Origin of the sequence: Haloarcula halobia, from assembly GCF_029338255.1 — an archaeon.
Lineage (GTDB): Archaea > Halobacteriota > Halobacteria > Halobacteriales > Haloarculaceae > Haloarcula > Haloarcula halobia.
Map to the genome: position 1 here is coordinate 663,212 of NZ_CP119787.1, position 52,599 is coordinate 715,810.

Sequence of the window (52,599 nt, forward strand, 5' to 3'; positions counted from 1 at the left end):
AGTACCTGGGGAAGCTCCTCCGCCTCGGCGTGCCCGCCTCGCTCGAGGGGACCGGTCGGGCGCTGTCGGTCAACGCCATGCTCTTTATCGTCGGTACGTTCTCGGTGACCGTCGTGGCGGCGTTCGGCGTCGGCATCCGCGTGTTCTCGCTCGTCTTCATGCCCGCCATCGCGATGGACCGCGGCGTCGAGACGATGACCGGCCAGAACCTCGGCGCGGGTCGGCCCGACCGGGCCGCGACGGCGAACCACTTCGCCGCGAAGGTATCCTTCGCGCTGCTGACGGCACTCGGTCTGGTGACGATATTCGCCGCGCCGACGGTCGTGAGCGTCTTCAGCGACGACCCCGAGGTGGTCCGCATCGGGGCCGACTTCCTCCAGTGGGTCGCCCCGACGTTCGGTTTCATCGGCATCGTCCGGGCCTACTCCGGGGGCTTTCGGGGCGCGGGCAAGACCCTGACCGCGGCGGCGCTTGCGGTCCTGATGCTCGGGATCATCCGCCTCCCCGTTGCGTGGGTCGCCTCGCGGCCCGTCGCCGTCCCGGCGTGGCTCGGCCCCGCGGTCGCCGAACTCTTCGCGTCCTCGCTTTCCGAGCAGGGCATCTGGCTGGCCTTCGGGGTCTCGAACGTGCTGTCGGCGGGCATCGCCGCGGCGTGGTTCCTCAGGGGAACCTGGCGCGACGCCGACCCGCGCGAGGCCGGCGAGGCCGTGGTGGCCGACGACTGACGCCACCGGGACCCGCGAATCCGGTCGTGTGACGGCCGTCTGACGTACGTTCTTGGGGGTCGGCGTGCATGCTGCTGTCATGCACGCTGGCACCGACGCGAGTGACGGCGACGACGAGGGACTTCTCTCGGTGTTCGGTGCTCCGCTGCTCGACGCCCTGGACGGCGACAGCGACCGGCAGGCCGCCCGGGCACTCACGTTGCTTGCCGACGCCGACCCCGACCTGGTGGGCCCGCTGGCCGGCCGTCTGCTCGACCGCCTGCCGGCGGCGCGCGACCGCGAACCGCTGGTCCGGATGCTGGCGACGCTCGCCGACGACCACACCGCCGCGGTCCGGACCGCCCTCGACGCGCGAGACGCCGGTCGCTCGCTCAGAGCGACCATCGCCGATACCGAGGGCTGGGCGTTCACGGAACGCGCCGACGGCGGCACGGACGTCGCCGGGGCGGTCCGTCGCGTCGTCGAGACGGACGCCCCGAGTCCCGGCGGCCCCGGGGTCGTCGAACGGGAGCACGCGGGGTCGGGGACCGGTCGCGAGGCCGACGCCGACCGGGCGGTCGAACGTGAACACCGCGGGGACCCGGCGGCCGTCGACCGCCGCGACCGAATCGAGCGCGCCGAGAACTCGCGGGCCTTCCGCGCCATCGACATGCTGAGCGCGTTCGGGGACCTCTCGGTCGTCGAACCCGAGCAGGCGGTCCGGTACGGCTCGGTACTGCGGACCCGGGCGACCCTCGACGGCGACGTGCTCGGGGTCGCCCTGCGCCTGTTCGACCTGCCCGACGACGCCGACGACCGCCGCGAGTTCGCGGCTCGCGTCGCCGAGTCGCTGGCCCAGTGGGACGCCGTCGCCGACCACGACGGGGTCGCGGCGGTCCACGACTGGGGCGACTACCCGCGCCCGTGGGTCGCCACGCCCTTCCTCGACGGGTCGCTGGCCGACCGGGGCCGCCCGAGCCCCGAACGCGGCCTCCGCGAGGCCGCCCACCTCGCCGGCGCCGTCGCGCACTGCCACCGCAACGGCGTCCTCCACGGCGGTCTGGACCCGAAATCGGTGGTCTACCCCGAACGCTCCTTCGACGGGCTCCCGGCGCCCAGGCTCGACAACGTCGGCCTGATGGGGCCCGTGCGTGACGTCTTCGAGCCGTCCTCGTACCTGGACCCTCGCTACGCCGCGCCGGAGTACTTCTCGCGGGAGTACGGCGCCGTCGACGCCGCCTCGGACGTCTACGCGCTCGGGACGGTCTGTTTCCGCCTGCTGACCGGCCGGCCGCCCTTCACCGGCGACTACGAGGCGGTCCGGGAGTGCGTCCTGCACGGCGAGCTGCCGAACCCGACGGACGTACACCCGCGCCTGCCCGACGCCGTCGACCACGTCGTCGCGAAGGCGACGGCGACGGACAAGCTCACCCGCTACGAGACGGCCGCGGCGGTCCGACGGGACTGCTGGCGACTGGTCCAGCGACTCGACTAGACCACCGCGCCGGACTGCAACACGGCGACCAGCACCGTCACCGTCAGTACGCTCAGGAGGGTGGTCACCAGCACCGTCGCGCTGACGAACTCGCCGGGCGCGATGCCCTCCTCGGCGTGGCTGAACGCCCCCACGAGGATGATGGTCGTCACGCCGGTTGGCGTCGCCAGCAGGAGGACGACCACCCGGGCGACCGTCGGGTCCTGGAACCCGACGAGGAGGACGGCACCCAGCGCGACGACGGGTGCGAGGAGGAGTTTCAGCCCGCTCGCGACGCCGACCGGGCGGAGCGTCCCGCCGACGTCGACGTCCGACAGCTGGATGCCGAGGATGAGCAGCATGACGGGAATCGAGGCGTTACCGAGTATCTCGAGGGTCCCCATGAGCGTCGAATCGGTCGGCGGGACGGCGCCGAGCCACCGGACCGCGAGCGCGACGACCACGGCGTAGACCAGCGGCACGCCGAGGACCCGCCGCATGTCCGCGAGCGGGTCGCTCTCCTCGCCCCGCGCCGCGACGTAGATGCCGAGCGTGTAGAGCATCACGCCCTGGAGCGCGGTCACGAGTATCGCCAGACTCCGGCCTTTCGGCCCGAAGGCGAAGTCCGCCAGCGGGATGCCGTAGTTGCCCGTGTTCGGGAAGATGGTCACGAGGACGAACGCCCCGAGCAGGGGCTCTGACTGGCCCCAGGCCCGCCCGATGGCCTCGGCGACGGCGAGCATCACCGCCGTGAACATGACGACGGCGACGACGACGCCGGCGATGGTCGTCCCGGTCAGCGTGGAGGTCATCAGGCTGTGGAGGACCAGCGCAGGGGCCAACACGTAGACGGTCACCGTGTTCAGCGCGTCGGGGTCGACGCCCTCGTAGCGTCCCAGGCCGAACCCGACGGCCGAGACCGCCACGACCGGCAGGATGGCCGTCGCGAAGATGTCGAGCAGCGACACGGGTTGGCGTCCACGGCCGACCGAGAGAAGGCTTTCGACTCCAGCCCAACAGTGATGCGTCGGCGCCGAGTACCCGCGGGCATGCAAACTGCCTACATCGTCGACGCGGTCCGGACGCCCTTTGGCGCACGCGAAGGGGCGTTCCGCGACACGCACCCCCAGGACCTGGCGGCCGAACCGCTCCGTGCCCTGGAAGCCCGCAATGGGTTCGACGGGCCCGACGTCGAGGACGTCGTCTACGGCTGTGTGGTCCCCGTCGACGAACAGGGGCTGAACATCGGCCGCATCGCCCCGATGGTCGCCGGGTGGGGCGAGACGGTGCCCGGCGTCCAGCTCAACCGGATGTGCGGGTCCGGCCAGCAGGCCGTCAACTTCGCCGCCGGACAGATTCGCGGGGGGATGGCCGATCTGCTGGTCGCCGGCGGCGTCGAGCACATGACCCGCGTCCCGATGGGCAGCGATACGCCGGGCGACACCCACAGCTACGCCGACCCTGGCGGCGTCACGGACACCTACTTCGAGCACTTCGAGGAGCTGACCACGCAGGGCGAGGGCGCCGAGCGCATCGCCGAGCAGTGGGGGTTCTCCCGGCGGGAACTCGACGCGCTCGCCGTCGACTCACAGCGCCGCTGGGGCGAGGCCGCCGACGCGGGCAAGCACGACGACCAGGTCGTCCCCGTCGAGACGACGCTGGACGGCGAGTCGGTCGCTGTCTCCGAGGACGGGCATCCCCGGCCGGACACCGACGTCGAGACGCTGGGCGACCTGCCGCTGGTCTTCCGCGACGAGGGCGACGGCGTCGTCCACGCCGGGAACGCCTCGGGCATCGTCGACGGCGCGGCCGCGACGCTGGTCGCCTCCGGGGCGGCCTGCGAGGCGTACGGCTGGGACCCGCTCGCCCGCATCGTCGACGCCACCGTCGTCGGCGTCGACCCGACGACGATGCTCACCGGCCCGATCCCGGCGACCCAACAGCTGCTGGAGCAAACCGGACTCGATGTCGGCGACGTCGACCGATTCGAGGTCAACGAGGCGTTCGCGCCCGTCGTCGCCGCCTGGCTCGAGGAGACGGGCGCCGACTGGGGAAAGACGAACGTCTGGGGCGGCGCCATCGCTCACGGCCACCCGCTGGGGGCGACCGGCGCGGCCCTGCTGGGGAAACTGCCCTACCAGCTCGCGGACTGCGGTGGCCGGTACGGCCTCTGTACGATGTGCATCGGCTTCGGCCAGGGCGTCGCGACGCTCGTCGAACGGGTCTGACGACGGGACGACGGTGTTCCCTGTAGCAATGGGGCCCCTCCGGAGCCAGAGCGCCCCGGCTGTCATCGGGCGCGAAGCGCCCGATTGCCCCCGAGACCTTCGGCCTCGCTCTGGCCGACCGCGGGTGGTTCGAAAGACGTTCCGCGTCAGTCGACGAACTCGTCCGCCCGACCTATCGGTTCACGCCGACGGTGACGAGGGTGCCGTACTCCCGGTAGCGCTCGACCATCGCCTCGCGCGTGTCCCACTCCTCGATGGGGAAGGCGTCGGCCGGCGGGATCTCGATGTCACGGTCGGGGACGTTGTCCTGGACGGCGACCGACAGGCCCGCCTCGCCGAAGGCATCGCGGTACTCGGCCGCGCTCCAGCGGGTCATGGGCACCTCGACCAGCTCGTCCCAGTGGTGGGTGTGGACGCTCTCCTCGAAGTAGTTGACCGCGCAGTGGAACGTGCCGCCGGGCTGCAGGACCCGCGCCACGTCGCGGAGGACGGCGTGTGGGTCGCTCGCGTAGTAGAACGCCTCCATCGAGAAGCAGTGGTCGACGCTGTCGTCGGCGAACGGGAGGTGCTCGAAGTCGCCCACCAGAAAGCCCACGTCGGGGTCGTCGGTGTACGAGCGGGCGTTACGGGCCATCGCGGGCGCGGCGTCGATGCCGTAGGCCCGGTCGGCGCCTTTCGTCTGCTTGAGTGCGCGGCCGGCGTAGCCGCTACCACACCCCAGGTCGAGGACGGTGTCGCCTTCCTCGACGGGCATCCGTGCCAGGACGTGCTTGGCCGTGTGCCAGTGGCGGTCCTCCATCCCGCGGTCCTTGCCGGCGGCCGCCCACTCGTCGAACTCGTCGCTGACGCTCATGTCCGGAGTCGGGGGCGGGGCGGCCAAACACCCTTCGACTCGATTCCACGGCTGTTATCCCGCGAGGCGACCGAACCGTGCATATGACACGCCGTCGTCGCTACCGAATCTCCAACACCGCCCAGCAGGTGGTCGGCGGGTTCCTGCTGGCCGGCCCCTTCGTCGTCACCGAGGAGGTGTGGGTGCTGGCGGCGAACATGAGTTTCTATCACGTGATTCTCATCGTCGGCATCGTCTTCGCCATCGGCTACGGCGCCCTCTACGAGGCCGACGAGGACCGCGAGGTAGACGAGGAAGCGGAGGTCGGTGGGATCCCCATCCGTTTCATCTCGCTGATGGTTGTCTCCTTCGGGTCCGTCGCGGTGCTCGCGTTGGTGTTTACCGCCCCGAGCGCCTTCCTCGTCGAGGGCGGGGTCCTGGCCGACCCCACGCGGGCCGACGTCGCCCTGACGACGGTGAAGGCCGTCTCCGTGGGCGCGATCTTCAGCGTCGTCGGCGCCGCGACGGCCGACAGCGTCTTCTGAGACACCGGACCCGCATACTTAATGTCTGTCGCCACGCGTTCCCGGACATATGGAGTATACGCTGGCCATCGACAACACGCCCGAGACTGTCGAGGGCGGGACCGGGATTCTCCTCTTGCATCCGTCGACCGGTGCGACGGACCGACTGGACACCGACTTCCTGTCGACCGACACCGACGCGATGCTGGTCATCTCGACGCGGACGACCGCCCGCGAGGTCAAGCAGAAACTCGAGTACTACCAGGTCGACGAGTCGAAGGCGACCATCCTCGATACGCTCTCGGTCGAGCGTGGCTACACCCGCCGGCAGTCGGCCGGCGTGAAGTACGTCTCGGCCCCGGACGACCTCGAGGGCATCGTCGAGGAGACGGAGACGTTCCTCGACGCCCACGAGGGCAAGCTGCGCATCACCTTCGACTCCGTGACCGAACTCATCTACTACGCCGACGAGGACCGGGCCCTGTCGGCGGTGGGTGAGATCCTCGAGCTGCTCGACGCGTACGACGCCGTCGGCATGTTCCACCTGGCACAGGGCGTCCACGACGCCGAGACGGTCGACCGGTTCCGCGACCTGTTCGACGGCGTGGTCGAACTCGCCGAGGACGGCACCATCACCAGCGAGTTCTGACGACCTGTCAACGCGGGCTAATCACTAATTATTAAGAGGGTATGGGCCATCAGAACAGCCTGTATGCCGGAATGCCAGAACTGCGGTAATTTTGTAACGGCTGCCTATGCTCGTGTCTTCACACCGAACGGTGTCGAGAAGCCACGGGTCTGCCCGCAGTGTGAGGACAAGATCCGAGACGGAGCGGACGTTCGCGAGGCGCGGTCGACGCGCCGCGGATAGGCGACTTTCGGGGGAACGGTGTCCCTGTCTCTCTGAGACCGTGACCGGGTTCGGTCACGCGTCGACGCTCGCTCGCCGACAGCGTCACGGCCGTGCGTCGGCGACGAGCGCCCGGGCCCGCTCGAAGACGTCGTCGGCCCGACCCGGTTCGCGGGCCTCGGCCGTCACGCGGACCAGGGGCTGGGTGCCACTGGCCCGGAGCAGGAACCAGGCGTCGCCCAGGTCGACACGGACGCCGTCGAGCGTGGTCACGTCGTCGTACGTCGCGTGGACCGTCTCGCGGACGGCGTCCATCACGGCGCGCTTCTCGTCGACCTCGACGCTGTCCCGGCGGATGGGGTAGTCGGGCACGTCGGCCGACCGGTCGGCCAGCGACCGGTCGGCGTCCAGCGCGGCCACGGTGCCGGCCGCCAGCGGCCCGTCGGGACACAGCGTCCGGTCGGGCCAGATCCACGACCCGCTGGGTTCACCGCCGAAAGCGACGCCCTCGGCGCTGGCGGCCTCGGCGACGTAGACGTCGCCGACCGGCGTGTACTCGACGTCGACGTCGGTCTCGGCGAGGTAGTCGGCGACGGCGAGGCTGGTGTCGACGGGGACGGCGACCCGCTCGCCGGGGTCGGCCGCCGCCCGGGCGAAGATGGCCAGCAGGACGTCGCCCGAGAGGTAGGTGCCGTCGCCCGCCACCGCCCGCATCCGGTCCGCGTCGCCGTCGTGGGCAACGCCCAGATCCGCGTCGGAATCGGCGACCAGCGTGGCGAGCGACCGGCAGTTCTCGGCCTTCGGTTCGGAGGGGCGGCCCGGGAAGGTACCGTCGGGCTGGGCGTTCAGCGTCTCGACCGTACAGCCCAGCGCCTCCAGGACGTCCAGCGTGACGCCGCCGGCGCCGTTGCCCACGTCGACGACGACGTGGCGGTCGAGCGCGTCGCGGTCGACCGCACTGCGGACGGCCTCGACGTGGCGCTCGCGGGCGTCCCAGGTCTCGAGACGGCCGCTCGCATCCCACTCGGCAGGGTCGAACGCCTCCTCCGCGATGCGCTCCTCGATCTCCTCGCGCAGCGCGGCGTCGAACGCTTGCCCGCTGGGCTGCCAGAGTTTGATGCCGTTGTCCTGCGGGGGGTTGTGGCTCGCCGTGATGGAGACGCCCGCGTCGGCGTCGCGCCACCCGACCGTACGCGCGACGGTTGGCGTCGCCGCCAGGCCCAGATCGACCACGTCGGTGCCGCTCTCGCGGAGGCCGGCGACCAGCGCCGCCTGGAGGAACTCGCCGCTCTCGCGGGGGTCCCGCCCGACGACGACCCGCTCGCTCTCGACGCCCAGCGCCCGACCGACCGACAGCGCCAGGGCCGCCGTCACCGTCTCGCCGACCGGGCCACGGATGCCGCTCGTCCCGAACAGTGTCATACCGTCGAATCGGCCGCGGGCGAAAAGAAGACTCGGGCTCCGGCAGCGTGGCTACTCGGCGGGCGACCACTCACAGGAGGTGCCAGTGGCCAGCGCCGCCTCGTCGACGTGGGCCGACAGACAGCCGTAGTTGCAGTACTGTGCCGTGGGTTCGCCGCCGGGCGTCTTCGAGAGAAACAGCGGGTCGTGGTCCTCGACGGGGCACCCGCAGTACGTGCAGTCGGTCATACGTGGGTGCAGTAGACCGGAGAACAAACGTTTTGTCCACGTCTCCCGACCCCCCGCACATGAAACAGGGCGGGTCCGAGGCGGCGAAGCGGGCGGCCGGCGAGTCGGCGGCCGAGGCAGTCGCGGACGGGATGGTCGTCGGCCTGGGTACCGGGAGCACCGCTGCCCACGCCATCCGGGCCATCGGGCGAGCGGTCGACGCCGGCCTCGACGTCGCCGGCGTCCCCACCTCGTTCCAGTCGCGCGAACTGGCCCGAGACTGTGGCATTCCGCTGGTGGACTTAGACGAGGCGTCGGTCGACCTCGCCGTCGACGGCGCCGACGAGGTGGCCGGTGGTGACCTGATCAAGGGCGGTGGCGCCGCCCACGCCCGCGAGAAGGTCGTCGACGCGAGCGCCGACCGCTTCCTGGTGGTCGCGGACCCGACGAAACTGGCCGACGAACTCTCCCATCCGGTCCCCGTCGAGGTGCTCCCGGCGGCCCGGACGACCGTCGCCGACGCCGTCCGCGGCCTCGGCGGCGACCCGACGCTGCGGGCGGCCGAGCGCAAGGACGGCCCCGTCGTCACCGACAACGGGAACCTCGTGCTGGACTGTGAGTTCGGGACAATCGACGCCCCGGCCGACCTCGGGGCGACGCTCGCCGACACGCCGGGCGTCGTCGAGCACGGCCTGTTCGTCGACCTGGCGGACGAACTACACGTCGGCACCGCCGACGGCGTCACCGTCCGTGACCTCTGAGCGGCGCCGCCGCTGGTCGGTGCGTGAAAAAATCAGAAACGGGTACTGACAGTCCTACAGGTCGCGCGGCTGGACTGTCTTGCGGTCGTTCTCGCTGGCCCGACGGGCCGCGTCGTCGAGCAGCTCCCCGACCTCTGCGTCGAGGGCATCGTAGAAGTCAGAGGAGACGTTCATGTCATCGAGCGCTTCCTTCACGGCGGCTTTGACGATTAGGTCTGCCATACAGGAGTCCCATCCGTATGGATGACTTATATACTTTCCCCCAGAGGACCCGTCTCGTCGCTATTTGCGGCAGTCTGAGCCGGTTTCTGCCCAGAGACCGGTTATAAATCGAGTATTCTGTCCTACATAGTAAGGTCACATCCGGCGCTTCGACCGGAAACGGTGGTCTGTGGGGGCCTGCGGCGCGCCTGCCGCCGCTCGCGCGCGCCACGGCGGGCGGCCGGGACGGACCGACGGATAGGAGTAGGCGCCGCCCGGAGAGGGACGCATGCGCGACCTACTCGAAGCGGTCGCGGCGGGCGACCTCTCGCCCGCCGAGGCCGAAGTGGAACTCGCGGGCTACGCGACCAACGGTGCGGGTCGGTTCGACGCGGCACGCACGGACCGGTCGGGCGTCCCGGAGGCGATACTGGGCGACGGGAAGGACCCGGCCGAGGTAGCGACGCTGGCGGCCACGGCCGTCGAGACGACCGGCCGGGCCATCGCCACCCGGCTCGACGGCGCCGACGTGGCGGCGGTCCGCGAGCGGGTGGTCGCTGTGGCCCCCGACGCGTCGGTCCGCTGGAACGAGCGCTCGAACTGGCTGGTGGCGACCACGCCCGACTTCGAGCGGCCCGCCCTCTCGGCGTCGGTGGGCGTCGTCACCGCGGGCACGTCCGACGCCGTCCCGGCCGGCGAGGCGGCGATGGTCGCCCACGAGATGGGTGCCAGCGTCAGTCGCATCGACGACGTCGGCGTCGCGAGCATCGCCCGCACCATCGACGCCGTCGACCGGCTGCGCGACCAGGACGTCCTCGTCGTGGCGGCGGGCCGCGAGGGCGCGCTCCCGACGGTCGTCGCCGGCCTCGTCGACGTCCCGGTCGTCGGCCTCCCGGTGTCGACCGGCTACGGCCACGCCGGCGAGGGCGAGGCGGCGCTCTCGGGGATGCTCCAGTCCTGTACGGCGCTGTCGGTGGTCAACGTCGACGCCGGGTTCACGGCCGGCGCGCAGGCAGGGCTCATCGCCCGGCAGCTCGACGATGCCCGGTGACCACGTGACTGGATACCTAACCAAGTGGGTACACTGGTCTCCTGCCCGCAGGGCTATGTACAGATGTCGGCACGATAACGGCCGACGACTACGATGCCTGAATGTAACCACTGCGGCGCACACGTCTCGGACCAGTTCGCCCGCGTCTTCGCCGACGAGACCGGCTCCATCAGGGCGTGCCCCAACTGCTCGGCGAACGCTGGCATCGCTGAAGTGTCGAGACAGCGCGCTCATCAAGTATGAGGCCCTCCGGGCCGCCCGTACAGCGCGATGACCACCACGCGGAGCCCACACCACGTCTACGTCCTGCGGTGCAGTGACGATTCGTTCTACACCGGCTACACCACCGACGTCGAGCGCCGCGTCGCCGAACACGACGCCGGCGAGGGTGCGAAGTACACGCGCGGCCGGACCCCCGTCGAGCTCGTCCACGTCGAGTCCTACGACAGTCGCTCTGCGGCCATGTCCCGGGAGTACGAGATAAAGCAGCTCTCCCGGGCACAGAAGGAACGCCTCGTCGAGGCGTAAGCGCGAGGTTTTTTCCACCCACCGGGAGTTGCTACCGGTACATGACACACGACACAGACACAGACGCCGCCGCCATCGAGTTCGGCACCGACGGCTGGCGCGCGACGCTCGACGTCTTCACCGAACCTCGCGTCCGGATGGTCGGCCAGGCCGCCGCGTCGTACCTCCACTCGGAGGGTGAGACGGGCCCGGTCCTCGTGGGCTACGACGCTCGCGACACCTCGCGCGGGTTCGCCGAGGCGCTCGCGGACGTCCTGACGGCGAACGGCTTCGACGTCACGCTCCCTGACCGGGACACGCCCACGCCTGTCGTCGCCTGGACGGCCAGAACCGAGGGGTACGCCGCCGCACTCCAGATCACGGCGAGTCACAACCCGCCCGAGTACAACGGCGTGAAGTTCCTCACCGGCGACGGCGCGCCGACGCTGCCCGAGGTCACCGAGCGCATCGAGGCGAACCTCGCTGCCCCCGAGTCGCTGCCCGACGCGGAGCACGGCGCGGTCACCGAGACGGACCTCCTCGAGCCGTACATGGACCACGCCCTGGAGTACGTCGACGCCGACCTCGAGGGGCTGACCGTCGCCCACGACGCGATGCACGGAAGCGGCCGCGGGGTGACGGACGAACTGCTGCGCCGGGCCGGCGCGGAGACGGTGACGCTGCGCGACGACCTCGACCCCGAGTTCGGCGGCGGCGCGCCCGAACCCGAGGCCGAGAACGTCACGGAACTCATCGAGCTGGTCGCCGACGGAGAGGCCGACGTCGGGTTCGTCAACGACGGCGACGCCGACCGCATCGGCGTCGTCACGCCCGACCGCGGCTTCCTGGACCCGAACCTCTTTCTCGCCGCGATGTACGACTTCCTCCTCGAGAGCCGTTCGGGCCCCGTCGTCCGGACCGTCTCGACCTCCAGCATCGTCGACCGGGTCGCCGAGGCCCACGGCGAGGACGTCTTCGAGACGGCCGTCGGCTTCAAGTGGGTCGCACAGGCGCTTGCCGAACACGACGCCCTCTTTGGCGGCGAGGAGTCGGGCGGGTTCGGCCTGACCGACCACGTACGGAACAAGGACGGCGTCCTCCTCTCCCTGCTGGCCGCCGCGGCCGACCACGAGGCGTCGCTGGACGCCCGGGTCGACCGCCTGCTCGCCGACCACGGCGAGATTCACCAGGGCCGCATCAGCGTCGACTGCCCGGACGACCGCAAGGACCCGGTGCTCGCCGCACTGGAAGAGCGGATTCCCGACTCGGTGGCCGGCGAACCCGTCGACGGCGTCAACACCATCGACGGCTTCAAACTCCGACTCGAGGACGGGACCTGGGTGCTGGTCCGTCCGTCGGGCACCGAACCGAAGCTGCGGGTGTACGCCGAAGCGGGGAGCACCGACCGCGTCGAGGAACTGCTCGCGGACGGCCGCGAACTGGTCGAACCCCTCGTTTAAGCCCCGCGCGGGCGTACGTCGGGTATGGACCTCGACGTCGAGTTCGCCTACACCTCCGGGATGGAGGAGTCGACGGTCGAAGAGCGCCTCGCAGAGCGACGGCACGGCGTCCTCTCGCTGGCCGACGGCGACGAGGCCTACGCCCTCCCCGTCTTCCACCACTACGAGAACGGGTCGCTGTACTTCCGCCTCGGCGTGGCCTCGGGCAGCGAGAAGGCTCCGTTCCTCGACGCGACAGCGACGGCGACGTACGTGGTCTACGCGACCGAACCGACCGACGACCCGGCGGAGACCACCGGCTGGAGTGTCGTCGCCCGCGGCCCGATACGCGAGGTCCCGCGCGACGACCCGGCCCACGAGGCCGTCGAGATCAACGAGCGGTACGCGCCCATCCGCATCTTCGACGAGAGCCTCGACGACGTCGACGTGACGCTGTACGAACTCCGCATCGAGGCGCTCACCGGCCGGCAGAACTAGCGGACGCCGCGCACGCGTCCCGGTTCGTCAAGTCCCTCCAGGTCGAATCCCAGCCCCGCGTAGAACTCGCGCAGGCCGGCGTCGAACTCGGCGACGAGCCGCTCGCGCCGAGCCACCGCGGCCCGGACGAGTGCGCTTCCGATGCCCTGTCCGCGCCGGCGCCGTCGGACGGCGACCGCCGCGATGTGCTCCCCGTCGAGCACGAGCGCGCCGAGAATCCGGTCGTCGTCGGTGACCGCGACCAGCGTCCCGTCAGCCTCGATACCGGCCCGGGCCGTCTCGACGTCGACCGCGAGTGCTGCCCCGTCGAGGACGTTCATCACGCCGGACAGCTCGTCGCTTGTCGCCTCGCGAACGTCCATCGCGGGGCGCTCAGCCGCCCTTGATCAGCCGCACTACTCTGACGTGGTCCGTCTCGACGGGCTGGTCGGTGGGGACGGGGCGGCCCTCGACCAGCACGGACACCTCGTGGGGCGAGAGGTCGACGGGGGACAGCAGGTCGGCGTAGGTGGCGTCCGCCGGGACGTCGACCTCGTGGGTGGCCTCGCCGGCCACCTCGACCGTGACGTGCATACCCGGGATTGCCGACCGTCGTACCTGAGTCTGTCGCCTCTCGCGGGGTTTATGAATCGCCCACGCCTCGACCTGGATATGAGCGAGGCCGACAGCGAGTCGCGGGCGGGACGGGAGGAAGTCTGGATCGAGAAGTACCGCCCACAGACCCTCGACGACGTGATGGGTCACGAGAACATCGTCGGGCGACTCCAGAGCTACGTCGACCGCAACGACCTGAGCCATATGTTATTTTCAGGACCAGCAGGGACTGGAAAAACTACCTGCGCGACCGCCATCGCCCGCGAGCTGTACGGCGATGACTGGCGCGAGCACTTCCTCGAACTCAACGCCTCCGACGAGCGCGGCATCGACGTGGTCCGGGACCGCATCAAGAACTTCGCGCGCACGAGCTTCGGCGGCGTCGAGTACCGGATCATATTCCTCGACGAGGCAGACGCGCTGTGTGTGCCTCCGGGTACGGAAGTCGTCACCGGCTATCCGTCCTCACCGGAGGTGAAACCGATAGAGGAGGTCGCGGAGGACGGCGAACCGATCCCCTCCGTCGACTTCGAGACGAACGAGATACAGTCCGACAGCGGGAAACTCGTCGACTCGGGTGTTGCGGACTTCTTCAAACTCGAACTGGCCGACGGACGGACGGTCCAGGCGAGTCTCAGCCATCCGTTCTTCGTGGTCAGTGAGGAGGGAACACTCGTCGAGAAGGAACTACAGGAACTCTCTCCTGGAGACGAGATCGCCGACTTCAAAGACGATATCGGCGTCTCAGAGTGTGAGGTCTGCGGTGAGTGGACCGCAGGAAGATTCTGTTCTCTCGACTGCAAGAACGAGGGCCACAGTCGAGAGATGCGAGGTGAGGGGAACCCGATGCATGGGACCGAGTGGTCCGCGGAGCGGCGAGAGAAAATCGTCGAGAAGCTATCGGACGGGCGGTTCGCTGGCGAAAACAACCCGAACTACGGGGGAGCATTCCACGGCGTCTCCGTGTGGGAGATGGACGAAGACTCGATTGACCAGTTCCGCGAGACGGTTAGCGAACTGCGGTCGGGGACCTCATGGGACGAATGGGTCGTTGAGGCCGACCCCGAGCAGGTCAAAGCGGATATCGGTCGTGCGTGCGAAGCGTGGTGGGATAGTTTGGACGACGAAAAGAAGGAGCGACTCGTCGAGAAGAGCACCGAGAACTGTGAATATCCCGTCTGTGACATCACCGGAGACAACAACCCGATGCGTGATCCCGAGGTCGCACAGAAGGTCTCGGAAGCGCTGCAAGGTCACGAACCGACGGGCGGAAACATCCGGCACAGCGACGAACTCGGCCACCTCGTCCGGTCTGACTGGGAGTTCGAAGTCGCGAAGGCCTTGCAAGACGCCGGTATCGAGTACGAATACGAACCGGAGTTCGAGTTGTCGGAGACAGTCTTCCACCCGGACTTCCTGGTTGGAGACACGGTTATCGAGGTAAAGGGATCCGCCGAACTGTGGGGACAGACAGAGAAAGTCGAGGAGTTCCTGGAGACGTACGGCGACGAATACACCTTCCTCGTCGTCGGCGACGAGGAACTCCCCCACCACGAACACTACGACAGAGACGAGTTCGAACCAGCGCTCGTCTCCGACGGCGGGTTACAGTCGGTGGAGACGGTGGAAGTGCGTGACATTACGTACAGTCATCGCGGGAAGGCGTACAACATCACGATGGAGGGTACACCCAACTTCATGCTGGCAAACGGTATCCTGACGCACAACACCAGCGACGCCCAGTCTGCACTCCGCCGGACGATGGAGCAGTTCTCGAACAACGTCCGCTTCATCCTCTCGTGTAACTACTCCAGTCAGATCATCGACCCCATCCAGTCGCGGTGTGCGGTCTTTCGCTTCTCGCCGCTGTCGGACGACGCCGTCGAGAGCGAGATCCGCCACATCGCCGCCGAGGAGGACATCGAACTCACCGACGACGGCCTGGACGCCTTGGTCTACGCGGCCGGCGGCGACATGCGCAAGGCCATCAACGGCCTCCAGGCGGCCTCGGTCAGCGGCGACGTGGTCGACGAGGGGGCGGTCTACGCCATCACCTCCACCGCGCGCCCCGAGGAGATTCACGACATGGTTCAGTCGGCGCTGGACGGCGACTTCACCGCGGCGCGGGCGACGCTGGACCGCCTGCTGACCGAGGAGGGTATCGCCGGCGGTGACATCATCGACCAGCTGCACCGCTCCATCTGGGAGTTCGAGATCTCCGACCAGGCTGCGGTTCGGGTGCTCGAACGCGTCGGCGAGACGGACTACCGCATCACGCGCGGCGCCAACGAGCGAATCCAGCTCGAGGCGATGCTCGCCTCGCTCGCGCCCGAGGAGTGATCGACCGGCCGAAATCGGCGTTTTCACCGGTGATACTCGGGGGATGAGTTTTACAACGACGTGCAACCAAGATATCAACAACTGAAATGCATCGCGAGCACCTCTCCGGCGGGCGCGACGACCGCGGGCAGGTCGGCATCGGGACGCTCATCGTGTTCATCGCGATGGTGCTCGTCGCGGCCATCGCCGCCGGCGTGCTCATCAACACTGCCGGCTTCCTCCAGAGTTCGGCGCAGGCGACGGGACAGGAGGCCAGCGACTCGACGACGAACCGGGTCCAGGTCGTCAGCACGTCGGCCGACCACTTCACGAACAACGACGAGGTCGGCGTGGTCAACGTCACGGTGAAGGCCGGACCGGGATCGGGGAACGTCGACCTCGAAACGGCGACGGTCCAGTGGGTCGGACCGACCGGTTCGTACTACCAGCTGGCGTCGGGCGGTGCCTCCGGGAACCCCGACGGCCGGTTCATGGTCTCGACCATCCAGGACGACGACGGCTCCCAGCCCGTGCTGAACGACCCCGAGGACCGCTTCAAGATAACGCTCGACCTCGGTACCGCCGACCTCACCAAACTGGGCACCAGCGACACGTTCGGCCAGCCCATCGGTGAAGGGGAGACGGCCACCATCCGCATCACGACGGCCTCGGGCGCGACGACGGAGAAGCGCATCGTCGTGCCACAGACGCTCTCGGGCGAGTCGTCTGTCCTGCTGTAGGCAGGCCCCCTTCGGAACAGTTTTAGGCGCACGTGGGCCAAGAATACCCCAATGAGCGACCTCGAGGAAGCCTACCGCCTCGATTACTTCGACGAGGCCGGATTCACCCGCCAGGAGTGTGTCTCCTGTGGGGATATGTTCTGGGCGCGCGTCGAGCGGGACACCTGCGGCGAACCGCCCTGTGAGGAGTACGGGTTCATCGACAACCCCGGGTTCGACGAGGCCTTCTCCCTCTCGGAGATGCGCGAGGCGTTCCTCTCTTTCTTCGAGGAGCGCGACCACGCCCGCATCGACCCCTACCCCGTCGCGGCGAACCGCTGGCGCGACGACGTGCTGTTGACCCAGGCCTCTATCTACGACTTCCAGCCCCTGGTCACCTCGGGGACGACGCCGCCGCCGGCGAACCCGCTCTGTATCTCCCAGCCCTGCATCCGGATGCAGGACATCGACAACGTGGGCAAGACCGGGCGCCACACCATGGCCTTCGAGATGATGGCTCACCACGCGTTCAACGCCCGCGAGGACTTAGAGGACCCCGAGCAGTACGCCTACCAGGGCGAGGTCTACTGGAAGGACGAGACCGTGCAGTACTGCGTCGAGCTGTTCGAGGAACTGGGCGCGGACGTCGCCGAACTGACCCTCATCGAGGACCCGTGGGTCGGCGGCGGCAACGCCGGGCCCGCCTTCGAGGTCATCTACCGGGGCGCGGAGCTGGCGACGCTCGTCTTCATGTCCCTCGAACAGGACCCCGACGGCGGGTACGAGATGAAAGACGGCAACCGGTACGCGGAGATGGACACCTACATCGTCGACACCGGCTACGGTCTGGAGCGGTGGACCTGGATGTCCCAGGGCACCCCGACGGTGTACGAGGCCGTCTACCCCGACATGATTGCCTTCCTCAAGGACAACGCCGGGGTCGAACTCACCGACGAGGAGGAAGCCATCGTCCACCAGGCCGCGAAACTCGCGGGCCGGATGGACATCGACGAGGCCGAGGACATCGAGCAGGAACGCGACACCATCGCCGCCGAGGTCGGCCTCGAGACCGGGGAACTGATCGACCTGATGGAGCCGCTGGAGGACATCTACGCCATCGCCGACCACTGCCGGACGCTGGCGTACATGCTCGGCGACGGCATCGTCCCCTCGAACGTCGGCACCGGGTATCTGGCCCGGATGGTGCTGCGGCGCACGAAGCGCCTGGTCGACGGCGTCGGCGTCGACGCGCCGCTGGACGAACTCGTCGACATGCAGGCCGCCCGCCTGGACTACGAGAACCGCGATACGATTCGGGACATCGTCCGCACGGAGGTCGAGAAGTACCGCGAGACCCTGGACCGGGGCGGCCGCCGGGTCCGCCAGCTGGCCGACGAGTACGCACAGAAAGACGAGCCGATTCCCCTCGAGGAACTGGTCGAGCTGTACGACTCCCACGGCATCCAGCCCGACATGGTCGAGGAGATCGCCGCCGAGAAGGGCGTCGAGGTCGACGTCCCCGACGACTTCTACTCGGTGGTCGCCGAGCGCCACGGCGGCGGCGACTTCCCCGGGGAGGAGCAGGGGGTCCCCTACGCCGACCGCATCGTCGAACTGCCCGAGACCGACCGGCTCTACTACGACGACCAGCAGCGCACCGAGTTCGAGGCGGTCGTACTGGAGGTGTTCGACCGCGAGGACGGCGACTTCGACGTCGTCTTAGACCAGACGATGTTCTACCCCGAGGGCGGTGGTCAGCCCCCGGACCACGGGACCCTCTCGACGGACGACGTCACCTGCGAGGTGACCGACGTCCAGCGCTACGACGGCGTCATCGTCCACACCTGCGACGCCGACCCCGGCAAGGGTGAGTTCGTCCGCGGGCAGCTGGACGCCTCCCGCCGGAAGCGCCTGATGCAACACCACACCGCTACGCACATCGTCATCCACAGCGCCCGGCAGGTGCTGGGCGAACACGTCCGCCAGGCCGGCGCCCAGAAGGGCGTCGACTCCTCGCGCATCGACGTCAGCCACTACGCCTCGGTGACCCGCGAGCAGGTCACGGAGATCGAACGGCTGGCCAACGACCTCGTCCAGGACAACGTCTCGGTCACCCAGCAGTGGCCCGACCGCAACGAGGCCGAGGAGAAACACGGCTTCGACCTCTACCAGGGCGGCATCCCCGCCGGCGAGCAGATCCGCCTCATCCAGGTCGCCGACGACATCCAGGCCTGCGGCGGGACCCACGTCGCCCGCACCGGCGACATCGGGACGATCAAAGTGCTCGGCACCGAACGCGTCCAGGACGGCGTCATCCGCATCACCTTCGCGGCCGGCAACGCGGCGCTCGAGGCGACACAGTCGACCGAGGACGCCCTCTACGAGGCCGCCGACGTGCTCGACGTCGCCCCACAGGAGGTCCCGGAGACGGCCGAACGCTTCTTCGACGAGTGGAAGGCCCGCGGCAAGGAGATCGAGACGCTCAAAGAGCAACTCGCCGAGGCCCGCGCCTCGGGCGGCGCCGACGCCGAGGAGGTCGAGGTCGGCGACGCCACCGCGGTCGTCCAGCGCATCGACGCCGACATGGACGAACTGCGCGCCCAGGCCAACGCCGTCACCGAACAGGGGAAGATTGCGGTGCTCGGCTCGGGGCTGGACGGCGCGCAGTTCGTCGTCTCGGTGCCCGACGGCGTCGACGTCGACGCTGGCGAGGTCGTCGGCGAGCTCGCCCGTCGGGTCGGCGGTGGCGGCGGTGGCCCGCCGGATTTCGCACAGGGCGGTGGCCCCGACGCAGACGCGCTCGACGGCGCGCTCGCGGACGCTCCCGAGATTCTACGCTCGGTCGCGAACGCATAGGGCGACGCGACCCGCTGTCGGTCGATCGTGGACTGGTCCCCGCGGGTCCACAATCCGAATGCCTGGACCCGGTCCGAAGAGAGTCGGTGATAGCGGCGCTCAGGGCGATCCGAGGACGCCCACCCTCGCCCGGAACACGTCGGCGTCGAACCAGGCGACGCGGCGGTCACCCCACGCCTCGGCGTCGGTCAGGGCGAACCGCTCGGCGGCCGCGTCGAAGTCCACCGCAGAGAGGAGGAACGCGAGCGGCTGCTGTGCTGTCTCGGCGAGCCGACTGGCGAGCGCCGACCCCGGAGCGGGCTCGACGAACGAGACTGGCTGGCCCGGGACGGACGCCACGTCGGCCGCGAGCGGTGTCGCCACGTCGACCGGCGTCGGGAAGTCGTGGAGTCGACGGAACCACTCGACCGGCTCCGTGACGGACTCGACTCCGACGAGTATCTCCGCGATGCCGGTGAGTGGCCCGTCGCTGACGGCCGCGTCGGGGACTCGGAAGTCACGGGGCGTCCGGTCCGTGATTGCGAACGGGAGCACGCCACGGAGTCGCGGGGGACCGTAACTCCCGTTGACCCACTCGACGCGCGTCCCGTCGGGCCGCTCGCGGCGTCCCGGGTGGGGGCCGTCGACCGGCGCCCCCGTGGCGATGGCACGGGTCAGAAGCGTTCGGACGTCCGCCCGGATACACCAGTTCTCCGGGCCGCGCCAGTGGTCGACCAGCCCCGCCCAGCGGTCCGGTTCGGTGCCGGGCTCGGTCGGTGTCATCAGCTCCAGGTAGGAGCCGTCGGCGAACGCGACCAGGGAGTTTTGCGTCTCGCCGCCGTCGTGGACGCCCCCGAACGCGGGGGCCAGACCGACGGCCTCGCAGGCGGCCAGGACTTCGTCGTGGTCCGGCCAGGCGAACAGGGCGTGGTCGACGGTGAGCGTCATGCGACGCAGGTTCACACCGCAGTAGAAAATACTCTCCTGTGCTGTCCCTGCCGTTCAGTGCTCGGCTCGAGGATGTGTCTCAGATAGTGACTCGCTCGACCAGCACCGCGACCGAACACTCTCACGGGCCACGCGTCACCGGTCTGGCTCGCGACAGCACGGCCCCGCCCGCTCAGTCGACGTTGCAGACCTTCCGCGCGGCCCGCATCGCCTCGTTGGTCTCACAGACGAGCGTCAGGTGGTCTCCCTCCGCGAGGACGAAGTCGTCGTCGGGCACCCGGTCGCTCCCGTCCCGGCTCACCATCGCGACCAGACAGCCATCGGGGAGGTCGTCGGTCACCACCGAGAGCGGACGGTCGGCGAGCGCGTCGTTCGCGAGTTCGACCTCGAGGACGTCGCCGGTCCGGGCGGCGTCGGCCAGCCAGTGGGCCAGCGCCGGTCGCTCGATGGCGTCGTCCATGGCGTCGGCGACGGCAAAGCCCGCCGAGATGGTCTCCACGCCGATGTCCTCGAACGCTTCGACGTTGTCCGGCTGGTTCGCCCGGGCGACGACGGTGCCGACGTCGAAGCGGGTGGTCGCCAGTTGCGAGACGAGCAGGTTCACGTCGTCGTCGGCCGTCGCGGCGACGAACACGCTCGCCCGGTCGATGCCGGCCCGCTCCAGCACCGCCGCCTCGGTGCCGTCGCCGTGGACGACCCGGTGCCCGTCTTCGCGGATGCGTTCGACCGTCCCGGCGTCGCTGTCGACCAGGACGACCTCCTCGCCGCGGGCCTCGAACCGGTCGGCGAGTTCGGTTCCGACGCGGCCGGCGCCGACGATGAGCGTCTGCATGGGGAGGATGTCGAGCGCCTGTGCAATGTGTCTTGCCAGGCCGCCCTGGAAGACGACTGTCGCGAAGATGACGAGGAAGACGGTCCCGACCAGCGTCGTCGCGGCCGTCGGGTTCGTCGGGCGGAGTTCGATGGCGAAGAGCGTCGCCACGCTGGCCGGGATGATACCCCGGGGGCCGAGCATCCCGACGAACATCCGCTCGCGGACCGACAGCGCCCCGCCGAGCGTCGAGAGGAACACGCCAAACGGCCGGAGGAGCGCGACGACGACCACGACGACGACGAGGCCGCCCAGCCCGAGCGCACGGAGGTCGTCGAGCGAGAGCAGCGCCGCAAGCACGACGAAGACGAAAGAGAGGACGAACAGCGTCACCCCGCCCTTGAACTCCGCGACGACGTCCTCGTGGGGGATGTCGGCGTTGCCGAGGACGATGCCAGCGACGGCGGCGGCGGCGATGCCCGCCTCGGAGAGCAGGCTGCTCGCGAGCGCGTAGGCGATGAGGGCGCCGAGGAGGACGAGGAGCCGCGCGTTCTGGGGAGCGCTGTCTTCCGGGAGGGAAACGCGACGGAGGAACAGCGCGATGCCGCCCCCGACGGCGACGCCGACGAGGAGACCGAGCGCCAGCCGGGCGACGAACGCCTCGACGACCACCAGCGGCGAGGAGGACTCGGCGACGACGAACTCGAAGGTCGCGACCGCGAGAATCGCGGCGTGGACATCGTTGACGATCCCCTCTGTCTCGAGGGCGGCGGCGACCCGCTCGCGCACCGGGACGACGTTCATGATGGGCGTGATGACCGTCGGGCCCGTCGCGATGAGCAGCGACCCCACGAGGACGGCGACCGGCCACGTCGTCCCGAACACGAACTGGACGGCGACGGCGGTCCCGGAAAGCGAGACGAGCGCGCCGACGGTGACCAGCCCCAGCGCCTCGCTCGAGGCCTCACGTACCCGCTCCGCGGTGAGGTGGAACGCCCCCTCGAAGACGATGATGCCGACGCTGAGGCCGACGATGGCCTGCAACCCGGCCTCACCGAACACCGACGGCCTGACCAGGCCCAGCGCCTGGGGGCCGACGAGGACCCCCCCGAGGAGCAGGAAGGCGACGCTCGGAACCTGGAGGCGGTCGGCGAGCAACTGGGCGCCGACGCCGATGGCCGCGACGATGGCCACCGCGCCGATGAGGGATGCTGCGCCAGACACGAACCTGGCGACGCTTCGCTGGCCAGGCCTATAGGCGTAGCCATCGAAAGAGAAAGGCCCCTGTCGCGAGTAGGGGACGGCGATGCCGACTGCGACCAACCGGGGCGTGACGCTGCACTACGAGGCCGAGGGCGACGGCCCCTGCGTCGCCTTCGTGGGCGACGTTGGCTACGGCGCCTGGCTGTGGGGCTGGCACTACGACGCGCTGCTGGGCTTCGAGACGCTCGTCTGGGACCTGCGCGGGACCGGCGCGTCGGACGTCCCGCCGGGGCCCTACAGCGTCCGGACGCTCGCGGCCGACCTCGAGGCCGTCCTCGCCGACCACGGCGTCGGCTCGGTCCACCTGGTGGGCGCCGGCCTGGGGGGGATGGTGGCGCTCCAGTACGCCCACCGCTACACCCGCGCCCGGACGCTGACGCTGTACTGTACGGCCGCCAGCGGCGACGCAATCGACGCCGACGCGCTCGCCGACCTCGCGCTCGAGACCGGCCCCGAGGCCTCGCTCGAGGGGGCGTTCTCGGAGACGTTCCGGACCGCCGACCGCGACCTGCTCGACCGAATCACCGCGTGGCGACGCGAGGACGACGCGACCGGGGACGCCTTCGCGGCCCAGGCCGCCGCGACGACCGACTTCGAGGCGCCGCCGCTGTACGAGGTCACCCTCCCGACCGAGGTGTACTACGGCGTCGACGACCCGGTGATTCCGGCGAGTGCTGCCGAGGCACTCGGCGCGGACCTGCCCCGCGGGACGAGCGAGGCCGTCGAGGGCCGGCACTGTTGTTACGTCGAACACGCGCCCGTCGTCACGGACCGGCTCGTCTCCTTCCTGGACGAGCACACGGACCGGGAATGACGGGCCGACAACCGCGTGTCGGCCGTCCCGTCCGCGGGGACAGGCGAGACTTTCCGGACGCCGCTGACCGCTACTTCGGACACGCCGTTCGATGCTGTTCGTGTCCTCGGGACCGGCAGGAACTGCCAGGGATATGCAGGTTTTTGGTCGTCCGGCGATAGGAGTGAGACGATGACCCTTCGCATCGCCCTGCTGAACGCAGCCCACGACGGCGCGGCCAACCGCCGGAACTTCCGGCGCGAGCTGGCGGCGGACCTCGTGGAATACGACGTCACCGAGCGCGAACTGCCCGACACCTTCGCGTTCGACGCGTGTCTGGTGACGGGCTCGCGTGCGTCGGTCTACTGGGACGAGCCGTGGATCGCTGCCCTCGAGTCGTGGGTCAGCGACGCCGTCGACCGCGGGCTGCCGTTCCTGGGCGTGTGTTTCGGGCACCAGCTGCTCGCCCACGCGCTGGGCGGGCGCGTCGAGCCGATGGACGACTACGAGATCGGGTACCGGACCGTCGAACACGACGGCGACAACGCGCTGCTCGCGGGCGTCGACGACGAGTTCACCGTCTTCACCACCCACTCCGACACGGTCGCCGAACTGCCGCCGGGGGCGACCACGTTCGCCGAGAACGACTACGGCGTCCACGGCTTCCGCAAGGACAACGTCTTCGCGGTCCAGTTCCACCCCGAGTACGACCCCGAGACGGCCCGTACCATCGCCGCGAGCAAGGACCAGCTGGCCGACGAACGCATCGAGCACGTCCTCGCGGACATCACCCCGGAGAACTATCGGGCGGCCTGTGAGGCAAAGCGGCTCTTCGAGAACTTCACCGACTACGTCCGCGCCACCCAGCGCGGCGTCGGTGACGAACTCGCCGGTGGAACCGCCGAGGGCGCCGTCGCGAGCGACGACGACTGACGCCTCGCTCGTCGTCCCGAGCCCACACGCGCAGGTCGTGCTCTACGGTCGGGACCCGGCCGTGAGCAGGCTGCTGGCCCCTTCGTGTGAACCCGGTGGCATCGAGGCGGCGAGGCCGACGCCGCCGGAGACCACGGTGGCGGTCGCACGCAGTCTTTTGCCGGCCCCCCGCGAACCGGCGACCATGCGACGGTCCTCTCTCCTCGTCGCCACGCTCTGTCTGACCGCCGGGTGTCTCGGCTTCGGCGGCCAGCCCGCACCCGGACCCACTCAGCAGGTCGAGGTGTCGATAACCAACGCCCACGACCGGACCTACGAGGTCCGCGTCTCCGTCGTCCCCGACGGCGCGGGCGACGTCGTGTTCACGTTCGCAAACGGGACGAACGTCACGCGGTCACCGGACGCGCTGACCGGGCGCTCGCCCGCCCGGTTCGGCAACGTGACCGACGTCCGGTTCGTCGACGCCACCGAGCGCCAGGGGTTCGAGGTGGCGCCCGACAGCGGCCTCGGGACGACGATCGAGGGGACGGCGCCCGGGTCGGCGGTGTGGCTGCTGGTCTGGACGAGCGACGACCCACCCACGCTGCGGTCCTGGGCCCAGGTCGGCTGCCGCCCGGAGACGGCGGTGGTGACCGTCGACGTCGGCATCGGGCCACAGGGGAGCGTGGACGTCGGCACGGTCTGTGTGTCCTCGCAGGAATCCGGTTCGGTCGCGCCACGCTCACAGACGACATGATCCGTCGTCTCAGTCGTCGTCCTGGTTCTTGAGCCACTCGTCGAGCAGGTCGCGGACGGCGGCCTGTCGGTTGTCGCGGTGGTCTGCGAACGCCTTCTCGTCCAGGGCTTCGAGCACTGCCTCGTCGAGTTCGATGTCGACCGTCTCGAGGTCGAGGAACGTCTCGTCCATCGGCTATCCACTCACAGCCCAGCGGTCATATATCCTCGTCAGACGACCGTCGGCCGTCCGCGTGACGGCGTCGTCGCGGACCCTGCGGCCGGCCCGGTGGCCGAAAGTAACTCGTCCGCGCCGGCCGATACGTGGGCATGGAGCGTGCTCACCTCGAGTTCGACCGGTACTTCGAGGTCGTCATGGAGACCGCGGAGGCACAGGCCGCCGAGATGACCGTCGACCCCGGCCGGACCGTCGGCGGGCCCGACAACTACCACGCCGAGAGCGACCAGTGGCTCTATGCCGTCCGCGGGACCGGACTGGTCACCGTCGACGGCGACACGGAGCGCGTCTCGGCGGGCGACCTGGTGCGCATCGAGGCCGGGGAGCGCCACGGCATCGAGAACGACGGCGACGAGCCCCTCGAGACGGTGAACTTCTACACGCCGCCACGGTAGTTCCACAGTCCACACCTTCTCGTGGCCCGCGCTATCTGGCGGCCCGCGCTATTTCCGCGGCCCGTGATGCCGCACGGCCCGCGCTATTTCCGCGGCCCGTGATGCCGCACGGCCCGCGCTATTTCCGCGGCCCGTGATGCCGCACGGCCCGCGCTATTTCCGCGGCCCGTGATGCCGCACGGCCCGCGCTATTTCCGCGGCCCGTGATGCCGCACGGCCCGCGCTATGCCACGCCGGCCTGTTCGTCCATCGGGTCCCGGATGTCGCCGACGACGGCCTCCAGCGCGTCGGTGACCGTGAGCAGGCCCAGCACCTGCCCGTCTTCCATGACGAGCGCCAGTTCCTGGCTCTCGGCCTGGAACCGGTCGATGGCGTCGCTGACGCTCGTGTCCGCGGTCATCGTCATCGGCGGGGCCGCAACCGACTCGAGGTCGACGCCGCCCAGCAGCGTCCCGCCCGCGTCCTCCCCGCCCTGTTCGCGGACGAGCTCGGGGACGTAGACGATGCCCAGGAACTCCTCGACGGAGTCCCCAAAGAGCGGGTAGCGGGTGTGGGGGGTCTCGGCGACCCGCCGGGCGTTGGTCGCCTCGTCGGTGGTCGTCGACAGCGCGACGACGTCCTCGATGGGGACCATCACGTCACGCACCTGCTGGTCGCCGACGGCCAGCGCCGCCAGGACCTCCTCGCGGCGCTCCTCGGAGAGGTTCCCCTCCTCGAGGACCGACCCCAGCTTCCGGCGCAGGTCGCCCCGCGTCTCGATGACCTCCTCTTCGGTCTCGAGCCACGCGCCGGACATCTCGACGCCGAACAGCGACAGGGTCCACTTCGCGACGCTGTCGCCGACGGTGATGAGCGGCGAGATGAGCTTCGCGAAGTAGTACAGCGGCGTCGCGCCGTGGCGACAGACGAACTTCGCGCGCTCGACGCCGAGGTAGGTCGGGGTCTGCTCGCCGTGGGTCAGGTGGACCAGGTTGATGATGATGAACGCGATGGCCGCGCCGAGGCCGATGCCGGCGAGACGCGACCCGGCGAAGTAGGGCTCGAAGAGTGCCGCGAGCGCGGGTTCGGCGACGATACCGACGGCGATGGAGGAGGCGGTGATGCCGACCTGGCATCTCGTGAGGTATATCTCTAAGTCGTCGGTCATCTCCCAGGCACGGCGCAGGCCCGGTTCGTCGAACTCCGCTTCGGGGTACTGTCGGGCGCGGGTGAGCGCGAACTCGATGGCGACGAAGAAGCCGTTCGCGAGGATGAGTCCGACGCCTGCGACCAGTCTGGCGGCGAGTTCGGCTGGTTGCATCGGCGCGACGTTCGCCCCCGGGAACGGAAAAAGTGGCGTTACGTGCGCAGGTCGAAGCTGACCCCGGTCTCGGTCTCGGAGACGGTCCAGAGTCGCCGGGCCGTCTCGCGGTCGTAGGACGCGTCGTTCGAACGCTGGAACTCGGGGTGCCCGCGCATGTTCAGGAACCCACCGGGGCCGACGTACTCGCCGCCGGTCACGCGGTCTGCCGTCGCCGCGAACAGCATCGGGAGCGCTCCCTTCGCCGCGGACTGGCCGAACACCGCGTTGGCGACTTTCATCGCGGCCAGCCTGACCGTCGACCCAATCTCGCGAGGGCCGCGGTACTGGAGGTTCGTGGCCGCGTAGCCCGGGTGACACGCGACGGCGGTCACGTCGTCGACGTCCGCCGCCGCGAGCCGGCGGTCGAGCTCGTAGGTAAAGAGGAGGTTCGCCAGCTTGCTCTGGCCGTAGGCGCTCCACTTCCCGTAAGACCGGTCCCGGTGGAGGTCCTCGAAGTCCATCGCCCCCGCCTCGTGGGCGCCGCTGGACTGCGTGACGACGCGCGCCTCGCCCGCACCGGCCCGGAGTGCCGGCCAGAGATGCCCGGTCAGCGCGAAGTGACCGAGGTGGTTCACGCCCAGCTGCATCTCGAAGCCGTCGTCGGTCTCCCGGCGGGGGATGGCCATCACGCCGGCGTTGTTACAGAGGACGTCGACGCCGTCGAAGTCCTCGCGGACGCCGTCGGCGAAGGCCTCGACGCTCGCGAGGTCGGCGAGGTCGCACCGTCGCACCTCGAGGTCGGCGTCGGGCACCCGCTCGCGTATCTCCGTGGCCGCCCGCTCGCCGCGCTCGACGCTGCGACAGGCCATCAGGACCGTCGCACCCTTCCGGGCGAACGCCGCGGTCCCCTCGAACCCGATTCCGCTGTTCGCGCCGGTCACCACGACCGTCGAATCGTCCAGTCTCGGCATCTCGTCGGTCGTCCAGCCGGTCATTGGCACCGCTAGCGCGCGAGGCCACTCAAGCGCTCCGCCAAACCAGTAGTGCATTTGTCCCTCGCGCCCCAAGCGACACCGATGAGCGACGTCTCGGTCACTGTCTACACGCGCGAGGACTGCCACCTCTGTGAGGACGCCATCGACACCATCCACCGGGTCGCCGCTGACGAGGGGGTCGGGCTCGACCTCGACCTGATCGACGTCGACACCGACCCCGACCTCCAGGAGGCATACGGCGAGCGGGTGCCCTACGTCCTCGTCGACGGCCGGCCCGCGTTCAAGTACCACGTCGACGAGGCGCGCCTGCGCGAAAAGCTGTCCGGCTAGCCCTCCCGGTGGCCCCGCTCGACGGCCTCCCGGAGGGCCCGCGTCGCTTCAGTCGGGTCCTCGGCCGCGGTGATGGCGCTGATGACGGCGACGCCGTCGGCCCCCGCCGCGGCGACCGCGGCCGCGTTCGCGGGCGTGATGCCGCCGATGCCAACCAGCGGTAGGTCGACGGCGTCGGCGATGGCCGCCACCCGCGCCGGGCCGACGCCGTGTTCGTCGTCGTCCAGGTCCGCCTTCGACCCGGTCCGATACACCGCGCCGACGCCCAGGTAGTCCGCGCCCGCGGCCTCGGCCGCCTCTGCGTCTGAGACCGTCGAGACGGACCGGCCGACGACCGCGTCCGGGCCCAGCAGCTCGCGAGCGACCGGCACCGGCAGGTCCGCGTCGCCGAGGTGGACGCCGTCGGCGTCGACCGCCTGCGCGATGTCGACCCGGTCGTTGACGACGAAGGTGACGCCGGCCTCGCGGGTCACCTCGCGCAGGTCCCGGCCCAGCTCGTAGCGTTCGCGCGCCGGTCGTCCCTTCTCGCGCAACTGGACGACGCCGACGCCGGCCTCGACGGCGGCCTCGACGACCGCCCGCGTCGGGCGTCCGGCTGACAGCGACTCCTGTGTGACCAGATAGACGTCCCAGTCGACCATACCGGGCGTGGGGCCGCTCGCGCCCTCACTCTTTTGCCCGAGCGGGCGCACGCCTCGCGCGCCCGCTCGTCGTCGCTGTCGGTGACGGCGTCCGTCGAGGGCGTGGTCTCGCGGGCCGTCGCCTCCAGTCTGGCCGGGACGTCGGCCGAACCTATTACTGGCCGCCGGACGTTTAGAGCGGTGTGCGAAACTACCACCTCACGACGGTCTGGGGCATCCCCATCCGGGTGAACATCTCGCTGCTCGTCTTCCTGCCGGTGCTCGCGTGGATCATCGGAAGCGGGGCCCAGATCTCGGTGTACGCGGGACTCGTCGGGACGTTGACTGGCGTCGACCTGGACGTGGCCCGCCTGATGGCCGGCCGGACCCCCTGGCTCATCGGGAGCGCGGCCGCAGTCGGCCTCTTTGCCAGCGTCGCCGTCCACGAGCTGGGCCACTCGTGGATGGCGATGCGGTACGACCTCGAGGTCGAGTCCATCACGCTGTGGATTCTCGGGGGTCTCGCGAGCCTGAAGACGATGCCCCGCGAGTGGAACCGCGAGTTCTGGATCGCCGTCGCCGGCCCGGTGACGAGCATCCTCGTCGGGTTCGTCTGTTACGGCGCGGTGCTCGTCCTCCCCGCCAGCGCGCAGGTGACGACGTTCGTCGTGGGCTGGCTGGCGGTCACGAACCTCTTTCTCGCGGTGTTCAACATGCTGCCCGCGTTCCCGATGGACGGTGGGCGGGTCCTCCGGGCACTGCTCGCTCGCACCCGTCCCTACGCCGCGGCGACGCGCCTGGCCGCCCGCATCGGCACCGGCTTTGCCGTGCTCTTTGCCGTCGTCGGCGTCCTCTCGTTCTCGCCGATGTTGCTCCTGCTCGCGCTGTTCGTCTACGGCGCGGCCACCGGCGAGTCACGGACCGTGGCGCTCTCGGACCTGCTCGAGGGGCTCTCCGTCAGCGACGTCGCCCGGCCCGCGTCCGCGACCGTCGAGGCCGACGCCACCGTCGAGGAGCTGGTCGACCGGATGTTCGCCCACCGCTCGACCGAGTTCACCGTCGTCCGGGACGGCGAGGCGGTCGGCGTCGTCACCATCGACGACTTCCGGACGCTCTCGAGGGCCGAACGCGAGGCCGACACCGTCGCCGACCTGATGGAGACGGACCTCCCGCGCTTCGCCGCCGACATGAGCGCGTTCGACGCGCTGGTCGCGCTCGACGGCTCGGCGGCGAGCGCGGCGCTCGTCGACAGTATCGAGGGGACCCGCGTCGTCTCCCGGGCCGACTTCGCCTCCGCGATGGAGATGCGTCGCCTGGTTGGGGCGCCGTCGCCGTTCTAGCCGCGGTCCCACACGACGGCTCCGGCGACGACGCCGAGCAGCGACAGCACGGACAGCGCCAGGTGGAGCTCGCCGAACCAGAACGGCGTCCACGGGGCGACGGCCCGGAGGCCGACCAGCGCGAGCGAGAGGCCGGGGACGCCCCCGACGGCCGGGTCGAGCGTGCTCGTGAGGTTGTCGATGTCGGCGGCGTCGGTCCCGTACAGCACGCCGCCGACGCGCTCGCCCTCGGGCAGGCGCTCGGCCTCGTATGGAATCGGCGAGTCGGTCGGCGTCCCCGTGCTCCAGACGACTGCGCCGCCCGGGGTCACCTCGAAGATGCGCTTGTTCAGCGTGTCCGTGACGAGCGTGTTCCCGTTGTCCAGCCGATCGGCGTCGCGGGGCCAGTAGAGGTCGATGCCGCCCGCGCGGGTCAGGACCCAGGCGGGCTCCCAGCGGCCGTCGTCGGTCCGGTGGAGCTCGACCACGCGGTGGTTGTCCGAGTCGGCCACGAGGACCGCCCCGTCGCCGAGCCACTGGGGGTTGTGCTGGTGGTCGAGAATCTCGGGGTTCCCACACCGGATGTCGCCGTCGCCGTCGAAGTCGGCCAGTTGCTCGCCGCGGTCCTGACAGGCGCCGTCGTTCCCGCCCCGGTCCGCGTTGACGACCTCGACGACGCCCGCGTCGCGCTCGACGAGTAGTATCTGGTTGGCGTTGCGGACCGAGACGAGGTAGTGGGTCCCGTTGACGGCGTCGACGTCGTTGATGTGCAACCAGTCACGGCGGGTCGGGTCCGGCGGTGCGTCGTAGAACGACGAGGCGTTCCACTGCCAGGTTATCTCGGGGTCGCCGGACTCGACGCCCCGGACGGTGAAGACCCGCTCGTGTTCCATGTCCGAGAGCAGGTACTCCCCGGAGTCCAGTTGCTCGACGTCGTGGATCTCGCTGTTCTCCCCGGTCCGGACCGGGATGGCGTACTCGCCGACGACGGCCGGCCCGCCCGCGGCGTCGGGGTCGATGATGCGGAAGCCGGTCTTGGTACAGGGCGGCCAGTAGGGCTCGCAGTCGGACTCGTAGCCCCATTGCATGAACCCCGCGAGGACGGTGCCGTCGGGGAGCATCGTCACGTCGAAGTAGCTGTCGGCGCCGTCCTCGCGCCAGGCGATCGTCCCGTCCTCGACGAGGTAGACGCTCCCCTTCTCGTGCCACCCGAAACCGCCGCCCTGTGACCCGACGAGGGTGGTCTCGCCACCGGCGCCGACGCCACGGTCCGGCGCCGTCGCGGCCCCGACGCCCAGCGTCAGTCCGAGGAGGAGGAGGCTGCCGGCGACCAGGACGACACCGCGGGCGTGGCGCTCCATCGGACTGCTCTCGGCGGACTGCGGAAAAAAGCGTTCCGACGTCGGGGCGATAGTTACAAACCGCGGGCCGCCGCAGTCCCCGACGATGCAGTCGGGACTCGCCGACGCGTTCACCTCGGTCGCTGGCTCTGACCCGCTGGTCCTGGGACTCTTCGGCGGCCTGTTCATCGCCGCGCTGAACCTCCTGGGTGCCTCGCTGGTGCTCGTCTGGCGGGACCCCTCAGAGCGCGCGCTCGACGGAGCGCTCGGGTTCGCCGCGGGCGTGATGCTCGCCGCGGCGTTCACGAGCCTCATCCTGCCCGGCATCGAGGTATACTCCGACGGGAACCCGGTACCGACGCTCCTCGGCGTGGCCCTGGGGGCGCTCTTTCTCGACCAGGCCGACCGGTTTCTCCCCCACGCCCACTACCTGCTGTCGGGACGCAAGCGCTCCGACGCGGCGAACCCCTCGGAGACGCTCGCCGTCGCCGACGAGCGACTGGCCGGCGTCGTCCTGTTCATCCTCGCCATCACCCTCCACAACATGCCGGAGGGGCTGGCCGTCGGCGTCGCGTTCGGGGCGGCCGCCGGGGACCCAGCGCAACTGGGCGGCGCGCTCTCCTTGATGCTCGCTATCGGCATCCAGAACGTCCCCGAGGGACTCGCCGTCTCGGTGGCCGCCATCAACGCCGGCCTGGACCGGCGGCTCTACGCCGTCGTCGCGGGGCTCCGGGCCGGCGTCGTCGAGATCCCGCTCGCCGTCCTCGGAGCTGTCGCCGTCACGCTCGTCGCCCCGCTGTTGCCCTACGCCATGGGATTTGCGGCGGGGGCGATGCTCTTTGTCATCTCCGACGAGATCATCCCCGAGACGCACCGGGGCGGCCACGAACGCGTGGCGACGCTGGGGCTCATGCTCGGCGCTATCGTCATGCTGTATCTGGACATCTCGCTGGCCGGTTAGCCGTCGTAGGGCCAGTTGGGGTCCCGGTCCAGTCCATCGGGGTCGGCACAGCTGTCGGCCTCGTCGGGGGTACACCCGCCGTACTGCTCGAAGTTCTCGCGTGCCGTCGCAAGCGAGACGTGGTTGGTGTCGCTCACGTAGTCCTCGTCGCCGAACTGTATCGGGTCGTCCATCCAGTGACAGACCGGACAGACCTCGTAGGACCCGGGTGCCCCCTCCGGCAGCGTCCGGTACCCACAGCACGGACAGTAGCCCAGTTCCCGCGCCGCCGGATTCCCGGGCGTGTGGGTGGCCATCGACTGTGGTATGCGTGGCCACGCCAATGAATGGTTCGGTCGGTGACGTGTGACGGCGTCAGTCGGACTGGGCGGCCTCGACCTTCCCGGCGTACGTCTCGAGCTCCGCCGCGAGTTCGCGGGCCTGGGCCGCCGAGAGCGTCACCGTGTCGGCGTGGGGTTCGACGTGTTCGATGTCGGTGTTGTCCAGCTCCACCTGGAGCTCGACGTGGTCTGGGTCCGTCCGTGGGGCGGTGACGTTGAGCACCGCGAGTGCCTCCTCCTCGAAGCCGTGACCCTCGATTACGCCGTCGAGCAGGTCGAACGTCGTGTACGCGTTGACCTTCATGATGCGGTCGACCATGCCCGGTGGTTGGCGGGTCAGGCAGGTAACGGCTGCGTTCCGGGACGACCGTCGGCCCCGGCCGGCGACCAGGGGCGTTCGTTCCAGTACATCCGGCCAGACCGCTATCGACCGGCGGCTACCGACGACCGGCTCGCCACGTACAGCGAGTACGTGAGTATCGCGAACCCGACGGCCGTGAGCGCACTCTCGGCGACCAGCGCCGTCCCCGTGTCAACGGCGAGCAGCTGGTCCGCGATACCCGCCGACAGCGACCCGGCGGTGACCGTCCCGAATCCGACGGCCAGCCACCGCAACGGCCGCGTCGACGTCTTGACCGCCGCGGTGGCGGCGACGTAGGTGACCAGGCCGGCCAGCAGGAGCGTTACCGTCTTGAGTACGACGACGAGTGGCGTGATGGCTGTGTCATAGTTCCTCGCTGATGCGCGACCAGAGTCGCGCCAGCCGTTCGTCCGGCGACTCGCCGTCCCGGACGACGTCGACCGCGAACGGGTCGTCGCCGTCGACGGCGACGAAGACCCCCGAACAGTCCCGAACGTAGGTGGTCTCGTGGTGGCCGTCGGACCGGACCGCCGTCCGCTCGTCGACGAGTGCGGCCTCGCTCAGCTGCTGGAGCTTCCGGTACGTGCTCGTCTGTGGCAGGTCACAGTCCGCCGCGACGGCTTTGGCTGGCCGGGGCTCGTCCAGCGCCGTGAGGATGGCCCGGCAGTCCGGGTCGGCGAGGGCTTCGAACACCGCTTGTCGGTCTATCGACGCGTCGTCTGACACTGCGGGGGACCTCCGTTCGGGGTTGTGGGCGGGGGGCGTCGGTGAACTTCGCCTGCGGTCGGTTTCAAACCACCGGTCGGGAGCGCTGTCGACAGCCGGCGGCCGGACGACGTAGCACACCTGCCCGCTTTCCAGATTCTGGAAATCACCGGGACCTTTTGCTATCCAGGCACCGACATCTGAGACGATGCGAGCGCCCTCCACCCGCAGACAGTTCGTCGCTTGCACCGCCCTCGCCGGACTCGGCGCCGCCGCCGGTTGTCTCTCGACCGACGGGACGGCGTCTGCCTCGGACGATGGTCCGGACCAGACCGACTCGGCGACCCCCGACCCGACGACGACACCGCCCTCGGACCTCGAGGCCTGGCTGGCCGACGCCACCGGCTACGACGGCGACCGGGCGCGGTACGGCCCCGGGGACCAGTCGACGGTCGCCGTCGGCGAACCCTTCGGCGACGACTACGCCTTCTACCCCGCCGTCGTGGAAGTCGCCCCGATGACGCGAGTCCGCTGGGAGTGGACCGGCCACGGCGGCCAGCACAACGTCGTCGCGCTCGACGGGACCTTCGACAGCGGCCGGACGAACGCCCAGTCGGGCACCAGCTACGACTACATCTTCGACGAGACCGGCGTCTACCCCTACGTCTCCGAACCCCGCCGGGACGAGGGGATGCGAGGGGCAGTGGTCGTCCGCGAACCGCCGACGACGGGCTACCCGGCGGTCGACGAGTGGCTGGCGAGCGTCGGGAACTTCGACGGGACCGTCACCGACCGGACCGACGCCGAGACGACCACCGTGACCACCGGTGCCGAGGGCAACGGCGGCCACTTCGCGTTCACCCCACCGGTGCTGAAAGTCGAGGTCGGTACCACCGTCCGCTGGGAGTGGACCGGCCACGGCGGCGGCCACAACGTCGCCTTCGAGGACGCGGACATCGAATCCGACGACATCCTCCCGGAGCCGGGCGTCCACTTCGAGCACACCTTCGAGTCGTCGGGGTCGTACCTGTACTCCTGTCTCCCCCACAAGGCGCTGGGGATGCGCGGAGCCGTCGTCGTCGAGTAACTCGCCGTGGATGTCGGTCCCGAAAGCCGGCGACCGGCACCCCCTCCACGGCGAGGCCCCGTCGCGGAGCGCACGGCTCACCCCGGGCCCTCGAACGACGACGCGCCGGTTCGACGCGGGAACTGCTGATACCACAGGAATCCCCCGGCGTTGTGACAAACCAGCCACCGAACAGCCGTAGAATCGATTTACTGGAAGGTATAAATCGGATAACGGGGTTCTGTAGACGTTCGTTTACTCTATTGGCTGTTTAGAAAACGAATGCGGAACACTTACCCGTGTGGCCGGCCCAGGTATAGTTGCAATGGCAAACGGTAAGGTTGATTTCTTCAACGACACAGGCGGTTACGGTTTCATTTCGACTGAGGACGCGGACGATGACGTTTTCTTCCACATGGAGGACGTTGGCGGACCGGACCTCGAAGAAGGACAGGACGTCGATTTCGACATCGAACAGGCCCCCAAGGGCCCGCGCGCGACGAACGTCGTTCGCAACTAACGCCGAGTTCCACCGTCGTCGTCCGACGACGCGGTACGACTCGATTCTTTCGGACGTGAACGCCCCGTAGCGAACGCTGCGTGGCTCTCCCGTTCGTGTGACGTCAGTTCCCGAGCACTTGCTGGACCCCCATCGCACGTCGCGTCCTGCTGGTTACCGTCGCCACAGAGTCCGCTCTGGACCCGCTGGACCCGACGCGACCCCGGCCGTTACTGCCCGTCGCCGAAGCCGACCTCCTCGGCGTCGGCGGCGGCCCGTTCGATGGCCGACTCGAAGTTGAAGTCCCGGACCACCTCGCCGTCGCGGACGAGTGGTTCCAGCAGCTCGACGGCGTCGGTCGGCGCGTTCCGGTCGGCCAGGCCGATGTGGTGGCCGCCGTCGGCGGTGCGGTAGACGGCCTTCCGGCCGGTGAGCTTCCCGCGCTTTGCCGCCGGTTCGCCGTCGACCTCGACGATGTCGAGCGCGAAATCGAGCGGGTCGGCGTTCGAGACGTAGCTCCCGACGCCGAACCCGTCGGCGACGTCGCGCAGGGCCCGGAGTTCCCGGGGCCCGAGCCCGCCGGAGACGAAGATGTCGATGTCCTCGTGGCCGTGGGCGTCGAGCGTCCAGCGCACCTCGCGGGCGATGTGGCGGAAGTCCCCACGGCGAGAACCGGTCGTGTCCAGGCGGACGCCGGTCAGGTCGTCGACGGTCGCTGCGGCCCGGAGCGCCTCGTCGACCTCGTCGGAGTAGGTGTCGACCAGCGCGACCCGGGGCGTCTCGTCGGGTACGGCCTCGTCGAAGGCCCGCCAGGCGGCCTCCTGCTCGCCGCGACCGAAGCAGATCACGAGCGCGTGGGGCATCGTCCCGCCGGCGCGCCGGCCGACGGCCTCCTCGGCGGCGACGTTCGAGAAGCCGTCCAGGCCGCCCAGCAGGGCCGCCCGCTCGACCATCGTGCCCAGGGCGGGGTGGAGGTGCCGGGAGCCGAAGCTCAGCACCGTCGACTCGGGGGCGGCGTGGCGGACCTCCAGTGCTCGCGTCGCCACCGCCGTCGGGTGCGAGAGGAGACCGAGCAGCGCCGTCTCGAGGCGACAGAACTCCCGGTAGGGCCCCTCGATACGCATGACTGGCCCGCCGTCGAACAGCTGCCCTTCCGGCAGCGCGTCGACGTCGACCGCTCGCCCCTCGAAGAGCGACGCGGCGTCAGGTAGGCCAGCCAGCAGGTCCCACGTCCCTGTCGGGAACTGGTCTGCGGTCACCTCCGCGACGACCGTCGGGTTCTTGCCCGCGTGCTCCAGGGCCTCCATCGTCCGGTCGAAGTACGCGTCGGTCGCCCGCCCCTCGCGAATCGTCTCTGCCGAGACGATGTCGAACTCCTCGCTCATGGGCGGCCTTCGGACGGAGATTCAAAAAGACGCCCGGTCGACGGCGGAGACGGACGGCCCTGGTGCGCCGTCGTCGCGGGGCCGACGAGCGCGTGCTCATACTGCCGGCTGTAAGTTCGTAACAATTCTCGGCACCCCAGGGTGCCGAGTATTTGCTAAATGTTACAGCCGGCAGTATCAGTCGCCGGCGACGATGCGGTCCGAGCGCGGTACGTCGGCCGCCTCGACTAGCGCCTCGCAGATTGCGCTCTTGCGGTGTTCGACCTGGAGGTGGACGTAGACGTCGTTCGTGGACTTTGCTGTCTCCCCGCAGAGGGGGCAGGTCGGCGACGATGTCGTGGTTTCTGTCATAGCTTCTCTGTAGATGCCGCTGTCGCCCGCCGGCCCGGAGCGGGAACCGTGGTCCCGGACCCGACTGGGTGACCGTGTTTCGACGTCAGAATCTTGTTGACTCGAATACAAGAAACTGTCTATGAGCCGACCGTAGTGCTATGGACCGGTCCGGACCGCTCGATACCTGCCCCTCAGCCGACGGGCCGGTGAATCGCCTCGAGGTCGGCCGTCGTCGGCCCGTTGACGACGCGGACGGTCTTCCCACGGCGGACCACCCGGAAGGCGTCGGCGAAGGGGTCGCCCTCGGGGACGACGTAGACGTCGGCCCGCGGACTGGTGGCCCCGCGCTCCTCGACGAGGATGGCCCGGTAGGCCGCGGCGAACTCGCGGGCGTCTTCCTCGGTGTCCCACCTCGTCGTCCAGACGTAGCCGAACTCGTCGTCCCCGTTCCGGTACGGGACGACCGTATCGCCGCCCCAGCCGGCCGATATCTCGCTGTCGTAGCTGTACCTGTCACCGCTGGTCTGGTTGTTGTGGTACATCGTCGCGAAGATGGATGCCTCGCCGACGGTGTCGCCAACCGGTTCGTGGTCGAAACGCTCCCACTCGTCGGTCGACCGGTCGCGGACCGTCACCTCGACCGGTTTCTCGCCGGGGTACTTCTCGGGGTGGAGCACCTGCTCGCTGCTGTCCGGGAAGTCGTCGTGGAGCGCGTCGACGGCGTCCCAGCCCCCGCGCTGGCGGACCTGGTGGACGAACGTCGGCCCGGTGACGTAGGGCTGGAAGACGACGGTGAACAGGCCGGCGTTCACGCTGCCCCCGCCGCCCCCGCCGCTCCGTTCGGGCCGGTCGATACAGTCCCACTCGTCCTCACAGCGCCGCTCGTAGCGGGCCCGGACGTAGTTGGCCTCGCCCTCGACGACCCCCTGGCGGGCCAGTTGCGTGTCCTGGGTGTCGGCGGACCCGTTCAGGCCGAACTGCTGGTCCTGCAGGGCGTGGACCAGCTCGTGAGACAGCGTCGCGCGGTCGATGTGGGGCGTCTCGGTGGGGCTGACGATGACGATGCGGTCCTCGCCCGACGAGTAAAAGCCCTGGACCGTCGTCGAGAAGGTGTCGTCGATGGCCTCGCTGCTGCCCGCGTCCTCGCCGATGAGGACGAGCGCCTCCCACACCTGGTCGTTCCAGGGGTCCGCTGGTGGGCCGGCGGCGCTCCCGTTCCCGCGCGAGCGGTTGCGGTACTCCGCCCGCGAGACGACCTCGACTGGGACCGGGTCGGTGAACTCCCGCTCGCGGATCTGCTCGATCCGGGCCATCGTCCGCGCGACGACGGCCTCCCGTTCGCTCTCGTTGAGGCCGTCCTCGGTCGTCACCGACACCGGGTCGTCGTACCAGTAGCCGGCCTCCCACCCCAGCGTGTCGCCGCCGGGCGGGGCGTCGGGGTGGTCCGGCCCACCCAGGACGGGCCCGCCCTCGAACACCGGCGCGCTGCAGCCGGCGATGACCACGACCAGCGCCACCAGGACGGTCCTACGCATCGTGAACCTCCTCCAGTTCGTCCTCGGTCGGCGCGTTCACGACGGTCACCGTCCGGCCGTCGACGCGAATCGAGACGGCGTCCGCGAACGGGCTGGCTTCCTCGACGACCCAGACTCCGTCGGCCGTCGCCTCGCCGCCCCAGTGGCCGACGACCCGTTCCCAGGCGGCGGCGAACGTACGGGCCTCTGACTCCGTCGTCCAGACCGTCTTCCAGACGTAGGCCGTCTCGGCGCCGCTGGCGTAGACGTGCATGCGACCCCCGCGCCACCCCCGCGTCGCCGGCAGGTCGTAGTTGTACGGGTCCGTCCTGTCGACCGCCCCGTTCTCGTAGTTCACCACGTCGGCGCGCCGGACGACGGCGCTCTCGTTGTAGTCGTCGGTCAGCGTGTACGCGAGCGAGGCGGTGATGGCCGAGGGACCGACGACGGCGTAGTCCGGGCGCCCGTCGGGCCGGACCCGCGTCCACTCGCCGCTCGAGCGGTCGGCCAGGTCGACCGACTCGGCCCGCCACGCCGGATACTTACTCGGGTCGATGACCTCGGCAGCGCTGTCGGGGACGTCGTCGTAGGCGTCGTTCACCGCCGCCCACCCGCCGCGCTCGCGGAGCGTCGCGACCAGGCCCGGCCCGTCGCTGTACGGGAAGTACTCCAGGACGTTCAGGCCGAAGTGCCGGGCGCCACCGCCGCCACGCGCGGGCCGTTCGAGACAGTCCCACGGCCCCCCGCAACGCTCGGCGTAGCGCGCGCCGACCGTCGTGGCGTCGCCCTCGAGGAGGCCGTTCCGGCCCTGCACGGCGTCGCGGGTCCGCGCGTCGCTCGCGAGGTCGACGTGCTGGTCCTGCAGGGCGTGGACGAGCTCGTGGGCGAGCGTCCGTTCGCTGAGCCGGGGCGTCTCCGTCTCCGTGACGAGGACGATGGCGCTCGCCGACGGGCTGTAATAGCCCAGCACGCTGGCGCCGAACTGGCGGTCCTGGGCGGCGATGGCGTCGCGGTCCTCGCCGACGAGGAACAGCGCCTCGAACTTCGCGTTGTCGAACCGGCCGAGCGTCTCGTCGGCGCTCCCGCCCGACCGGTTGCGGTACGCGGCGCGCGAGACGACCCGCACCGGGACCGACTCCTCGAACTCGAGGTCCCGAATCGTCTCGACGCGCGCCATCGTCCGCGCGACGACGGCGGCACGTTCCGTCTCGTTGAGCCCGTCGTCTGTCGTCACCGCCAGCGACTCGTTGGCCCAGTAGCCCGCCTCCCAGCCCAGGCGGTCCGTCTCGGGGTCCGGCCGGGGGTCGTCGCTTTCCGGCGCCGTCCCATTCTTCGCTTCGGTGGCTGTCGCCGCCGTCTCGGTTTCCACGTCGAGGACGAACGTCTCCGGCGTCGGCGTCCCCGTCGCGGTCCGCTGGGTCGCCCCGTCGCTGGTCGAGGGCGATCCGGGCGCCTGACACCCGGCGAGTACGAGCGCGAGCGCACAGAGGGCGGCGGCGAGAGGCAGGCGGCGCATCTACCCTCTCAACGGGCAGCGCGGGGAAAAGTCACACGGGACAACCTTGGTAGGGCTCCCCACCCTACGGTCGCGTATGCGCTTCGACCCAGACAGCACCGCGCTCATCGTCGTCGACATGCAGAACGGCTTCTGTCACCCCGACGGTAGCCTCTATGCCCCGCCAAGCGAGGACGCCATCGGGCCCGTCACCGACCTGGTCGAGCGAGCACGGGCGGCCGACGCGTCGGTCGTGTTCACCCGCGACGTCCACCCGCCCGAGCAGTTCGACGACGCCCACTACTACGACGAGTTCGAGCGCTGGGGCGAGCACGTCCTCGAGGGCTCTCGGGAGGCCCAGCTCGTCGACGAGCTCGTCCCGCGCGAGGACGAGCTGGTCGTCGAGAAACACACCTACGACGCCTTCTACCGGACCCAACTGGAGGGGTGGCTCGACACCCACGCTATCGACGACCTGGTCGTCTGCGGGACGCTCGCGAACGTCTGTGTCCTGCACACGGCCTCCAGCGCCGGCCTCCGCGACTTCCGGCCCGTCCTGGTCGAGGACGCCGTCGGCTTCATCGAACCCGACCACCGCGAGTACGCCCTCGAGCACGCCGACTGGCTGTTCGGCGAGGTGACCGAGCGCGAGCGCGTCGCCTTCGCCTGACCGCTACTCGATACGGACCCGGACGCGCTCCCCGACGGCCAGGTCGACGCCCTCGCCGACGAGTTTCACGCCGGCGTCGTCCCGGGAGCAGAACAGCGCCAGCCCGGTCACCGGGTCGCCGTTCGCCAGCACGGTCACGTCGTCCCAGGCGACCGTCCGTCCCTCGGGGACGCCCACGCGCCGACCAGCCAGGCCGACCGGCCGGTCCCGTCCACGCTCGCCCGAACCGAGCACCCCGCCCCGCTCGTAGTGTGGGAGTCCGCCGTCGAGGACGCCGCCCGCCCCCTCGGCGACCCCCACGAACCGCTCGCCCGGCGCCGGATGGACCGGCCGGTCGAGGCGTGCCCACGTCTCCCCGGCCTCGACGACGGTCCCGGTGCCGTCCCATGCCAGGGGCTCGACGTCGACGCCGACGTCGACGGGCAGCGACCCCGCCGCCCGGTAGGGATTCGCGTCGTGCTCGCGAAAGCCCAGGTGGACGTGGTTCGGGACCCAGGGGGCGAAGAAGCCGGCCCGCACCAGCTCGCCCAGGTCATCGCCGACGGCTACCCTCTCACCTGCCTCGACGCTCGGCGCGACGTGGAGCAGGCGCGCGACGTACCCGCCGGTGTCGACCAGAATCAGGTAGTCGTGCTCGGCGGCGTAGGGCTGGGGCGGTGCTCTGACCTGTCGCGTCTCGATCACCACGCCGGCGACCGGTGAGGGCGCCCGACTGCCAGCCGGATACAGGTCTATCGCACACCCCTCGTCGTGGGCTGCGAACGGCGAGTTGTACAGCGAGAACCGGTAGTAGCGGTACAATACGTCCCCGGGAACCGTGACCATCGGTGGCGATTCGGCTCGCACCGGCATGTGGCTGTCGCCCGAGGGTTCAAATACGAGGCCGGGACCAGACCCGCCGTGCGCTGACCGCCGCCGCGGCGGGGGCAGCGGGTGTGCGACACGTCCCGTCGCGGCCGCCGTGTGTCGCCTGTTCGCACTCTGTGACCGACAGGAGGGTTTTGTCCGCCCGGCCCCAAGCGGTGCCATGCGACTCCTCCGGGGCCGGGCCGACGACCACGAGCGCGACTACGGGCGGACGCGCGAGCTGGTCGCCCGCGTCGACGAGGACCGTGAGCCCGCGCTCCGGGTCTGGACCCCCCACCGCCAGGTCGCCTTCGGCCGCCGGGACCGCCGCGCCGAGGGGTACGACCGCGCCCGGGCGGCCGCCACGGAACGGGGCTACGCCGTCCTCGAGCGCGAGGTGGGCGGCCGTGCCGTCGCCTACACCGGCACCACCGTCGCGCTCGCGCTCGCGGAACCGACCGCCGACGGCCGGGACAGCATTCTGGCCCGGTACGACCGCGTGACCGACGCCGTCCGCCGGGCACTCCGGGCCCTCGGCGTCGACGCCCGTGACGGCGAACCGCCCGACGCCTTCTGCCCGGGCACGCACTCGCTCCAGGCCGGCGGCAAGCTCGTCGGCCTCGCCCAGCGGGTCCGCCAGTCCGTCGCGCTCACCGCCGGCGTCGTCGTGGTCCGGGACCACGAGGCACTCGCCGCCGTGCTCGACCCGGTGTACGCGGCGCTCGACGTTCCCTTCGACCCGAAATCTGTGGGCAGCGTCGCCTCCGCCGGCGGCGACGACGACCCCGAGACGGTCCGCCGTACACTTGAGGACGCGCTCGTCGGCGGGGCGACGCCACGCACCGAGCGTATCCGAGACACTTAGGGGCGCCCCCGGCCGACCTGGAGGTATGCTCATCCGCAACGCGACGCTCGCCGACGGCCGCCAGCGCGACGTCCTGGTGCGTGGCGAGACCATCGCCGAGGTCGGACGCGACCTCTCGCCCGTAGACGAGGCGGTCATCGAGGCGACGGGCAAGCGCCTGGTTCCCGGTATGATCGACGTCCACGTCCACTTCCGCCAGCCGGGGTACCCCCACAAGGAGACCTGGACATCGGGTTCGCGGGCCGCCGCGGCCGGCGGCGTGACAACCGTCGTCGACCAGCCCAACACCGACCCGCCGACGGTCGACGGCGAGGCTTTCGATCGGAAGGCCGAGTTCGCCGCCGACTCGCTGGTCGACTGGGGGATAAACGGCGGCGTCACCGCCGACTGGGCGCCCGAGGACCTCCTCGAGCGACGACTCTTTGCCCTCGGCGAGGTGTTCCTGGCGGACTCGACCGGCGACATGGGGATCGAGGCCGACCTCTTCGAGGACGCGCTCGCGGCCGCCACCGAGCGCGACGTCACGGTGACAGTCCACGCGGAGGACGCCGACTACTTCAACCAGGACGCGACGGCCCGCGACGACGCCGACGCCTGGAGCGCCTACCGGACCGCCGAGGCCGAGGCCGAGGCGGTCGAGCGGGCCTGCCGGGTCGCGACCGACCACGACGCGACCATCCACATCGCCCACACGTCGACGCCGGAGGGCATCGACATCGCCGCCGACGCCGGAATGACCACCGAGGTGACGCCCCACCACCTCCTGCTGTCCCGGCGCGACCTCTCGGAGCTTGGGACCTTCGGCCGGATGAACCCGCCGTTGCGCCGTGAGAAGCGCCGGCAGGAGGTGTACGACCGGGTCGCCGACGGCACCGTCGACATGATCGCGACGGACCACGCACCCCACACCCGCGCGGAGAAAGACGCCAGCATCTGGGACGCCCCGTCGGGGGTCCCCGGCGTCGAGACGGCGCTCCCGCTCCTGCTGGCCGAGGCGGCCGACCCCGACACGCCACTCACCTACGAGCGGGTTCGGGACCTCACGGCCGCGAACCCGGCCGCGGTGTTCGACGTCCCCCAGAAGGGCACCGTCGAACCCGGGAACGACGCCGACCTCGTGCTCGTCGACACCACCGAGACGACCGAGGTTCGCGCGGCCGAACGCCACACGGACTGCGGGTGGACGCCCTTCGAGGGCTTCGAGGCGGCGTTCCCCGAGTGGACGATGGTCCGCGGGACGGTCGTCTACGAGCGCGACCCCGAGGGAGACGTCTTCTACGACCACCGGGGCGAGAACGTCCGGGACGCCGACGCGGAACTGCTGGAGTAGGTCCTCGGCGCGACCTCACTACGCCCGTCGCCGTCGCGCCCGCTCGAGACGGGCGGCCGGAATCGGCCGGACGACGCTGAAGTAGGTCCGATAACAGAGAATCCCGACGCCGAGTCCGGCCATCGACGCCAGCAGCACCGACTCCATCGGGTCCGGGCCGAAGACGTAGCCACCGGCCAGTATCGCCGTTCCCACCACGACGACGAGCGCGACGCCCCGGCCGAATTTGGATCCCGGGAGTCGATCGGTGACTCCCTGTTCTTCGGCGTAGACGACCACGACGGTGACGACCGCGAACAGGGCCGCGAGCGGCCACGATACGCCGTCGTCGACGTGCAGCCACACCTGCGCGAGGCCGAGACAGGCGACGAACCCGTCGGTGAGGAGGACTTTCGTGCGGGGGTCCATCGGTCCGACTTCGGACGACCGACGCATAACGGTGACGAGGCTATCGATGGCTCACTTCTCGTCGACGCCGAACTCGTGGCCGCACTCGGGACACGACACCTCGTCGTGGCGCAGTGCCGCGGAGTGTTCGCGGACCTCGCGCATCACGGTCGAGATGCGGTCCTCGGCGTCCATCTCGTCCTCGACGGCGAGGTCCACGCCCTCGACCTCCAGCAGGAACTTCGCCACCTCGGTGGCCTCGTACATCACGTCGTCCAGTTCCTCGGCGGTGAAGAAGTCACACATCGCGCCGTACAGGAAGGTGGCACCGGCCTTCCGGACCTTCTCCTCGAAGGCGGCCCGGGCCTGGTTGACCGCCTGCGGCGTGTACGTGTCGGTCATGAACGGGACCAGTTCGGGGAGGTTCTCGCCGATCTTGGTCATCTCGACGCCGGTCTCGGTCCGGAAGTCCGCACACAGGCGGGCGATGGCCCACTCCCGGGCGGTGATGTAGGTCCGCTCGCGGAGGAACTCGTTGGCCCGGTCGTAGGTCCCGCCCTCGATCTTCTTGAACCGGTCGTACTTCCGGACGTCCGGCGGCAGGTCCGGGTCGGCTGCGGCCGCCTCGCCGGCGTCGGTCGCACCGTCGTCGCCCCCCTCGGGGTCGTGGGGCTGGACCACCCGGGTGGGCTCCTCGCTCGTCGCGTCTCTCTCCGACTCGTCGGTCGGTGCGCCCTCGGTCATAGCCGTCTCTGTGTGCCCGTGGCTGTAAAACGTGTCGCCGGCGGCGTGTGTCCCCGTGCCGGGTCAGGTGGCTTTTTGAGCGGCCGTGGCCATACGCCTGATATGAAGATAGTGCTCGGTGTGGGCGGGAGCGAGCTGTCTTACCACGCCCTGGACGAGACGATCGAGCGGGCCGACGAGGCCGGTGACGACCTGACGATAGCGATATTCGACAGCGAGGAGGTGGAGACGACACTCGAGGAGATACAGGAGCGCGTCGAGGAGCGCCTGGCGGCGTCCGGCTTCGACGCCGACGTCCGCCACATAGAGAGCGACCAGCCGGGTGGTGCACTGGTGGAACTGGCCGAGAGCGAGGGCTTCGACCGAATCGTGCTCGGCGGGGGGAAGCGCTCGCCGCTCGGCAAGATCCAGCTGGGCTCTATCGTGGAGTTCGTCCTCCTGAACGCACAGACGCCGGTGACGTTGATTCGATGACGCTCGACTACCCGGAGGAGCCGGCGGGCGAGTTCCCGCCCCCTCCACGGACGCTGACGGATCGCGAGGGCCGCGAGCTAACCTACGCGGTGGCGGACGAGGACGATCGCGAGACGCTGGTGGCGATGTACCTGGAGTTCGACCCGGCCGACAGGGCGCAGGGGATTCCCCCGGTCAAGGAGGACGCCATCCGCGACTGGCTCGACTCGATACTCGCGTCCGACTGTCTCAACGTCGTCGCCCGACACGACGGCGACGCCGTCGGCCACACGACGCTGGTCCCCGACCGCCACGGACAGAACGAACTGGCCATCTTCGTCCACCAGGACTACCAGGGGGCCGGCATCGGCACCGAACTGGTCAAGACGCTCCTGGGGCTGGGCCAGGAACACGGCATCGAGGAGGTGTGGCTCACCGTCGAGCGCTGGAACGACCCCGCCATCGCGCTGTACCGGAAAGTCGGGTTCGAGACCAACAACTCCGAGCGCTTCGAGCTCGAGATGACGATACGGATCTAGACCGACAGGACGGGCTGGCTGGCGTACTCGAGGACGTACTGGGCGGCCCGGCCGATGGCCTCCTCGCCGCCCCGCTCGCGCGGGACGACGACGAAGTCGGCCTCGATGTCCTCCGCGACGTCGAGCACGACGCTGCCGGGCGTCTGCAACAGGCGCCCCTCCGAGAACGCCGTGGCAGTCGACGTCGTCAGCGCGCCGTCGGCGTGGTCGAAGGTCTCGCGGACGTGGTGCGTGAACGACCGGTGGTCCTCGGCGATCTCCGCGGGGTCAACCCGGCCGGCGTCGATGTCCCGGCGCAGGCGTTCGTCGAGGACGAACAGCACGTGCAGGTCGGCCCCGTAGCGCTCTGCGACCGCGATGGCGTACTCGGTGGCCCGCTCTGACTGCTGGCTACCGTCGACCGGGACGAGCACGAGGTCGATGTCCATCACCAACGTCTCGGACCGGCCTGCTCAAAAAGCCACCGAGGTGCGGGCCCGGAACGGGCGGCTTTTTGGTGGTCCCGGCGCTAGGCCGGCGTATGTTCGATACGGTGGTCATCGCGACCGACGGCTCGGGGAGCGCCCGGCGGGCCGTCGAGGCCGCGCTCGACCTCGCCGCGCGGTTCGACGCGACCGTCCACGCGCTCTATGTCGTCGACGAGCACGAGGTCGAAACCACGCCCGAGGAGGTTCGCGAGGCCCTCGAGCGCGCGCTGGCGACGACCGGCGGGCGCGCCCTCTCGTTTGTTCTCGAAGCGGCCGAAGACGAGAGCGACGAGGAGCTCGTCACGGCCGTCCGTCAGGGGGACCCGGCGACCGAGATCGTCGCCTACGCCGAGGAGCACGACGCGGACGTCGTGGCCACCGGGACACGGGGCCGCCACGGCGAGCACGCGTTCCTGCTGGGGAGCGTCGCCGAGCAGATCGTCCGCCGGGCGCCGATGCCCGTCCTCACCGTCCGCCAGCTCGATGGCGAACCAAACGCCGAGCGCCAGGGGACGTAGGAACCCGACGGATTCTTGCCGGTGCCGGTGCTTGCAGGCGCATGGACGATTATCTCATCGACGACGAGCGCCTCTCGCTGGGCCGCAAGTCGGTCCTCCCCGGCGAGGGCTTTTTCTTCCCCGACTCCTTCGAGGAGGAGCAGGCAGAGGCCGAGGCCCGCGAGACGCTCGAGGGTGCCGGCGTGGTGGTCATCGCGGACCCCGACGCCGACGGCCTGGCCTGTACCGCACTGATTCGCGAGGCACACGGCGAGGGGGCCCTGCTGCCCGCCGGCCCGCACGACCTGCAGGAGGCGCTGGCCTGGACGGCCGAGTACGCCGAGTCCGACGCGACCGTCTTCGTCTGTGACCTCTGTCCCGACAGCGAGTCCGACCTGGGCGCGCTCGAGGACCTCGTCGAGGCCGTCGCGCGCGTGGTCTGGTTCGACCACCACCAGTGGACCGACGACCTGGGCGCGCTCGTCGACCGCGCCGGCGTCGAGCGGACCGTCGGGGACAGCGAGGCGGTCTGCACGGCGGACGTGGCGCTGGCGGAACTCGACCACGAGTTCGACGAGCGGTACGCCGACCTCGCTGCCGTGACCCGGGACCACGACCTCTGGATCCGCGAGGACCCGCGCAGCGACGACCTGGCGGACTACTCCTACTGGGCGGAACCCGAGGAGTACATCGAGACCGTCACCGAACACGGCCCCGACCTCTCGCCCGAGGTCCAGGAGTTCCTCGCCGAGAAGCGCGTCGAGAAGGAGGCGCTCATCGAGAAGGCCGTCGACCGTGCGGAGCTGCGCGAGGTCGGCGAGTGGACCGTGGGTGTCACCTACGGCCGCTGTTCACAGAACGAGGTCGCCGAGGCCCTGCGCGAGCAGGGGGCCGACGCCGCCGTCATCGTCAAGCCCGCCGGCTCGGCCTCCATCCGGGGCACCGAGAACTTCGAGCGCGCTCACGAGGTGGCACAGCAGGTCAACGGCGGCGGTCACCCGAAAGCCGCGGGCTGTAAACCGGACATCTACGACGACATGCTGGACTACGCCCACCACTGGACGACGCAGGGCGCGGTGGCGAAACAGGCCATCGTGGACGCGTTCGAGCGGTTGCCCGACGAGGACGACGAGGGCGTCGACACCGAGCGGTAGTGCGATCGCGAGCGCCGTTTTCGCCCACGGTTTTGCGGTGAGTAGTGCGTGCGGGTTGCGCACCCGAACCGCGAAAAGGTGGACTCGGACGACGCAGGGTGCCGTGGCGAAACAGGCCATCGTGGACGCGTTAAAGCGAATGCCCGACGAGGACGACGAGGGCGTCGACACCGAGCGGTTACGAACACGCCCGCAGCCCGGTCACGCCCCGACGACCCACTTGTCGGAGTACCGCTCGCCGCACGAACAGACCGCGTAGGCGTGGACGACGTCGCCCTCGGCGTAGAGCCCGCCGACCTCCTCGTTTTGCGCCTCGGCGAAGGCGAAGACGAACCGCGTGGTGTGGTCCGCGTCCGGTTCCTCGTCGACGACGGGGCAGCTCGCGTCCGTCAGGTCGTCGTGGACGACCCCGTCGGTCTGCATCGCCTGCTGGGCCAGCCGCATCGGGTCGATGCCCGTCGCCGACTGGAACGCACTCCGGCCGTCGTCGCCCGGGAGGACGAGCACGAGGCCGTCTTCGACCGATTCGGCGTGCCCCGCGAGCGCACCGGGGTTCGAGACGGCGTCCTCGTGTAGAAAAAAGAGGACGTCGTCCGGGCGGTCGCCGGCGAGGAACTCGCTGTGTTTGCTCATGCTCGCTCCGAGTCGCCCCCGACTCAAAAGTGACGTGCTCCGGCGTCCGGCACCCACCGTTTTGACCCTGCCGCCCGACGTGTCATCTATGCCAGACTTCCGTCAGTACGTCACCGACGTCGTCCACGAGTCGACCCAGACCGACAGCCCGGGCTTCGACCTCACCGTGGCCGCCGTCTACGAGATAACGGACCCCGGCCGCATCGACTTCGGCGGCGGCGAGCTCGAGGCGGCGACGACGGCACTCCACGAGACCCACACGCGGGACCCGGACGACGACTACGAGTGGTGGACGCTCCGCGAGGGACAGTACCTCATCGAGTACAACGAGGCGCTGACCGGCGCGGCGACGGTCACGCTCCAGCCCCGGACCGAACTCCTCGAGCGAGGCGGCTCGCACCCGACGTTGCACGTCGAGACGCTGCCGCGGGTCCCGCTGTCGGTCGGCGGCGCGGGGCTGAAACTCAAGGAGAACGCGCGGGTCAGCACCATCGTCGACGCCGAGGCGTGACGGGTCTCGGGGCGTGACAACGCCCGTCGTGCCCGCGAGGACGGTTCGATGCGCTTTTGCCTCGCCGTCGAATGGACACAGGTATGGCAGAATTCACGGTCGCCGTCTCCGACCCGGAGAGCGGCCACACCTACCAGATCGACGTGGACGGACAGGACGCGAACCGGTTCATCGGCCGCGAGATCGGCGAGGAGGTCGACGGCGGCGCCGTCGGCCTCTCCGGCTACACGCTCGAGATCACGGGCGGTTCGGACACGGCCGGTCGTCCGATGCGGCCCGACGTCCGCGGGACCGCCACGAAGGCCATCATGTCCGACGGCGGCGTCGGCTTCGAGCCGACGGCCGACGGCGAGCGCAAGCGCATCACCATCCGCGGGCGCGAGGTCGGCGACGACACCCGCCAGATCAACGCCAAGGTCGTCGCGCGCGGCAGCGGTGACGTCGACGAGCTGCTCGGCGACGCCGACGACGAGTAACGACCGTGGCAGATCGCGTTCCGAGCGACCACGACGCCGTCGAGACACATCGCGTCCCCATCGCACGCGTCGGCCGGACCGACAGCCCCCAGGTCGTCCTGCCCGACGCGGTGGACCTCGAGGACGGGTCGGTCGTTCGGGTCGCGCTCGACGGCACCAACTACCACGCGGCGGTCGAGCGCGACATCGACGGCGACCGGGTCCTCTCCCACGTCGCGGCCAACGCTCGCCTCGCCCGCGAACGGGAGGGTAAGAACCGCCTGGCCGAGTGGGTCCGGGACGCCGACGTCTCGATCGGGGGCAGCGCCCACTTCGACGTGGTTACCCCTGGCCACGAGTACGGCCTCCGGACGCCCGGGACGCGGGTCGTCTACACGGCGACCGAGCGACCGAACCGGTCGCTGTCGGACATCGCCGAGTCGCTGGACGGGTAGCCGACCGATTCTCACGGATATCTTCGATTCTCTCTCCTGATACTGGCACGAAACGCTCATTATCGGGGCCGGCGAACCGTCCACCAACCTGGCCATGTCCGAATCAGTCATCGCGGATTTCGTGGCCAAATTCAACTCGGAGGTCGCCGGCCGGTCGGACCCGATCAAGGGCCGGGTCGTGCTCTCCCAGAAGCGCCTGGTCCTCATCGCGGACCAGGACGACAAGCTGACGATTCCGCTTTCGTCTATCTTCGACGTGGCCATCGGCCAGGTGCCCGACGACCTGGGCGGTTTCTTCAACTCGACGGTGACCGTCGCCTTCGAGAAAGGGGGGCGGCGCCTGGTGGCGGCCGTCGAGGCCGACAACGAGAAGATAGAGAAGTTCGGCACGGTGTTGTTCAAGGCCATCGTCAACGGGACCGAGACGACGGTCAACCGGCACGCCCGGGTCGGCGGCCGCGTCACCGACGAGTCGTTCGTGACGGCCCGCCTCTTCCTGACCCCCGACGCCGTCGAGTTCCGCCGCCCGGACTCGACGTTCTCGATTCAACTGGGGACCGTCTCGAACTTCGACCGGACCGAACGCGACGTCGCCGGGGCGACGCGACCGGTCCTCGAGGTCCGACACATGCAGGACGGCCAGGCGGTGACGACGCTGGCGGCGCTGCCCTCGCCCCGGAAGATGTCCATCCTGGGGCGGTACCTCCGCCGGACCTACTCCGAACTGATGGAGGAACTCGACGACGTCGACCTCACGAAAGACAAGAAGGAGCTGCTGGTCGCGCTGTACTCCACGGGCGACATGGAGGGGATGCCCCTCGCGAGCATCCTCGGCGTCGACGCCTCGCAGGTGTCGATGCTCATGCAGGACCTGGAGGCAGACAACCTCGTCCAGACGGCCGAAGACGGCCCCTCGCTGACACCGAAGGGGAAGATCGTCGCCAGTCGCCACCTAGAGGACGTCAACGTCTGAGGCGACCCGGGCGAACAACCCGTGAATATCAGCAAGGTATATCCGGCCGAGCGACGACGCTCCCGGTATGACCTTCGTCGACGACCTGGCGGCCGTGGCCGAACCGATATGGGCGGCCACGCTCGACCACCCGATGGTCGCACAGCTGGGCGAGGGCACCCTCGACGAGGCCCCGTTTCGCTACTGGGTCCGCCAGGACTACGTCTACCTGGCCGAGTACAGTCGCGTCTTCGCGCTGGGGGCGGCCAACGCGCCCGACCTGGCCCGGATGGGCCGGTTCGCCGAACTCCTCGACGCGACGCTCAACACCGAGATGGACCTCCACCGGGAGTACGCCGCGGACTTCGGTATCTCGGCGGCCGACCTCGAGGCGACCGACCCCTCGCCGACCACGCGAGCGTACACGGACTTCCTCGTCCGCGTCGCGGCCACCGGGACGTTCGGCGACCTCGTCGCCGCACTCCTGCCGTGCATGTGGGGGTTCCACGAGACGGCCGTCCGACTCCGCGCCGACGGCCTGCCCGACGAGGAGCGGTACGCCGAGTGGATTCGCACCTACTCGGACGAGGACTTCGGTGCCCTCGCCGAGTGGTGCAAGGACCTCATGGCCGACGTCGCCGCCGAGTCGACGGCCGCCGACCGCGAGCGCTACCGCGACCTGTTTCGTACCTCCGCCCGCTACGAGTATCGCTTCTGGGACGCCGCCTGGCGGCAAGAGGCGTGGGACGTCTGAGCGGCCGTCGTCACTGGTCGGCGATGGCCTCGCCGGCGATGGACCGCCCGCGGGCCTCCAGTTGCACCTCGCGGCGCGTCCGGACGGGTTCGAGGATGTCCGACTCGATGAGCCGATCGTAGACGGCCTCGACGTCGTCGACGTCCATGTCCACGAAGTCGGGGATCTTGAACGGCGAGATGCCCGAGTACAGCGCCATCAGCACCTGGGTCTCCTCGGGGGAGAGGTCCACGTCGTCGGTGTTGTTGCGCTGTTCGCCCTGTCGGACGAGCCCCTCGAGCAAGGAGACGTGCCGGGGGTTCCCGGTGAGGTGTGTCTCGACGCTCGTGCCCTCGACGGTGTGTTCCACCTCCAGCACCGGCCGCTCGCTGCCGCGTATCTCCTTGGTCTTTTCCTCGACGGTGCCGACGTCGTCCAGCTCCAGCTGGACGAACGTGCCGCTCTGGATGGCCAGGTCCACGCAGTCCTCGTCCATCTTGAGGCGTGCTTTCTCCCAGTTCGTCTCCTGGACGACGCCCCCTTTGACCGCGGGGTGGTCGACGAGAACGACCACCTGGTCCAGCAGCGAGCTGTAGAGGTGTTCCTCGAAGGCCGTGTCGTCCTGTGCCGAGACGAGGAACACGTCCCGCCCGGCCTGGAGTTTGATGTAGCCGTCGACCTGTGCGAGCGGCTGGTTCATCTGACTGGCCGAGACGCTGGTCAGCGACGACAGGGCGACGGTCCGCTTGCCCTCGTTGGTCGCGAGCACGAGTCGTTTGTTCGAAAGCAGGATGCGGCCCGGCGTCCACTCGATGTCGTTTCGCTTCCGGCCGTCCGAGATGACCTGGACGAACTTGCCCCGGGTATCGACCAGCTTCCGTTCTTCCTCGCCCATCGTGTTACCCCGTGGTGCCTTCGGCTACGGCCCTGTGGGACTTAACGAGTCTGGCCTCGGGCACCTCGCGGGGCCGCGACGGCACCGCCGTCATCCCCGGCCCCCGAGCTTCGAGAGCGCCGAGAAGGCCTTCTTGCGGACCATCTCGTGGTCCGTCTCGTCGACGAGACGGTCGAGCTCCTTGCGCGAGCGTTCGCCGCCCACCTTCCCGAGGGTGAATATCGCCTG

65 protein-coding genes (2 of these 65 only partly in view) are annotated in these 52,599 nt (G+C 69.8%); 36 read left to right on the forward strand and 29 right to left on the reverse strand.

What is annotated here, in order from left to right; all coding sequences use genetic code 11:
* A protein-coding gene (locus tag P1K88_RS03490; protein ID WP_379786665.1) for an MATE family efflux transporter crosses the window boundary here: on the forward strand, window positions 1-725 show its end. 751 nt of this gene lie to the left of the window's left edge; 725 of the gene's 1,476 nt are visible here — the last part of the coding sequence; the start codon falls outside the window, past its left edge; the stop codon is at window positions 723-725.
* Between the two features lie 79 nt (window positions 726-804).
* Complete coding sequence (locus P1K88_RS03495; RefSeq protein WP_276412585.1) at window positions 805-2,199, forward strand: protein kinase domain-containing protein; 1,395 nt, start codon at window positions 805-807, stop codon at window positions 2,197-2,199.
* Here P1K88_RS03495 and P1K88_RS03500 read toward each other — a convergent pair.
* Window positions 2,196-3,146 (reverse strand): AEC family transporter, encoded by a 951-nt coding sequence (locus P1K88_RS03500; protein ID WP_276412587.1) that lies wholly within the window; start codon window positions 3,144-3,146, stop codon window positions 2,196-2,198. The two genes, P1K88_RS03495 and P1K88_RS03500, sit on opposite strands and share 4 nt — an antisense overlap.
* An 81-nt stretch (window positions 3,147-3,227) precedes the next feature.
* On the opposite strand from P1K88_RS03500, the gene P1K88_RS03505 reads away from it, so the two are divergent.
* Window positions 3,228-4,406: a thiolase family protein gene (locus P1K88_RS03505; protein ID WP_276412589.1), complete on the forward strand. Its 1,179-nt coding sequence runs from the start codon at window positions 3,228-3,230 to the stop codon at window positions 4,404-4,406.
* 172 nt (window positions 4,407-4,578) lie between these two features.
* Here the strand turns inward: P1K88_RS03505 and P1K88_RS03510 are convergent, their stop codons facing one another.
* The gene (locus P1K88_RS03510) at window positions 4,579-5,259 is read right to left on the reverse strand and encodes a class I SAM-dependent methyltransferase (protein WP_276412591.1); all 681 of its coding nucleotides are present in this window, start codon (window positions 5,257-5,259) and stop codon (window positions 4,579-4,581) included.
* Window positions 5,260-5,342: 83 nt separating this feature from the next.
* On the opposite strand from P1K88_RS03510, the gene P1K88_RS03515 reads away from it, so the two are divergent.
* The 3 genes from P1K88_RS03515 (at window position 5,343) to P1K88_RS18385 (ending at window position 6,633) form a co-directional block, all read left to right on the forward strand.
* The gene (locus P1K88_RS03515) at window positions 5,343-5,783 is read left to right on the forward strand and encodes a DUF2391 family protein (protein ID WP_276412593.1); all 441 of its coding nucleotides are present in this window, start codon (window positions 5,343-5,345) and stop codon (window positions 5,781-5,783) included.
* Between the two features lie 49 nt (window positions 5,784-5,832).
* On the forward strand, window positions 5,833-6,411 hold the full coding sequence (locus P1K88_RS03520) for a DUF7090 family protein (RefSeq protein WP_276412595.1): 579 nt from the start codon (window positions 5,833-5,835) through the stop codon (window positions 6,409-6,411).
* A gap of 63 nt (window positions 6,412-6,474) precedes the next feature.
* Window positions 6,475-6,633 carry a DUF7563 family protein gene (locus P1K88_RS18385; RefSeq protein ID WP_419181080.1) on the forward strand — a complete coding sequence of 53 codons (159 nt, stop codon included), beginning with the start codon at window positions 6,475-6,477 and terminating at the stop codon, window positions 6,631-6,633.
* 84 nt (window positions 6,634-6,717) lie between these two features.
* Here P1K88_RS18385 and glmM read toward each other — a convergent pair whose 3' ends face one another.
* Both glmM and P1K88_RS03530 read right to left on the reverse strand, forming a co-directional pair.
* Window positions 6,718-8,034, reverse strand: a complete 1,317-nt coding sequence (glmM, locus tag P1K88_RS03525) for a phosphoglucosamine mutase (protein WP_276412597.1) — start codon at window positions 8,032-8,034, stop codon at window positions 6,718-6,720.
* A 51-nt stretch (window positions 8,035-8,085) separates the two neighbouring features.
* Window positions 8,086-8,262, reverse strand: a complete 177-nt coding sequence (locus P1K88_RS03530) for a hypothetical protein (RefSeq protein WP_276412598.1) — start codon at window positions 8,260-8,262, stop codon at window positions 8,086-8,088.
* 59 nt (window positions 8,263-8,321) lie between these two features.
* On the opposite strand from P1K88_RS03530, the gene rpiA reads away from it, so the two are divergent.
* Window positions 8,322-9,002, forward strand: coding sequence for a ribose-5-phosphate isomerase RpiA (rpiA, locus tag P1K88_RS03535; RefSeq protein WP_276412600.1), 681 nt, complete (start codon window positions 8,322-8,324; stop codon window positions 9,000-9,002).
* 54 nt (window positions 9,003-9,056) lie between these two features.
* On the opposite strand, the gene P1K88_RS03540 is transcribed toward rpiA, so the two are convergent.
* Window positions 9,057-9,224: a DUF1931 domain-containing protein gene (locus P1K88_RS03540; protein ID WP_276275995.1), complete on the reverse strand. Its 168-nt coding sequence runs from the start codon at window positions 9,222-9,224 to the stop codon at window positions 9,057-9,059.
* Between the two features lie 268 nt (window positions 9,225-9,492).
* On the opposite strand from P1K88_RS03540, the gene larB reads away from it, so the two are divergent.
* The 5 genes from larB to P1K88_RS03565 all read left to right on the forward strand — a co-directional run bounded on the left by larB (window position 9,493) and on the right by P1K88_RS03565 (window position 12,698).
* A complete protein-coding gene (larB, locus tag P1K88_RS03545; protein WP_276412602.1) occupies window positions 9,493-10,254 on the forward strand; it encodes a nickel pincer cofactor biosynthesis protein LarB in 762 nt (253 codons plus the stop codon).
* A 93-nt stretch (window positions 10,255-10,347) separates the two neighbouring features.
* Complete coding sequence (locus P1K88_RS03550) at window positions 10,348-10,497, forward strand: DUF7563 family protein (protein ID WP_276275997.1); 150 nt, start codon at window positions 10,348-10,350, stop codon at window positions 10,495-10,497.
* A gap of 27 nt (window positions 10,498-10,524) precedes the next feature.
* Complete coding sequence (locus P1K88_RS03555; protein WP_276412606.1) at window positions 10,525-10,782, forward strand: GIY-YIG nuclease family protein; 258 nt, start codon at window positions 10,525-10,527, stop codon at window positions 10,780-10,782.
* A gap of 41 nt (window positions 10,783-10,823) precedes the next feature.
* Window positions 10,824-12,221 carry a phosphohexomutase domain-containing protein gene (locus P1K88_RS03560; RefSeq protein WP_276412608.1) on the forward strand — a complete coding sequence of 466 codons (1,398 nt, stop codon included), beginning with the start codon at window positions 10,824-10,826 and terminating at the stop codon, window positions 12,219-12,221.
* Between the two features lie 24 nt (window positions 12,222-12,245).
* Window positions 12,246-12,698, forward strand: a complete 453-nt coding sequence (locus P1K88_RS03565) for a pyridoxamine 5'-phosphate oxidase family protein (protein WP_276412610.1) — start codon at window positions 12,246-12,248, stop codon at window positions 12,696-12,698.
* Here the strand turns inward: P1K88_RS03565 and P1K88_RS03570 are convergent.
* On the reverse strand, window positions 12,695-13,060 hold the full coding sequence (locus tag P1K88_RS03570) for a GNAT family N-acetyltransferase (protein ID WP_276412612.1): 366 nt from the start codon (window positions 13,058-13,060) through the stop codon (window positions 12,695-12,697). The two genes, P1K88_RS03565 and P1K88_RS03570, sit on opposite strands and share 4 nt — an antisense overlap.
* Before the next feature lie 10 nt (window positions 13,061-13,070).
* Complete coding sequence (gene samp2 / locus P1K88_RS03575; protein ID WP_276412614.1) at window positions 13,071-13,271, reverse strand: ubiquitin-like small modifier protein SAMP2; 201 nt, start codon at window positions 13,269-13,271, stop codon at window positions 13,071-13,073.
* A 78-nt stretch (window positions 13,272-13,349) separates the two neighbouring features.
* Here samp2 and P1K88_RS18390 point away from each other — a divergent pair, with 78 nt between their 5' ends.
* From P1K88_RS18390 to alaS, 3 genes are all read left to right on the forward strand, one after another.
* Complete coding sequence (locus P1K88_RS18390) at window positions 13,350-15,632, forward strand: replication factor C small subunit (RefSeq protein WP_379786666.1); 2,283 nt, start codon at window positions 13,350-13,352, stop codon at window positions 15,630-15,632.
* 86 nt (window positions 15,633-15,718) lie between these two features.
* Window positions 15,719-16,351 carry an archaellin/type IV pilin N-terminal domain-containing protein gene (locus tag P1K88_RS03595; protein ID WP_276412616.1) on the forward strand — a complete coding sequence of 211 codons (633 nt, stop codon included), beginning with the start codon at window positions 15,719-15,721 and terminating at the stop codon, window positions 16,349-16,351.
* Window positions 16,352-16,402: 51 nt separating this feature from the next.
* Complete coding sequence (gene alaS / locus P1K88_RS03600) at window positions 16,403-19,186, forward strand: alanine--tRNA ligase (RefSeq protein WP_276412617.1); 2,784 nt, start codon at window positions 16,403-16,405, stop codon at window positions 19,184-19,186.
* Between the two features lie 99 nt (window positions 19,187-19,285).
* Here the strand turns inward: alaS and P1K88_RS03605 are convergent, their stop codons facing one another.
* Together P1K88_RS03605 and P1K88_RS03610 are read right to left on the reverse strand one after the other, a co-directional pair.
* A complete protein-coding gene (locus P1K88_RS03605) occupies window positions 19,286-20,113 on the reverse strand; it encodes a VOC family protein (RefSeq protein WP_276412619.1) in 828 nt (275 codons plus the stop codon).
* 172 nt (window positions 20,114-20,285) lie between these two features.
* The gene (locus P1K88_RS03610; protein ID WP_276412620.1) at window positions 20,286-22,148 is read right to left on the reverse strand and encodes a cation:proton antiporter domain-containing protein; all 1,863 of its coding nucleotides are present in this window, start codon (window positions 22,146-22,148) and stop codon (window positions 20,286-20,288) included.
* 82 nt (window positions 22,149-22,230) lie between these two features.
* Here P1K88_RS03610 and P1K88_RS03615 point away from each other — a divergent pair, with 82 nt between their 5' ends.
* The 3 genes from P1K88_RS03615 (at window position 22,231) to P1K88_RS03625 (ending at window position 24,649) form a co-directional block, all read left to right on the forward strand.
* The gene (locus tag P1K88_RS03615) at window positions 22,231-23,001 is read left to right on the forward strand and encodes an alpha/beta fold hydrolase (RefSeq protein WP_276412621.1); all 771 of its coding nucleotides are present in this window, start codon (window positions 22,231-22,233) and stop codon (window positions 22,999-23,001) included.
* 171 nt (window positions 23,002-23,172) lie between these two features.
* Window positions 23,173-23,913 (forward strand): type 1 glutamine amidotransferase, encoded by a 741-nt coding sequence (locus P1K88_RS03620; protein WP_276412622.1) that lies wholly within the window; start codon window positions 23,173-23,175, stop codon window positions 23,911-23,913.
* 184 nt (window positions 23,914-24,097) lie between these two features.
* Window positions 24,098-24,649, forward strand: coding sequence for a hypothetical protein (locus P1K88_RS03625; RefSeq protein WP_276412624.1), 552 nt, complete (start codon window positions 24,098-24,100; stop codon window positions 24,647-24,649).
* Between the two features lie 9 nt (window positions 24,650-24,658).
* On the opposite strand, the gene P1K88_RS03630 is transcribed toward P1K88_RS03625, so the two are convergent.
* A complete protein-coding gene (locus P1K88_RS03630) occupies window positions 24,659-24,820 on the reverse strand; it encodes a ribbon-helix-helix protein, CopG family (protein WP_276412626.1) in 162 nt (53 codons plus the stop codon).
* Window positions 24,821-24,957: 137 nt separating this feature from the next.
* On the opposite strand from P1K88_RS03630, the gene P1K88_RS03635 reads away from it, so the two are divergent.
* A complete protein-coding gene (locus P1K88_RS03635; RefSeq protein WP_276412628.1) occupies window positions 24,958-25,260 on the forward strand; it encodes a cupin domain-containing protein in 303 nt (100 codons plus the stop codon).
* Window positions 25,261-25,483: 223 nt separating this feature from the next.
* On the opposite strand, the gene P1K88_RS03640 is transcribed toward P1K88_RS03635, so the two are convergent.
* Together P1K88_RS03640 and P1K88_RS03645 are read right to left on the reverse strand one after the other, a co-directional pair.
* A complete protein-coding gene (locus tag P1K88_RS03640; RefSeq protein ID WP_276412630.1) occupies window positions 25,484-26,560 on the reverse strand; it encodes a CNNM domain-containing protein in 1,077 nt (358 codons plus the stop codon).
* Window positions 26,561-26,598: 38 nt separating this feature from the next.
* Entirely contained in the window at window positions 26,599-27,537 is a 939-nt protein-coding gene (locus P1K88_RS03645; RefSeq protein WP_276412632.1) for an oxidoreductase, read from the reverse strand.
* Window positions 27,538-27,618: 81 nt separating this feature from the next.
* Between P1K88_RS03645 and P1K88_RS03650 the strand changes: the two genes are divergently transcribed.
* Window positions 27,619-27,867, forward strand: coding sequence for a glutaredoxin family protein (locus tag P1K88_RS03650; RefSeq protein ID WP_276412634.1), 249 nt, complete (start codon window positions 27,619-27,621; stop codon window positions 27,865-27,867).
* On the opposite strand, the gene thiE is transcribed toward P1K88_RS03650, so the two are convergent.
* Window positions 27,864-28,508, reverse strand: a complete 645-nt coding sequence (thiE, locus tag P1K88_RS03655; protein WP_276412635.1) for a thiamine phosphate synthase — start codon at window positions 28,506-28,508, stop codon at window positions 27,864-27,866. The genes P1K88_RS03650 and thiE overlap by 4 nt on opposite strands.
* Before the next feature lie 182 nt (window positions 28,509-28,690).
* Here thiE and P1K88_RS03660 point away from each other — a divergent pair, with 182 nt between their 5' ends.
* On the forward strand, window positions 28,691-29,827 hold the full coding sequence (locus tag P1K88_RS03660; RefSeq protein WP_276412636.1) for a site-2 protease family protein: 1,137 nt from the start codon (window positions 28,691-28,693) through the stop codon (window positions 29,825-29,827).
* On the opposite strand, the gene P1K88_RS03665 is transcribed toward P1K88_RS03660, so the two are convergent.
* Window positions 29,824-31,167 (reverse strand): aryl-sulfate sulfotransferase, encoded by a 1,344-nt coding sequence (locus P1K88_RS03665; RefSeq protein WP_276412638.1) that lies wholly within the window; start codon window positions 31,165-31,167, stop codon window positions 29,824-29,826. The two genes, P1K88_RS03660 and P1K88_RS03665, sit on opposite strands and share 4 nt — an antisense overlap.
* An 85-nt stretch (window positions 31,168-31,252) precedes the next feature.
* Here P1K88_RS03665 and P1K88_RS03670 point away from each other — a divergent pair, with 85 nt between their 5' ends.
* Window positions 31,253-32,107, forward strand: coding sequence for a ZIP family metal transporter (locus P1K88_RS03670; protein WP_276412640.1), 855 nt, complete (start codon window positions 31,253-31,255; stop codon window positions 32,105-32,107).
* Here the strand turns inward: P1K88_RS03670 and P1K88_RS03675 are convergent.
* The 4 genes from P1K88_RS03675 to P1K88_RS03690 form a co-directional block, all read right to left on the reverse strand.
* Entirely contained in the window at window positions 32,104-32,403 is a 300-nt protein-coding gene (locus tag P1K88_RS03675) for a CPCC family cysteine-rich protein (RefSeq protein WP_276412642.1), read from the reverse strand. The two genes, P1K88_RS03670 and P1K88_RS03675, sit on opposite strands and share 4 nt — an antisense overlap.
* A gap of 58 nt (window positions 32,404-32,461) precedes the next feature.
* Window positions 32,462-32,746, reverse strand: coding sequence for a DUF6360 family protein (locus P1K88_RS03680; protein ID WP_276412644.1), 285 nt, complete (start codon window positions 32,744-32,746; stop codon window positions 32,462-32,464).
* Between the two features lie 104 nt (window positions 32,747-32,850).
* Window positions 32,851-33,144 carry a DUF7521 family protein gene (locus P1K88_RS03685; RefSeq protein ID WP_276414113.1) on the reverse strand — a complete coding sequence of 98 codons (294 nt, stop codon included), beginning with the start codon at window positions 33,142-33,144 and terminating at the stop codon, window positions 32,851-32,853.
* Between the two features lie 7 nt (window positions 33,145-33,151).
* On the reverse strand, window positions 33,152-33,514 hold the full coding sequence (locus tag P1K88_RS03690) for a winged helix-turn-helix domain-containing protein (protein WP_276412646.1): 363 nt from the start codon (window positions 33,512-33,514) through the stop codon (window positions 33,152-33,154).
* Between the two features lie 187 nt (window positions 33,515-33,701).
* On the opposite strand from P1K88_RS03690, the gene P1K88_RS03695 reads away from it, so the two are divergent.
* Both P1K88_RS03695 and P1K88_RS03700 read left to right on the forward strand, forming a co-directional pair.
* Window positions 33,702-34,580 carry a halocyanin domain-containing protein gene (locus tag P1K88_RS03695; protein WP_276412648.1) on the forward strand — a complete coding sequence of 293 codons (879 nt, stop codon included), beginning with the start codon at window positions 33,702-33,704 and terminating at the stop codon, window positions 34,578-34,580.
* A 304-nt stretch (window positions 34,581-34,884) separates the two neighbouring features.
* Entirely contained in the window at window positions 34,885-35,079 is a 195-nt protein-coding gene (locus tag P1K88_RS03700; RefSeq protein ID WP_276276025.1) for a cold-shock protein, read from the forward strand.
* A gap of 209 nt (window positions 35,080-35,288) precedes the next feature.
* On the opposite strand, the gene P1K88_RS03705 is transcribed toward P1K88_RS03700, so the two are convergent.
* From P1K88_RS03705 to P1K88_RS03720, 4 genes are all read right to left on the reverse strand, one after another.
* A complete protein-coding gene (locus P1K88_RS03705) occupies window positions 35,289-36,443 on the reverse strand; it encodes a nicotinate phosphoribosyltransferase (protein WP_276412650.1) in 1,155 nt (384 codons plus the stop codon).
* 177 nt (window positions 36,444-36,620) lie between these two features.
* Window positions 36,621-36,794 carry a hypothetical protein gene (locus P1K88_RS03710; RefSeq protein ID WP_276412652.1) on the reverse strand — a complete coding sequence of 58 codons (174 nt, stop codon included), beginning with the start codon at window positions 36,792-36,794 and terminating at the stop codon, window positions 36,621-36,623.
* Between the two features lie 173 nt (window positions 36,795-36,967).
* Window positions 36,968-38,311 (reverse strand): Hvo_1808 family surface protein, encoded by a 1,344-nt coding sequence (locus tag P1K88_RS03715; protein ID WP_276412653.1) that lies wholly within the window; start codon window positions 38,309-38,311, stop codon window positions 36,968-36,970.
* Window positions 38,304-39,806, reverse strand: coding sequence for an Hvo_1808 family surface protein (locus P1K88_RS03720; RefSeq protein WP_276412654.1), 1,503 nt, complete (start codon window positions 39,804-39,806; stop codon window positions 38,304-38,306). Before P1K88_RS03720 ends, P1K88_RS03715 begins: the two co-directional genes overlap by 8 nt.
* A gap of 76 nt (window positions 39,807-39,882) precedes the next feature.
* On the opposite strand from P1K88_RS03720, the gene P1K88_RS03725 reads away from it, so the two are divergent.
* Complete coding sequence (locus tag P1K88_RS03725; protein ID WP_276412656.1) at window positions 39,883-40,455, forward strand: cysteine hydrolase family protein; 573 nt, start codon at window positions 39,883-39,885, stop codon at window positions 40,453-40,455.
* Window positions 40,456-40,458: 3 nt separating this feature from the next.
* Here P1K88_RS03725 and P1K88_RS03730 read toward each other — a convergent pair whose 3' ends face one another.
* A complete protein-coding gene (locus tag P1K88_RS03730) occupies window positions 40,459-41,280 on the reverse strand; it encodes a DUF8155 domain-containing protein (protein WP_276412657.1) in 822 nt (273 codons plus the stop codon).
* Window positions 41,281-41,482: 202 nt separating this feature from the next.
* Between P1K88_RS03730 and P1K88_RS03735 the strand changes: the two genes are divergently transcribed.
* Both P1K88_RS03735 and P1K88_RS03740 read left to right on the forward strand, forming a co-directional pair.
* Complete coding sequence (locus P1K88_RS03735; RefSeq protein WP_276412658.1) at window positions 41,483-42,166, forward strand: lipoate--protein ligase family protein; 684 nt, start codon at window positions 41,483-41,485, stop codon at window positions 42,164-42,166.
* Window positions 42,167-42,191: 25 nt separating this feature from the next.
* Window positions 42,192-43,496: a dihydroorotase gene (locus tag P1K88_RS03740; RefSeq protein ID WP_276412659.1), complete on the forward strand. Its 1,305-nt coding sequence runs from the start codon at window positions 42,192-42,194 to the stop codon at window positions 43,494-43,496.
* Between the two features lie 18 nt (window positions 43,497-43,514).
* On the opposite strand, the gene P1K88_RS03745 is transcribed toward P1K88_RS03740, so the two are convergent.
* Window positions 43,515-43,904, reverse strand: coding sequence for a hypothetical protein (locus tag P1K88_RS03745; protein ID WP_276412661.1), 390 nt, complete (start codon window positions 43,902-43,904; stop codon window positions 43,515-43,517).
* Between the two features lie 51 nt (window positions 43,905-43,955).
* Window positions 43,956-44,627, reverse strand: a complete 672-nt coding sequence (locus P1K88_RS03750) for a DUF5806 family protein (RefSeq protein WP_276412663.1) — start codon at window positions 44,625-44,627, stop codon at window positions 43,956-43,958.
* Window positions 44,628-44,729: 102 nt separating this feature from the next.
* Here P1K88_RS03750 and P1K88_RS03755 point away from each other — a divergent pair, with 102 nt between their 5' ends.
* Entirely contained in the window at window positions 44,730-45,101 is a 372-nt protein-coding gene (locus P1K88_RS03755) for a universal stress protein (protein WP_276412664.1), read from the forward strand.
* On the forward strand, window positions 45,098-45,619 hold the full coding sequence (locus tag P1K88_RS03760) for a GNAT family N-acetyltransferase (protein ID WP_276412665.1): 522 nt from the start codon (window positions 45,098-45,100) through the stop codon (window positions 45,617-45,619). Before P1K88_RS03755 ends, P1K88_RS03760 begins: the two co-directional genes overlap by 4 nt.
* Here P1K88_RS03760 and P1K88_RS03765 read toward each other — a convergent pair.
* Window positions 45,616-46,047: a universal stress protein gene (locus P1K88_RS03765; protein ID WP_276412667.1), complete on the reverse strand. Its 432-nt coding sequence runs from the start codon at window positions 46,045-46,047 to the stop codon at window positions 45,616-45,618. The genes P1K88_RS03760 and P1K88_RS03765 overlap by 4 nt on opposite strands.
* A 92-nt stretch (window positions 46,048-46,139) precedes the next feature.
* Here P1K88_RS03765 and P1K88_RS03770 point away from each other — a divergent pair, with 92 nt between their 5' ends.
* Both P1K88_RS03770 and P1K88_RS03775 read left to right on the forward strand, forming a co-directional pair.
* Complete coding sequence (locus tag P1K88_RS03770) at window positions 46,140-46,604, forward strand: universal stress protein (RefSeq protein ID WP_276412669.1); 465 nt, start codon at window positions 46,140-46,142, stop codon at window positions 46,602-46,604.
* Window positions 46,605-46,645: 41 nt separating this feature from the next.
* On the forward strand, window positions 46,646-47,737 hold the full coding sequence (locus P1K88_RS03775) for a DHH family phosphoesterase (RefSeq protein ID WP_276412670.1): 1,092 nt from the start codon (window positions 46,646-46,648) through the stop codon (window positions 47,735-47,737).
* Between the two features lie 201 nt (window positions 47,738-47,938).
* Here the strand turns inward: P1K88_RS03775 and P1K88_RS03780 are convergent, their stop codons facing one another.
* Window positions 47,939-48,370 (reverse strand): DUF5807 family protein, encoded by a 432-nt coding sequence (locus P1K88_RS03780; protein ID WP_276412671.1) that lies wholly within the window; start codon window positions 48,368-48,370, stop codon window positions 47,939-47,941.
* An 88-nt stretch (window positions 48,371-48,458) separates the two neighbouring features.
* Between P1K88_RS03780 and P1K88_RS03785 the strand changes: the two genes are divergently transcribed.
* The 5 genes from P1K88_RS03785 (at window position 48,459) to tenA (ending at window position 51,497) form a co-directional block, all read left to right on the forward strand.
* Window positions 48,459-48,881, forward strand: a complete 423-nt coding sequence (locus P1K88_RS03785; protein ID WP_276412673.1) for a dCTP deaminase/dUTPase family protein — start codon at window positions 48,459-48,461, stop codon at window positions 48,879-48,881.
* Between the two features lie 83 nt (window positions 48,882-48,964).
* Entirely contained in the window at window positions 48,965-49,357 is a 393-nt protein-coding gene (locus P1K88_RS03790) for a 30S ribosomal protein S6e (protein ID WP_276412674.1), read from the forward strand.
* A 5-nt stretch (window positions 49,358-49,362) separates the two neighbouring features.
* Window positions 49,363-49,791: a DUF7112 family protein gene (locus P1K88_RS03795; protein ID WP_276412676.1), complete on the forward strand. Its 429-nt coding sequence runs from the start codon at window positions 49,363-49,365 to the stop codon at window positions 49,789-49,791.
* A 94-nt stretch (window positions 49,792-49,885) separates the two neighbouring features.
* Entirely contained in the window at window positions 49,886-50,764 is an 879-nt protein-coding gene (locus P1K88_RS03800) for a CheF family chemotaxis protein (RefSeq protein WP_276412678.1), read from the forward strand.
* 67 nt (window positions 50,765-50,831) lie between these two features.
* A complete protein-coding gene (gene tenA, locus P1K88_RS03805) occupies window positions 50,832-51,497 on the forward strand; it encodes a thiaminase II (RefSeq protein ID WP_276412679.1) in 666 nt (221 codons plus the stop codon).
* A gap of 10 nt (window positions 51,498-51,507) precedes the next feature.
* Here tenA and P1K88_RS03810 read toward each other — a convergent pair whose 3' ends face one another.
* Both P1K88_RS03810 and P1K88_RS03815 read right to left on the reverse strand, forming a co-directional pair.
* Window positions 51,508-52,371, reverse strand: a complete 864-nt coding sequence (locus tag P1K88_RS03810) for a CheF family chemotaxis protein (RefSeq protein WP_276412681.1) — start codon at window positions 52,369-52,371, stop codon at window positions 51,508-51,510.
* Window positions 52,372-52,461: 90 nt separating this feature from the next.
* Window positions 52,462-52,599, reverse strand: the final stretch of a protein-coding gene (locus P1K88_RS03815; RefSeq protein WP_276412682.1) for a HEAT repeat domain-containing protein. The gene runs 1,095 nt beyond the window's last position; 138 of the gene's 1,233 nt are visible here — the last part of the coding sequence; its start codon lies off the right edge, out of view; it ends in the stop codon at window positions 52,462-52,464.

Excerpts from the sequence above, each read along its gene's own strand:
- P1K88_RS03495 (WP_276412585.1), top strand. The coding sequence starts at position 805 with ATGCACGCTGGCACCGACGCGAGTGACGGCGACGACGAGGGACTTCTC.
- P1K88_RS03505 (WP_276412589.1), top strand. The coding sequence starts at position 3,228 with ATGCAAACTGCCTACATCGTCGACGCGGTCCGGACGCCCTTTGGCGCA.
- P1K88_RS03510 (WP_276412591.1), bottom strand. The coding sequence starts at position 5,259 with ATGAGCGTCAGCGACGAGTTCGACGAGTGGGCGGCCGCCGGCAAGGAC.
- P1K88_RS03515 (WP_276412593.1), top strand. The coding sequence starts at position 5,343 with ATGACACGCCGTCGTCGCTACCGAATCTCCAACACCGCCCAGCAGGTG.
- P1K88_RS03520 (WP_276412595.1), top strand. The coding sequence starts at position 5,833 with ATGGAGTATACGCTGGCCATCGACAACACGCCCGAGACTGTCGAGGGC.
- P1K88_RS18385 (WP_419181080.1), top strand. The coding sequence starts at position 6,475 with ATGCCGGAATGCCAGAACTGCGGTAATTTTGTAACGGCTGCCTATGCT.
- glmM (WP_276412597.1), bottom strand. The coding sequence starts at position 8,034 with ATGACACTGTTCGGGACGAGCGGCATCCGTGGCCCGGTCGGCGAGACG.
- P1K88_RS03530 (WP_276412598.1), bottom strand. The coding sequence starts at position 8,262 with ATGACCGACTGCACGTACTGCGGGTGCCCCGTCGAGGACCACGACCCG.
- rpiA (WP_276412600.1), top strand. The coding sequence starts at position 8,322 with ATGAAACAGGGCGGGTCCGAGGCGGCGAAGCGGGCGGCCGGCGAGTCG.
- P1K88_RS03540 (WP_276275995.1), bottom strand. The coding sequence starts at position 9,224 with ATGGCAGACCTAATCGTCAAAGCCGCCGTGAAGGAAGCGCTCGATGAC.
- larB (WP_276412602.1), top strand. The coding sequence starts at position 9,493 with ATGCGCGACCTACTCGAAGCGGTCGCGGCGGGCGACCTCTCGCCCGCC.
- P1K88_RS03550 (WP_276275997.1), top strand. The coding sequence starts at position 10,348 with ATGCCTGAATGTAACCACTGCGGCGCACACGTCTCGGACCAGTTCGCC.
- P1K88_RS03555 (WP_276412606.1), top strand. The coding sequence starts at position 10,525 with ATGACCACCACGCGGAGCCCACACCACGTCTACGTCCTGCGGTGCAGT.
- P1K88_RS03560 (WP_276412608.1), top strand. The coding sequence starts at position 10,824 with ATGACACACGACACAGACACAGACGCCGCCGCCATCGAGTTCGGCACC.
- P1K88_RS03565 (WP_276412610.1), top strand. The coding sequence starts at position 12,246 with ATGGACCTCGACGTCGAGTTCGCCTACACCTCCGGGATGGAGGAGTCG.
- P1K88_RS03570 (WP_276412612.1), bottom strand. The coding sequence starts at position 13,060 with ATGGACGTTCGCGAGGCGACAAGCGACGAGCTGTCCGGCGTGATGAAC.
- samp2 (WP_276412614.1), bottom strand. The coding sequence starts at position 13,271 with ATGCACGTCACGGTCGAGGTGGCCGGCGAGGCCACCCACGAGGTCGAC.
- P1K88_RS18390 (WP_379786666.1), top strand. The coding sequence starts at position 13,350 with ATGAGCGAGGCCGACAGCGAGTCGCGGGCGGGACGGGAGGAAGTCTGG.
- P1K88_RS03595 (WP_276412616.1), top strand. The coding sequence starts at position 15,719 with ATGCATCGCGAGCACCTCTCCGGCGGGCGCGACGACCGCGGGCAGGTC.
- alaS (WP_276412617.1), top strand. The coding sequence starts at position 16,403 with ATGAGCGACCTCGAGGAAGCCTACCGCCTCGATTACTTCGACGAGGCC.
- P1K88_RS03605 (WP_276412619.1), bottom strand. The coding sequence starts at position 20,113 with ATGACGCTCACCGTCGACCACGCCCTGTTCGCCTGGCCGGACCACGAC.
- P1K88_RS03615 (WP_276412621.1), top strand. The coding sequence starts at position 22,231 with ATGCCGACTGCGACCAACCGGGGCGTGACGCTGCACTACGAGGCCGAG.
- P1K88_RS03620 (WP_276412622.1), top strand. The coding sequence starts at position 23,173 with ATGACCCTTCGCATCGCCCTGCTGAACGCAGCCCACGACGGCGCGGCC.
- P1K88_RS03625 (WP_276412624.1), top strand. The coding sequence starts at position 24,098 with ATGCGACGGTCCTCTCTCCTCGTCGCCACGCTCTGTCTGACCGCCGGG.
- P1K88_RS03630 (WP_276412626.1), bottom strand. The coding sequence starts at position 24,820 with ATGGACGAGACGTTCCTCGACCTCGAGACGGTCGACATCGAACTCGAC.
- P1K88_RS03635 (WP_276412628.1), top strand. The coding sequence starts at position 24,958 with ATGGAGCGTGCTCACCTCGAGTTCGACCGGTACTTCGAGGTCGTCATG.
- P1K88_RS03640 (WP_276412630.1), bottom strand. The coding sequence starts at position 26,560 with ATGCAACCAGCCGAACTCGCCGCCAGACTGGTCGCAGGCGTCGGACTC.
- P1K88_RS03645 (WP_276412632.1), bottom strand. The coding sequence starts at position 27,537 with ATGACCGGCTGGACGACCGACGAGATGCCGAGACTGGACGATTCGACG.
- P1K88_RS03650 (WP_276412634.1), top strand. The coding sequence starts at position 27,619 with ATGAGCGACGTCTCGGTCACTGTCTACACGCGCGAGGACTGCCACCTC.
- thiE (WP_276412635.1), bottom strand. The coding sequence starts at position 28,508 with ATGGTCGACTGGGACGTCTATCTGGTCACACAGGAGTCGCTGTCAGCC.
- P1K88_RS03665 (WP_276412638.1), bottom strand. The coding sequence starts at position 31,167 with ATGGAGCGCCACGCCCGCGGTGTCGTCCTGGTCGCCGGCAGCCTCCTC.
- P1K88_RS03670 (WP_276412640.1), top strand. The coding sequence starts at position 31,253 with ATGCAGTCGGGACTCGCCGACGCGTTCACCTCGGTCGCTGGCTCTGAC.
- P1K88_RS03675 (WP_276412642.1), bottom strand. The coding sequence starts at position 32,403 with ATGGCCACCCACACGCCCGGGAATCCGGCGGCGCGGGAACTGGGCTAC.
- P1K88_RS03680 (WP_276412644.1), bottom strand. The coding sequence starts at position 32,746 with ATGGTCGACCGCATCATGAAGGTCAACGCGTACACGACGTTCGACCTG.
- P1K88_RS03695 (WP_276412648.1), top strand. The coding sequence starts at position 33,702 with ATGCGAGCGCCCTCCACCCGCAGACAGTTCGTCGCTTGCACCGCCCTC.
- P1K88_RS03700 (WP_276276025.1), top strand. The coding sequence starts at position 34,885 with ATGGCAAACGGTAAGGTTGATTTCTTCAACGACACAGGCGGTTACGGT.
- P1K88_RS03705 (WP_276412650.1), bottom strand. The coding sequence starts at position 36,443 with ATGAGCGAGGAGTTCGACATCGTCTCGGCAGAGACGATTCGCGAGGGG.
- P1K88_RS03710 (WP_276412652.1), bottom strand. The coding sequence starts at position 36,794 with ATGACAGAAACCACGACATCGTCGCCGACCTGCCCCCTCTGCGGGGAG.
- P1K88_RS03715 (WP_276412653.1), bottom strand. The coding sequence starts at position 38,311 with ATGCGTAGGACCGTCCTGGTGGCGCTGGTCGTGGTCATCGCCGGCTGC.
- P1K88_RS03720 (WP_276412654.1), bottom strand. The coding sequence starts at position 39,806 with ATGCGCCGCCTGCCTCTCGCCGCCGCCCTCTGTGCGCTCGCGCTCGTA.
- P1K88_RS03725 (WP_276412656.1), top strand. The coding sequence starts at position 39,883 with ATGCGCTTCGACCCAGACAGCACCGCGCTCATCGTCGTCGACATGCAG.
- P1K88_RS03730 (WP_276412657.1), bottom strand. The coding sequence starts at position 41,280 with ATGGTCACGGTTCCCGGGGACGTATTGTACCGCTACTACCGGTTCTCG.
- P1K88_RS03735 (WP_276412658.1), top strand. The coding sequence starts at position 41,483 with ATGCGACTCCTCCGGGGCCGGGCCGACGACCACGAGCGCGACTACGGG.
- P1K88_RS03740 (WP_276412659.1), top strand. The coding sequence starts at position 42,192 with ATGCTCATCCGCAACGCGACGCTCGCCGACGGCCGCCAGCGCGACGTC.
- P1K88_RS03745 (WP_276412661.1), bottom strand. The coding sequence starts at position 43,904 with ATGGACCCCCGCACGAAAGTCCTCCTCACCGACGGGTTCGTCGCCTGT.
- P1K88_RS03750 (WP_276412663.1), bottom strand. The coding sequence starts at position 44,627 with ATGACCGAGGGCGCACCGACCGACGAGTCGGAGAGAGACGCGACGAGC.
- P1K88_RS03755 (WP_276412664.1), top strand. The coding sequence starts at position 44,730 with ATGAAGATAGTGCTCGGTGTGGGCGGGAGCGAGCTGTCTTACCACGCC.
- P1K88_RS03760 (WP_276412665.1), top strand. The coding sequence starts at position 45,098 with ATGACGCTCGACTACCCGGAGGAGCCGGCGGGCGAGTTCCCGCCCCCT.
- P1K88_RS03765 (WP_276412667.1), bottom strand. The coding sequence starts at position 46,047 with ATGGACATCGACCTCGTGCTCGTCCCGGTCGACGGTAGCCAGCAGTCA.
- P1K88_RS03770 (WP_276412669.1), top strand. The coding sequence starts at position 46,140 with ATGTTCGATACGGTGGTCATCGCGACCGACGGCTCGGGGAGCGCCCGG.
- P1K88_RS03775 (WP_276412670.1), top strand. The coding sequence starts at position 46,646 with ATGGACGATTATCTCATCGACGACGAGCGCCTCTCGCTGGGCCGCAAG.
- P1K88_RS03780 (WP_276412671.1), bottom strand. The coding sequence starts at position 48,370 with ATGAGCAAACACAGCGAGTTCCTCGCCGGCGACCGCCCGGACGACGTC.
- P1K88_RS03785 (WP_276412673.1), top strand. The coding sequence starts at position 48,459 with ATGCCAGACTTCCGTCAGTACGTCACCGACGTCGTCCACGAGTCGACC.
- P1K88_RS03790 (WP_276412674.1), top strand. The coding sequence starts at position 48,965 with ATGGCAGAATTCACGGTCGCCGTCTCCGACCCGGAGAGCGGCCACACC.
- P1K88_RS03800 (WP_276412678.1), top strand. The coding sequence starts at position 49,886 with ATGTCCGAATCAGTCATCGCGGATTTCGTGGCCAAATTCAACTCGGAG.
- tenA (WP_276412679.1), top strand. The coding sequence starts at position 50,832 with ATGACCTTCGTCGACGACCTGGCGGCCGTGGCCGAACCGATATGGGCG.
- P1K88_RS03810 (WP_276412681.1), bottom strand. The coding sequence starts at position 52,371 with ATGGGCGAGGAAGAACGGAAGCTGGTCGATACCCGGGGCAAGTTCGTC.